Origin of the sequence: Streptomyces sp. NPDC057702 (genome assembly GCF_042799315.1) — a bacterium.
GTDB lineage: Bacteria > Actinomycetota > Actinomycetes > Streptomycetales > Streptomycetaceae > Streptomyces.
This window is the reverse complement of sequence record NZ_JBHVJC010000001.1, coordinates 319,262-371,209: the sequence shown is the minus strand read 5'-3', so window position 1 is coordinate 371,209 and position 51,948 is coordinate 319,262. Positions and strand designations below refer to the sequence as shown.

Below are 51,948 nucleotides of genomic sequence, written 5' to 3'. Positions count from 1 at the left end.
CCGGAGCGTTCGGGTTCGGGTGAGCCGTTCTCGGTGCATACGCGGTGGATCGAGACGGAGTTCGTCAACGAGATCCCGCCCTTTGTTCCCTCGGACGCTTTGGTGGAGGACGAGGGTGAGGGTGGGGGGCGTGAGACGGTGGTCGTCGAGGTCGGTGGCAAGCGTTTGGAAGTCTCCCTCCCGGCCTCACTCGGATTCGCCACCACCCCCGCGACCGGCGGCCAGGCCAAGAAGCCCAAGCGCAAGGCGGCCAAGAAGTCCGGTTCGGCCGCCTCGGGTGACGCGCTCGCCTCCCCCATGCAGGGCACCATCGTCAAGGTCGCCGTCGAGGAAGGCCAGGTCGTCCAGGAAGGCGAACTGGTCGTCGTCCTGGAGGCGATGAAGATGGAGCAGCCGCTCAACGCCCACCGGGCCGGCACCGTCAAGGACCTGACCGCGGAGGTCGGCGGCTCCGTCTCGGCCGGCGCGGTCATCTGCGAGATCAAGGACTGAACGCGGGCCGCGACGCGGTCTCAGCACGCCATATCAGCCATATCGCGCGACGGGGCCCAGGCCCCCACCGCACGCGGGCGCGGGCCCCGGCCGGATCACCCAGGCCGGGGCCCTCGCCGTTTTCCCGCCACACCCCCTGTCCGCGTGCAACACTGCGTCATCACCCGAAACAGTGGCGCGGCAGGCCCGCGACCACCCGGCGCCGCCCGGCCCCGCGCCGTACCGGTGCGATGCTGGAGGCAGGACCCGGGCGACACGGCTCCACCGGACGCGGCCCCCACTGCCGTGCGGCGCCGACTCGACGCCCGCGCGGAGGGGACGCCGGGGCCGCCGACGCGGGAGCCAGGCGCGGTAGGGCACGACGGGACGCACGGACGGCACACGACCGCCGCCACAGGGCGCGCACGGTGCGGTCCACGGGAGGGTCATGATGGCGAGCGGTAGGGCGCAGGTCGCCGAGGGGCGGCCGAGGCGCGCCGACGCGCGACGCAACTACGAGCGACTGCTGACCGAGGCGCGTACGGCGTTCACCGAACGCGGCACCGACGCCTCGCTGGAGGAGATCGCTCGCCGGGCGGGGGTCGGCATCGGCACCCTCTACCGCCACTTCCCGCACCGTACGGCGCTGATGAGCGCGGTCTTCGAGGACGAGGTCGAGGCGCTCCTCGCCCGCTCCCGCGAACTGCTGGCCGCGCCCCAGCCGTGCACGGCGCTCCTCGACTGGCTGCGGGCCATCATCACGCACGCCAGCACCTACCGCGGTCTGTCCCGGGCCCTGATGGCCGCGCACAGCGACGACGGCTCGGCCCTGTCGCGGTGCAGCATGCCGATGCTCGCGGCCGGCAGCGAACTCCTGGACCGGGCCCAGCAGGCGGGGGCCGTGCGGGCGGACGTGAACATCGGCGACGTGATGCAGTTGACGAACGCCATCTCGCTGGCCGTCGAGCAGTCCCCCGACGATCCGGACCTGGCCGACCGACTGCTGACCCTCACCCTGCAGGGACTCCGGGCCCGCCCCACCGAGTCGAGCCCCTCCCGGAACCACCCGCACGAGCCCGCGTAGGCCCGTACGCGCCGCCCCTGGCGGGCGGCGCACGGCCGAGCCGTCACCCGGACCCGGCCCGTCTCACGGCCGGCACCGGACCCGCCGCGCCACGCGGCCCACACCTCACGCGGCCGACCCGGCACACGGCGGCCAGCCCGGCCCACGCCCGTGCCCCGCGACGCGGGCACCGCGCGGCGGGGCCGGCCCGAGCCAGCGCACCCCGGCGCGACGTCGCACGCGTCGACCCACCCGCGTCAACCCCCGCGCGGCGCGACCCGCGGCCCGTGCGGGGCGCGGCCCACGGCCCGACGCGGACAGCGCGGACGCTCCGCGACCTGCCCCGCCCGGCCCGGCCTCGGGTGGCCGGGCCGGGTGCGCGTGCCGTACTCCGGTGGGCCGGCGCCCCCGCCGGGTCCGGCCCCGGCGCCCCACGCGGGGGGCGCCGCGCTCACCGTCGACGCGGCGCCAGGTCCGCCACCCGCCCGCCGAGCTGCTGGTCGGACAGGGAGACCGGGCCCCGCAGCCCCGGACCACCGGGGGCGGTGGGCGGGTGCGTACGACGCGGGCCCGGCAGCGGCATGTCCCGGCGCGGTGGGCGCCCCGCCGGGCCCTCACCCCGCCCGGGGACGACGCCGGAGGCGGTGCCGGGGCCGGCGCCCTGGCCGGGGGCCGGCGCCTGCTGTCCCACGCCGGCGACGGTGATCTGCACCCCCTGGTCCGCGAGGGCCTGGAGCTCGGTGGCCGACCGCTCGTCCCGGGACGGGGGCTCGTCCGTGACCAGGCGCGTGATCACGTCCGTGGGCACGGTCTGGAACATCGTGTCGGTGCCCAGCTTCGAGTGGTCCGCGAGGACGACCACCTCGGCCGCCGCCTGCACCAGCGCCCGGTCCACGCTCGCCGAGAGCATGTTGGACGTGGACAGGCCGCGCTCGGCGGTGAGTCCGCTGCCGGAGAGGAAGGCGCGCGAGACCCGCAGCCCCTGAAGGGACTGCTCGGCGCCGCTGCCCACCAGGGCGTAGTTGGAACCGCGCAGGGTGCCGCCGGTCATGACGACCTCCACCCGGTTGGCGTGGGCCAGGGCCTGGGCGACGAGCAGGGAGTTGGTGACCACGGTCAGGCCGGGGACGCGCGCGAGCCGGCGGGCCAGCTCCTGCGTCGTCGTCCCCGCGCCGACCACCACGGCCTCGCCCTCTTCGACGAGACCGGCGGCGACGTCGGCGATGGCCGTCTTCTCCGCGGTCGCTAGATGGGACTTTTGCGGAAAGCCGGACTCCCTGGTGAATCCACCCGGCAACACCGCACCGCCATGCCGGCGGTCGAGCAGTCCTTCTGCCTCCAGCGCCCGCACGTCCCGCCGTACGGTCACTTCGGAGGTCTGGACGACACGGGCGAGCTCACGGAGCGAGACGGCTCCGTTCGCGCGCACCATTTCAAGGATCAGTTGGCGACGTTCTGCAGCGAACACGAAACTGACAGTAACGCCAACGACCGTCTGCTTTCAGCCGGTTGCGCCAATTAGCAGAAGTTGTTCACTGCTGGGCATGCCAGGTGATATAGGAGTGCGTTAGAGCTCGTTTTGCGTCTTGCGCGTCTGGAGCTGTCGGGCCACCTCGGCGATCGACCCCGAGAGCGAGGGGTAGACCGTGAAGGTGTTCGCGATCTGCGCGACCGTCAGGTTGTTGTCCACCGCGACCGAGATCGGGTGGATCAGCTCGCTGGCGCGCGGCGCGACCACCACGCCGCCCACCACGATGCCGGTGCCCGGCCGGCAGAAGAGCTTGACGAAGCCGTCCCGGATGCCCTGCATCTTGGCCCGCGCGTTGCGCAGCAGCGGCAGCTTCACCACCCGGGCGTCGATCTTGCCGCTGTCCACGTCGGCCTGGGTGTAGCCGACGGTGGCGATCTCCGGGTCGGTGAAGACGTTCGCGGACACCGCCTTCAGGTTCAGCGGGGCCACCGGCTCGCCCAGGAAGTGGTACATCGCGATACGGCCCTGCATCGCGGCGACCGAGGCCAGCGCGAAGACGCCGGTGCAGTCGCCGGCGGCGTACACGCCCGGCGTGCTGGTCCGCGAGACCTTGTCCGTCCAGATGTGCCCGGACTCCTTGAGCCGGACGCCCGCCTCCTCCAGGCCCATCCGCGCGGTGTTGGGGATGGAACCGACCGCCATCAGGCAGTGTGTGCCGGTGATGACGCGGCCGTCGGCCAGCGCCACCTCGACCCGGTCCCCCACCCGTTTGGCGGACTGCGCGCGCGAGCGGGCCATCACGTTCATGCCGCGGCGGCGGAAGACGTCCTCCAGCACCGCCGCCGCGTCCGGGTCCTCGCCCGGCAGCACCCGGTCGCGCGAGGAGACCAGCGTGACCTTGGAGCCGAGCGCCTGGTACGCGCCGGCGAACTCGGCGCCGGTGACACCCGAGCCGACGACGATGAGCTCCGCGGGCAGCTCGTCGAGGTCGTAGACCTGGGTCCAGTTCAGGATGCGCTCGCCGTCCGGCAGCGCGTCCGGGATCTCGCGCGGGTGGGCGCCGGTGGCGATCAGTACCGCGTCGGCCGTCAGCGTCTCCTCGGTGCCGTCGACCGCCTGCACGGTCACCGTGCGCGAGCCGTCGGGGGCCTGCGCCGGCTCGACGCGCCCGCGACCGCGCATGACCCGGGCGCCCGCACGGGTGACGGAGGCGGTGATGTCGTGCGACTGGGCGAGCGCGAGCCGCTTCACCCGGCGGTTGACCTTGCCGAGATCGACACCGACCACCCGGGCGGTCTGCTCCAGCGGCGGCGTGTCGTCGGCGACGATGATCCCGAGCTCCTCGTAGGAGGAGTCGAAGGTCGTCATCACCTCCGCCGTCGCGATCAGCGTCTTCGACGGCACGCAGTCGGTCAGCACCGAGGCGCCACCGAGGCCGTCGCAGTCCACGACGGTCACGTCCGCTCCGAGCTGCGCCGCGACCAGCGCCGCCTCGTAGCCGCCAGGTCCGCCGCCAATGATCACGATCCGGGTCACTGAAGTTCGCCTCGCGTATTCGTCTCGGTCGGCCCGGGATGCCCGACCGCGCCGCGGAGGCGGCCGGTGTCACCGCCGGCCGGTCCGGGGGTCGCCCCCAGGGGGATGCAGTACGTGCCCCATTGTCCCGCACCCATCAAAACGCCCGCCTGTCGGGGCCCTCCGGACCCGCCCGCGCGCGGGCGCGGCCGCGCGACCCTCGCCCCAGACGTTGTCTGGCTGCACTCCCGTACCCTCAAAGCCATGTCGCTCTACGCCGCGTACGCCGGCAACCTCGACGCGCGGCTGATGTCCCGCCGCGCCCCGCACTCGCCGCTGCGCGGCACCGGCTGGCTCTCCGGCTGGCGCCTGACCTTCGGCGGCGAGCAGATGGGCTGGGAGGGCGCGCTGGCCACCCTGGTGGAGGCACCCGGCTCCCAGGTCTTCGTCACGCTCTACGACATCGCCCCGATGGACGAGGAGGCGCTCGACGGCTGGGAGGGCGTGGGGCTCGGAATCTACCGCCGGATGCGCGTGCGGGCGCACACGCTGGACGGCGACGAGAGCGCCTGGCTGTACGTCCTGAACGGCTACGAGGGCGGGCTGCCCTCGGCCCGCTACCTGGGCGAGATCGCGGACGCGGCGGAGTCGGCGGGCGCGCCGCACGACTACGTCATGGAGCTCCGCAAGCGCCCCTGCTGAGCCGGCCCTGGAACGTCGCAGGTCACGACGGCTGTTAGAGCTTCGGTAAGGACTCAGGCAGGCCATCGGTCCGCACATCGTCGCAAACGCATCTACGCGCGTAGGGGATTACCGGCTACCCTCGTGCGCGTGAACGCATCTGCTTCTTCGGACATCCAGGGCGGCCCGCTCCACGCCGGCGGCCAGACCCCCTTCGCCGCCGCCGACGGCGCCGCCGCACGCCTGCGCGAGCTCACCGGGGCCGAGACCCACGACGTGGCGCTCGTCATGGGCTCCGGCTGGGTGCCCGCCACCGACGCGCTCGGCACGGCGGAACACGAGTTCCCCGTCACCGAGCTGCCCGGCTTCCCCGCCCCCGCCGTCGCGGGACACGCCGGCACGGTCCGCTCGTACCGCATCGGTGACAAGCGCGCGCTGGTCTTCCTCGGCCGCACGCACTACTACGAGAACCGTGACGTGGCCGCCGTGGCGCACGGCGTGCGCACCGCCGTCGCCGCCGGCTGCAAGACCGTCGTGCTGACCAACGGCTGCGGCGGGCTGCGGGTGGGGATGCGCGTCGGCCAGCCGGTGCTGATCAGCGATCACATCAACCTCACGGCGACCTCCCCGATCGTCGGCCCCAACTTCGTGGACCTCACCGACCTGTACTCGCCGCGGCTGCGCGCCCTGTGCCAGCAGGTCGACCCCTCCCTTGAGGAGGGTGTCTACGCGCAGTTCCCCGGCCCGCACTACGAGACGCCCGCCGAGATCGCGATGATCCGCACGATGGGCGCCGACCTGGTGGGCATGTCCACCACCCTGGAGGCCATCGCCGCCCGCGAGGCCGGCGCCGAGGTGCTGGGCATCTCGCTGGTCACCAACCTGGCCGCGGGCATGACCGGCGAGCCCCTCAACCACGAGGAGGTCCTCCAGGCGGGCCGCGACTCGGCCGCCCGCATGGGCAGCCTGCTGAGCCAGGTGCTGGGCAAGCTCTGACCCGCCCCCGGGGCGCGCGGTCAGGGCGGGGCGGGCGGCCTCGCGTGGGCGGGCCCGACCCGGGGCGGACCAGCGCGGCCGTGACCGGCCGGCCCCGCTCCCCGGCGAACGCGGACCGGCGCGGACCGGACCGGCGCGGCTCGGGTCTCGGATAACCCCCGGGGCCGGCGCCCTTGCGTACGCGTGCGAACCCACCCCCCGGTCGACCACCGCACCGCCACCGCCACTCCGCCGGCAGCCAGCGGACCACCCGGACGCCCGGACGCCCGGCCTCCCAGGCCACCCAGGCCCGAGCCGGGCCGGCACCCCGGCCCGCACCGGGCCGACTCCCCCGGGTCAACCCCGGCCCGCCCCGGCCCAGACGGTCGCCCCCGACAGCCGGTACGCCAGCACACGGGGGCCTACGACGGACCACCACGGCGCGGGCCACCACGGCGCGGACCGGCCCGGTCGGCGCCGGCTCCGTGAGGCGGCTCGGGCGACGGCGGGCCGGGCGACGCCCGTTCGGCCCGGGTCCGTTCGGTCCCATCCGACACACCGGCCCCACGCGGGTCAGGCCGGCCCTGGTCGGGGTAGGTGAGGGCGGTGCGCGCCGGGCCCGTACGCTCCCCGGCGTGAACCCGCCGGCGGGCCCGTGCCGGCGGGCACCGAACCGGCGTCCGCGCGCCGGCATCCCGAAGGACGCGACCCCCACGCGAGAGGCGGAACCACCGTGCAGGACGAACTGATCGCCCGAGCCAGGACCTGGCTGGCGGACGACCCCGACCCGGCCACCCGCGAGGAGCTGGCGGGCCTCATCGACGCCGGGGCGGGCGAGGAGCTGGCCGCGCGCTTCGCGGGCACGCTCCAGTTCGGCACCGCGGGCCTGCGCGCCGAGCTGGGCGCGGGCCCGACGCGAATGAACCGCGCGGTCGTCATCCGGGCCGCCGCCGGTCTGGCCGCCTACCTGCGCCGGCGACACCCGGGGACGGGGGCCGCCCCGTCCGCGCCCGGACCGGTCGTCATCGGCTACGACGCCCGGCACCGCAGCGCCGACTTCGCCCGCGACACCGCCGCCGTCATGACCGGCGCCGGGCTGCGCGCGATCCTGCTGCCCGGCCCGCTGCCCACGCCCGTCCTCGCCTTCGCCGTCCGGCACCTGGGGGCGATCGCCGGCGTCGAGGTCACCGCGAGCCACAACCCCCCGCGCGACAACGGCTACAAGGTCTACCTCGGCGACGGCGTCCCCGGCACCGCCTCCCGGGGCGGCTCCCAGATCGTCTCGCCGGCCGACACGGAGATCGCCGCCGAGATCGCCGCCGTCGGCTCCGTGGCCGAGGTACCCCGCCCCGACACCGGCTGGGAGACCGCCGGCGAGGAGATCGTCACGGCGTACCTGGAGCGGGCCACCGGCGTCCTGCGCGCGGACTCACCGCGCGAGGTGCGCGTGATCTACACGCCGCTGCACGGCGTCGGGCGCGCCACCCTGACCGCCGCGTTCGCCCGCGCCGGCTTCCCGGCCCCCGTGGTCGTGGCCGAGCAGGCCGAGCCCGACCCCGACTTCCCCACCGTGGCCTTCCCCAACCCGGAGGAACCGGGCGCGATGGACCTGGCGTTCGCCACCGCCCGCGCGCACGCCGCCGCCGGAGCCGACGCCCCCGACCTCGTCATCGCCAACGACCCGGACGCCGACCGCTGCGCCGTGGCCGTCCCCGCGCCCGACGCGCCGGCCGGCTGGCGGATGCTGCGCGGCGACGAGGTCGGCGCGCTGCTCGCCGCGCACCTGGTGCGCTCCGGCCGCCTCGGCCAGGGCACGTCCGAGGCCACCTTCGCCACCACCATCGTCTCCTCCTCGCTGCTGTCCCGGATCGCGGCGCACGCGGGCGTGCCGTACGCCGAGACGCTGACCGGCTTCAAGTGGCTGGCCCGCGTCGACGGCGTGCGGTACGCGTACGAGGAGGCGCTGGGCTACTGCGTCGACCCGGCCGGTGTCCGCGACAAGGACGGCGTCACCGCCGCGCTGCTGGTCGCCGAGCTGGCCGCCGAGCTGCGCGCGGCGGGCGGGACGCTGGCCGACCTGCTGGACGAGCTGGCCCTGACGCACGGCCTGCACGCCACCGACCAGCTCTCCGTACGCGTCGACGACCTGTCGCTGATCACGGCGGCCATGGAGCGGCTGCGGACGCGGGCGCCCGGCTCCCTGGCCGGGCTGCCGGTGACCTCGGCACAGGACCTGTCCCAGGGCTCGGAGGCGCTGCCGCCCACCGATGGGCTCCGCTACCACCTGGCCGGCGACGCGGGCTCCGGCGTCGAGTCGGCCCGCGTCATCGTGCGGCCGAGCGGCACCGAGCCCAAGCTCAAGTGCTATCTGGAGGTCGTGCTGCCGGTCGCGGAAGCGGGCGCGCTGCCCGCCACCCGGGCCCGCGCCCAGGACGTCCTGGCGGCGATCAAGCGGGACCTGGCGGCAGCGGCCGGCATCTAGCGTCGAACGCGTCCGGACCCGGGGTCCGGCACCGCGCGCGTGGGGGGCGGCCCGGGTCCGGGTCGCCCCCCACGCGTGTCCGGGCGCGCCCGGACCGTGCTCAGCTCGTGCTCGCCATGATGATCAGCAGGACGATGCCCACCGCCGCCGGGGCCAGCACCTCCCAGGCCCAGCGCGCGTGGAGGGCGCCCTGGGCCCCGGGGCGCTTGGCGTGTCGCTCGGCCAGTTCGCGGATGTCGTCGATGGCCTGGTCCGAGGGGGCACGGCCGGCGCCGGCCAGCGGGTCGGCGTGCGGGGTGCGCGTCGAGACGCGCCCGGTGACGTCCTCGGCGGCGGCCCGCGCCTGTCGTCGCGAGGCGCGCTTGCGCTGCCGCAGCGAGACGGGGATGGCCCAGAGCTGGTACGTCTTGCCACCGGCCAGCACCTCGCTGCTGTACCCGGCGCGGGCCCCGTCCACCACCCCCCAGGGCAGCGTGATCGTACGGAACGGGTTGCGCACCAGCAGCCGGTCCGCGCCCGCGAACACCGCGGGCCGCAGCGTGAACGCCACCACCAGCGGCACCGTCGCCAGCAGCCCGGACAGGGCCAGCCACGGGGTGCGCCCGGTCCCCCGGATCAGCGCGTCGCCCCCCAGCCAGGCGCCGAGCGCGAGCAGCAGCACCCCGGTGGCCATGGCGCCGGTGGAGCGGTAGGACCGGTCCTCGTACGTCTCCTCGTCGGTGGCCGCGTCCCGGGCCGCGACGGCGTGTCGTTCGGCGGCGGTCTCCGTTCGCGCCCGCCCGGCCGACCGGGCGCGCTGGCCCGACCCGGGGGCGTCCGGGCCCCGCGCGCCCGCGCCGGAGGAGGCGACGGCGCGGGAGGCCCCGGCGGGTTCGGCCGCCCCGGCCGGTTCGGCCGCCTCGGCCGGTCGCGCCGGCTTGGTCAGCCCGGTCGCCGGGGTCCGCTCGGCCGGTTCGGCGCCCGCCGCCTCGGCCTCGCCCTCGGGGCCGGGCTCGGTGGCCGGCTCGGGCGCCGCACCCCGGTCGCCCCCGGCCGGTTCGGCCTGGTCAGCCGGCTCGGCCTGGTCGCCGGTGGGCTCGGGTGGCTCCGGCCGCTCGCGGGAGGAAGGCTCCGGCCGGGCGCGGGAGGAGGAGGGGTCCGGACTCGTCATGCGCCGATTGTGCCCGACACTCCGGAATGCGGACGTTGCGTTACCGCATCGAAAAAGAGCGCCTTTTCCTGGGGGTGACAGGCTGCTACGCGCGTAGATATGCTCGCCTGGTGACCATGCCCACCACAGTTCCCGCATACGGCAACGAGGCCGCACCGCGCCTGGCGTCACTGGCGGACGTGACCGCGAGCGACGGCGCGCTGCGCCGCTTCCTGCACGGCCTGCCCGGGGTCGACGCGGTCGGCCTCGACGCCCGCGCCGCGACCCTCGGCACCCGGTCGATCAAGACGTCGGCGAAGGCGTACGCCATCGACCTGGCGATCTCGATGGTCGACCTGACCACCCTCGAAGGCGCGGACACCGCCGGCAAGGTCCGGGCCCTGAGCGCCAAGGGCGTGCGCCCCGGCGACGGGGCGCCCCCGGTCGCCGCCATCTGCGTCTACCCGGACATGGTCGCCACGGCGCGCCAGGCGGTCGCCGGCTCCGGCGTCCGGGTGGCCTCGGTGGCCACCGCGTTCCCCGCCGGCCGCGCCGCGCTGCCGGTCAAGCTGGCCGACACGCGAGACGCGGTGGCGGCCGGCGCGGACGAGATCGACATGGTGATCGACCGGGGCGCCTTCCTCTCCGGCCGGTACCTGGAGGTCTTCGAGGAGATCCGGGCCGTCAAGGAGGCGTGCGAGCGGCCCGCCGGTTCCGCGCTCGGCGGCGCCGCCCATCTCAAGGTCATCTTCGAGACCGGCGAGCTCCAGACGTACGACAACGTGCGCCGCGCCTCGTGGCTGGCGATGCTCGCCGGCGCCGACTTCATCAAGACCTCCACGGGCAAGGTGGCGGTCAACGCCACGCCGCCGGTGACCCTGTTGATGCTGGAGGCGGTGCGCGACTTCCACGCCACCACCGGCGTGCGGGTCGGCGTGAAGCCGGCCGGCGGCATCCGGACGACCAAGGACGCCGTGAAGTACCTGGTGATGGTGAACGAGACGCTGGGCGAGCCCTGGCTGACGGCCGACTGGTTCCGCTTCGGCGCCTCCAGCCTGCTCAACGACCTGCTGATGCAGCGCCAGAAGCTGAGCACCGGGCGCTACTCCGGCCCCGACTACGTGACGGTGGACTGAGACAGATGGCTTTCGACTACGCACCCGCACCCGAGTCCCGCGCGGTGGTGGACATCGCGCCGTCCTACGGGCTCTTCATCGACGGCGAGTTCCACGAGGCGGCGGACGGCCGGGTCTTCAAGACCCTGGCGCCGGCCTCCGAGGAGGTGCTCGCCGAGGTCGCCCACGCCAGCGAGGCGGACGTGGACCGGGCCGTCAAGGCCGCCCGGCGGGCGTTCACCTCCTGGTCGGCGCTGCCGGGCGCCGAGCGCGCCAAGTACCTCTTCCGGATCGCCCGCATCATCCAGGAGCGCTCGCGCGAGCTGGCCGTCCTGGAGTCGCTGGACAACGGCAAGCCCATCCGCGAGACCCGCGACACCGACCTGCCGCTGACCGCCGCGCACTTCTTCTACCACGCGGGTTGGGCCGACAAGCTCGACCACGCGGGGTTCGGCCGAAGCCCGCGGCCGCTGGGTGTGGCGGCCCAGGTCATCCCGTGGAACTTCCCGCTGATGATGCTGTCCTGGAAGATCGCCCCGGCGCTGGCCACGGGGAACACGGTGGTGCTCAAGCCCGCCGAGACGACGCCGCTGTCCGCGTTGTTCTTCGCCGACATCTGCCGCCAGGCCGGGCTGCCCCGGGGCGTCGTCAACATCCTCACCGGCGACGGCTCGACCGGGGCCGCGCTGGTCGCGCACCCGGACGTCGACAAGGTCGCCTTCACCGGCTCCACCGAGGTCGGCCGGTCCATCGCGCGCGGCGTCGCGGGTACGGACAAGCGGCTGACGCTGGAACTCGGCGGCAAGGCGGCCAACATCGTCTTCGACGACGCGCCCCTGGACCAGGCCGTCGAGGGCGTCGTCAACGGCATCTTCTTCAACCAGGGCCACGTGTGCAGCGCGGGCTCGCGGCTGCTGGTGCAGGAGTCGGTGGCCGACGAGCTGCTGGCCGCGCTCAAGCGCCGGATGGCCACGCTGCGGGTGGGCGACCCGCTGGACAAGAACACCGACGTCGGCGCCATCAACTCCGCCGAACAGCTCGCCCGGATCACGGCACTGGCCGAGGCCGGCGAGGCGGAGGGCGCCGAGCGCTGGTCCCCGGCGTACGAACTGCCCTCGTCGGGGTACTGGTTCGCGCCGACCGTCTTCACCGGCGTCACCCAGGCGCACCGCATCGCCCGGGAGGAGATCTTCGGCCCCGTCCTGTCGGTGCTGACCTTCCGCACCCCGGCCGAGGCGGTGGAGAAGGCCAACAACACGCCGTACGGCCTCTCGGCCGGCATCTGGACCGAGAAGGGCAGCCGCGGCCTGTGGGTGGCGAGCAAGCTGCGCGCGGGCATCGTGTGGTCCAACACGTTCAACAAGTTCGACCCGACCTCGCCGTTCGGCGGCTACAAGGAGTCGGGTTACGGCCGTGAGGGCGGCCGGCACGGCCTGGCGGCCTACCTCGCCCCGGCGGGCCCGCGGGGCGACGGCGCCGGAACGTCGAGCCCGGAGGGCGATCGCTGATGACCACCGTTGACCGCTTGAGCGTGCTCAAGACCTACAAGCTCTTCGTCGGGGGCGCCTTCCCCCGCTCCGAGAGCGGGCGGGTGTACGAGGTGACCGACACCAAGGGCGCATGGCTGGCGAACGCCCCGCTCTCCTCCCGCAAGGACGCCCGGGACGCGGTGGTCGCGGCCCGCAAGGCCTTCGGTCGCTGGTCGGGCGCGACGGCCTACAACCGTGGCCAGATCCTGTACCGGGTGGCCGAGATGCTGGAGGGCCGCCGCGAGCAGTTCGCCACCGAGGTGGCCGCCGCCGAGGGCGTGTCGGCCAAGAAGGCCACCGCCCGGGTGGACGCGGCGATCGACCGGTGGGTCTGGTACGCGGGCTGGTCGGACAAGGTGGCCCAGGTCGCCGGCGCGGCCAACCCGGTCGCCGGCCCGTACCTGAACCTCTCCACGCCCGAGCCGACCGGCGTGGTCGCGGTGCTCGCGCCGCAGGACTCCGCGTTCCTGGGCCTGGTCTCGGTCATCGCCCCGGCGATCGTCACGGGCAACACGGTCGTGGTGGTCGCCAGCGAGCGGGCGCCGCTGCCCGCCCTGTCGCTCGGCGAGGTCCTCGCGACCTCCGACCTGCCCGGCGGCGTCGTCAACATCCTCTCCGGCCGGGTGGCCGAGCTGGGCCCCCCGCTCGCCGCCCACCAGGACGTCAACGCGATCGACCTGACGGGCGCGGCCGGTGAGCTGGCGGTCGAGCTGGAGCGGGAGGCGGCCCAGAACCTCAAGCGCGTCCTCCGTCCACAGCCTGGGGACAACGCCAGGGGCGAGCGCTGGTTCGCCGACCCGGGCACCGGGCGGATGCTCGCCCTGCTGGAGACCAAGACCGTCTGGCACCCGATGGGCCACTAGCCCAGCACGAGGGCCCACCACGCGAGCGGGGCCGGGCATCGCCCGGCCCCGCTCCCGTACCCGACCCCTGACCGGCCCGGCCCGCGCGCCCAGCCGGCTCCCTCCGTGGCCCAAACCCGGCCCCGCGCGCCGATTCCGCGCACCGCGCCCGGCCCGGCCCGCGCGCGGGAGCCGGCGCCGTACGCCACGGGTCAGCCCGGCAACGTCCCCAGCGCCTCGCGCACCAGCGGCAGTTCCCCGATCGTGTCGCCCCGGGTCAGCGGCGCGGTCACGTCCGCGGTGCTGACGGCCGGAAAGTCGGCGACCTGGGTGCCGATGGCGTTGGCCAACGGATCGGCGCCGGTGCCCGCGAACGGGTCGAGCTGCAGGCGCCGGACGGGCCCCAGCACCCCGCCCACCACGGCGGGCGTCGTCTTCTCCATCGCCTCCTGCGGGCTGGGCGCCTTCTGCCGCCCCGTCTCCGCGCCGGCCGTCACCTCCCGCGCGTTGCTCAGCGTGTGGTCGACGAGCTCACCCGCCGGAACCGCCTGCGCGCTGGCCGCCCCGCCCGCCGCCAGGGCCGCGCCGGCCGAGACGACCAGCCCCGCGCGCAGCCACGCGCGGCCGGCGAGAGTCTGCTTGTTACCCGCGTGTGAGGCCATGTGCACCTACCAGATTCCTGTGGGAAAGCGTCATCGATCGCACACGCACGGTAGTTGAAGCGGTCCGTGGCCAACCACTCGCGGGCCCAGGGGGTCCCTCGTTCGGCTCAATGCCGCACACTGGTGTCCCGTGACAGCGCCTTCCTCGTATCCTCGCGTGATCCTGCTGGCCGGCCCGTCGGGCTCCGGGAAGTCCTCCCTGGCCGCCCGCACCGGGCTCCCCGTGCTCAATCTCGACGACTTCTACAAGGAAGCCACGGACCCGACCCTGCCCCAGCTCCCCGCCGGCGGCGGCCCCGACTGGGACTCGCCGCTGTCGTGGGACGCGGACGCGGCGGTCGCGGCCATCGACGCGCTGTGCCGTACGGGACGTGCGACGGCACCGGTGTACGACATCCCCAGCAGCTCCCGCACCGGCAGCACCACCCTCGACCTCCGGGGCGCCCCGCTGTGCGTCGCCGAGGGCATCTTCGCGGCCGAGATCATCGACCGGTGCCGCACCTCGGGCCTGCTGGCCGACGCGCTGTGCCTGACCGGCCGCCCGCTGACCACCTTCCGCCGACGACTGGCCCGCGACCTGCGCGAGGCCCGCAAGCCGGTGGGCTACCTGCTCCGTCGCGGGCTGCGCCTGCTGCGTACCGAGCGGGGCATCATCGCGCGCCAGACCGCACTCGGCGCGCACCCGTGCGACGGGGCGACGGCCCTGCGCCGCATCGCGCGAGCCCGGCCCGCTGCGACCACCCACCTGGTCGCCTGACCGACCGGAGCCCGACCGGGCGACACACCGGCACCACCCGCCCCGCTCTCACCGCCGCGCGCCCCGCGTCCGGGCCGGCGCGCGAAAAAGCGGGGCGGGACCGACGCACCCCCCGCGCGCCGCTCCCGCCCCGCCGTTTCCCCCGTGGTTCCCCCCCCACGTGGTCCCCCGTGGTGTTCCGCCCTCCCCCCGGAAGACGGCCCCCCGCTTTCCCCCGTGGCTCCGCCTCTCCCCCGAAAGGCGGCCCCCCGTACTTCCCCCGTGTTTCCCCCGCCTTCAGGCCACGAGCTCGCCGAAGGACTCCTCTTCGTCCCGCCCGAAGGCGAGCATCTCGTCGCCGCGCAGTCGGCGCAGCGACCGCCAGATGCTGGACTTGACGGTTCCGACGCTGATGTCCAGTATCTCGGCGATCTCCGGATCGGTACGGCCCTCGTAGTAGCGCAGGACGAGCATCGTGCGCTGCAGCTCGGGCAGTCGCGCCAGGGCCTGCCACAACACGGCACGCAGCTCGGTGCCGCGCATCGCGTCGTGGTCACCGGCGGTCTCCGGCAACTCCTCGGTCGGGTACTCGTTCAACTTGCGTCGGCGCCAGGCGCTGATGTGCAGGTTCGTCATGGTGCGGCGGAGATATCCGCCGACTGCCGCCTTGTCACTGATACGGTCCCAGGCCCGATAGGTGGAGAACAGCGCGCTTTGCAGCAGGTCCTCCGCCTCGAACCGGTCACCAGTCAGGTGGTAGGCGGTGGCGAAGAGGGAGGCGCGGCGCTCTCGGACGTAGGCGGTGAACTCCGCCTCGGCCCGGTTGTCGCACTCCCCCTGCGCCGTCCCCCCGTTTCCCCCGTTGCCTACGGCGACCGCGGCGCCCCCTCGGGCCTCCGTGGTCGCGTCAGCCGCCGCCACGTACATAATGGGCGACCGCTGACGTCCGGTGCCGCGAGCGCACCCCCGCCCGCTCACGGCACCGGACTTCTCTCCCCCAGACTCGGTCTGGGAGTTTCCCCAGCTCCAACCGGCGTGTAGGCGCGTCCGAATACCTGCGCTGGTTGTCGTGCCGTGCAAGGTGTTCATGTCGCGCCCCCCGTCGTGGAGCTTGTCTCGGTCTCCTGCGTACCGGGCGAGTTCCTCCCGGTGCCCAAAAGATTGACAAGCCAGTTTCATCGCGCTGTCCGTCGACTGTCACAGCCCTGTCACAGGCCCCGAAAGCCGGGCGAGCCGCGGGGCGGCGCCCCGGAGGTCGAACTCCAGCCCACCTGTAGGCCAGAATGACCAACGTGCCTTTCCTGTTGCTGATCGAGGACGACGACGCCATCCGCACGGCCCTCGAACTCTCCCTGTCCCGCCAGGGCCACCGCGTGGCGACGGCGGCGACGGGAGAGGACGGCCTCAAGTTGCTGCGCGAGCAGCGGCCTGACCTGATCGTGTTGGATGTGATGCTGCCCGGTATTGACGGCTTTGAGGTGTGTCGCCGCATCAGGCGCACCGACCAGTTGCCGATCATCCTGCTGACCGCACGGAGTGACGACATCGACGTCGTGGTGGGCCTCGAGTCCGGCGCGGACGACTACGTGGTCAAGCCCGTCCAGGGGCGGGTGCTCGACGCCCGTATCCGCGCCGTGCTGCGTCGCGGCGAGCGGGAGGCGAACGACTCGGCGTCGTTCGGCTCGCTGGTGATCGACCGCTCCGCGATGACCGTCACCAAGAACGGCGAGGACCTCCAGCTCACGCCCACGGAGCTGCGGCTTCTGCTGGAGCTGAGCCGCCGCCCGGGGCAGGCGCTGTCCCGCCAGCAGCTGCTGCGCCTGGTGTGGGAGCACGACTATCTCGGCGACTCACGACTGGTCGACGCCTGTGTGCAGCGGTTGCGCGCGAAGGTCGAGGACGTTCCCTCGTCGCCGACGCTGATCCGCACGGTGCGTGGGGTCGGGTACCGACTGGACACCCCCCAGTGACGGACGAGCCCAGTCGCGTACGGGGCTGGGCTGCGGGTCTGCTGCGGTGGATGAGTCTGCGGCTGCGGCTGATGCTCGTCTTCGCCGTGGTGGCCCTGGTCGCCGCCGTGTCGGCGTCCGGCATCGCGTACTGGCTCAACCGTGACGCGGTCCTGAACCGGACGCAGAACGCCGCCCTCGACGACTTCCACAAGTCCCTTGAGGACAACACCGGCAAGCTGCCGCTGGAGCCGGACTGCGGCGATCTGGACCTGGCCGCGCTCCGGATGGCGGAGAGCTCGCAGAAGTACGAGGTGCTGCTGCTCACGCACAAGGGCAGTCGGACGGGCTGTGCCGCCTTCTCCGACGAGAAGGTCTTCGACTGGAGCAAGGTGCCCGACGCGCTGCGTACGGCGGTCAACGAGAAGCGCCCCGTGGACAGCTCGAACGCCTACCCGTACCACCTGTACTGGCAGCGGATCACGCTGGACGGGACGCCGTACCTGGTGGGCGGGGCCCGGGTGATCGACGGCGGGCCCACCGGCTACATGCTCAAGTCGCTGGAGAACGAACGGCAGGACCTCAACTCGCTGGCCTGGTCGCTCGGGATCGCCACCGGGCTCGCGCTGATCGGTTCCGCGCTGCTGGCCCAGGCCGCCGCGGCGACGGTGCTGCGCCCCGTGCAGCGGCTGGCGGACGCCGCGCGCAAGCTGGGCGAGGGCAAGCTGGACACCCGGCTGCGCGTCTCGGGAACGGACGAACTGGCCGATTTGTCGCGTACGTTCAACCGCACCGCCGAGTCGCTGGAGAAGCGGGTCGAGGACCTCAGCAGCCGGGAGGCGGCCAGCCGGCGGTTCGTCGCCGACATGTCGCACGAGCTGCGCACACCGCTGACGGCGATCACCGCCGTGACCGAGGTGCTGGAGGAGGAGGCCGACTCGCTGGACCCGATGATCGCGCCCGCGGTGCAGCTCGTCGTCAGCGAGACCCGCCGACTCAACGACCTGGTGGAGAACCTGATGGAGGTGACCCGCTTCGACGCGGGCACCGCACGGCTCGTCCTGGACGGCGTGGACGTCGCCGACCAGGTCACCGCCTGCATCGACGCGCGGGCCTGGCTCGACGCGGTGGAGCTGGACGCCGAGCGCGGCATCGTCGCCCGGCTCGACCCGCGCCGCCTGGACGTCATCCTGGCCAACCTGATCGGCAACGCGCTCAAGCACGGCGGCTCACCGGTACGCGTCTCGGTGCGGCCCGTCGCCGACGACCTGCTGATCGAGGTACGTGACCACGGGCCCGGCATCCCCGAGGAGGTGCTGCCACACGTCTTCGACCGCTTCTACAAGGCCAGCGCCTCCCGCCCACGGTCGGAGGGCAGCGGCCTCGGCCTGTCCATCGCGCTGGAGAACGCGCACATCCACGGCGGCGAGATCACCGCGGCCAACTCCAGCGAGGGCGGCGCGATCTTCACGCTGCGGCTGCCGATGGACGTCTCCGAGCTCACCGACGCGGACCCGGCCGGCCCGGCGGAGAAGCGGGACGGCAGGAAGGACCGGGACCGGGAGAAGAAGGACCGGGACCGGAAGGACAGGAGGAGCGAGCGATGAGCCCCCAGGCAGCGGACCCGAACGCCGCCCGGCGCTCCGGAGCCGCGCCCCGTGAAGCCCACCCGGCCCCGGCGGGACGTGCGGACCGGACCGGGCTTCCGGGGCGGGCCGGGCTCCCCCGTCGGGTGGCGGGACCCGGTCGGCGGGGGGCGCGGGCCGGGGTGGCCTCGCTCGGGGTGTTCGGGGCGGTCGCCGCGCTGCTGGTCGCCGGGTGCGGCATCCGCCCCACCTCGGTGCCGGTGGACGCCGGGGCCGCGCCCTCGCGCGCCTCGTGCAAGGTGCCCGCCACGAAGGCGGACACCGCCGTGCGCCCCGCCGGCGGGGTCAGCGTCACCGTGCAGCTCGTGTGCACCTCGCAGCTGCTGCCCGTGGAGCGGGTGATCCAGCTCCCCCGGGGCGACAAGGCGCCGCGCCCGGAGGACTTCGCGCGGGCCCTGCTCAGCCAGCTCCACCAGGAGCTGTCGACCGCCGAGAAGAAGGCGGGCTTCACCACCGAGGTGGAGACGGAGGTGCGGGTCTCGGGTTCGGTCAAGGGTGACCCGCCCGGCACCCTGCGGCTGAATCGGGAACCGGACGGGCTGCCCTCCTTCGCGCTGGCCCAGCTCGTGTGCACCTTCGCCAGGACCCCGGCGGTGGACCACCGTCGCGCGGTGGTGCTCGGCGGACCCGCCACCACCACGGCCGGGGACGCGCTCGGCAGGGGCGAGCTCAAGCGGTACGAGTGCGGGACGGACCTGCGCACGCACCCCGAGAGCGCGCAGAGCTCGGGCACGCTGCTGGAGTGAGCGACCGGTGGCGGACGGCCGGTGGCGGCACCGGACGGCGGCACAAGTGGGGGCGAGCCCCGGCGCCGCGAGCGTGAGGGTCGTCACCGTGGGGCTCGCGGAACCGCGACGCCGGCGCCGCGCGTCCTGTCTGGCGTGCAGGGTCATGGTCCCGGCCGCACGGCCGACATCCGCTTCCGCCTCGCGGGCATCCTCCTCCTCGCGGCGCAGCTCGCCTTCATCGGCTGGCTCTCCCTGCGCCCGCTGACCGCCACCTGGGTGACGGCCGGCAACCTGGAGCCACTGGCCTCGATCCGTGGTGACCTGGACGTCGGCTTCGCCGAGGCCACCCGGCGGATCGGGCGCGAGCTGCTGCTGTACGCGCCGCTGGGCGTGCTCCTGCCGCTGGCGGGGGGCCGCGTCGACGCCCACCGGCTGGGCTCGCTGCTGCGTACGGTCCTGGCCAGCGCGCTCATCTCGTGCGCCGTCGAGCTCGCCCAGAGCACCATCGCGGGCCAGGTCGTGGACGTCGACACGGTGCTGCTCAACACGGCGGGCGTCGCCCTCGCGCACCTGGCCGTGGTGCCCGCCGTACGGGGTCGGCTCCGCCGCAGGGCGCGGGGCGGGCCGGCGCCCACCCTCCCACGGGAGGACGCGACCTCAGGGTTGACCCCCACAATGACCAGGGTCCGTATCGCACCGTAGTGCGACGCCTCGGCGGCCCGTGACACCTAGCGTGGAGCTATCGACAGCTTCCCGGGTGAGACCGGGCACGACCGCAAGGAGTCGGACATGAACGGCACTCTCGTACGCCCCCAGGACCGCAAGATGATCGCCGGCGTGTGCGCCGGGCTGGCCCAGCGCTTCGGGACCTCGGCGACCACGATGCGGTTCCTCTTCGTGGCCTCGTGTCTGCTGCCGGGCCCGCAGTTCCTGCTCTACCTCGCGCTGTGGGTGCTGCTGCCAGCCGACGACCGCAGGCGCGGGAGCGCGTGGTGAGGCGTCGGGTGGGGCGGACACGGCGGTGGGCCGCACACCCGTCGCCGGATGTGCGGCCCACCGTGGTCCGCGGGTGAGGCTCAGCCTCCGATCGGCAGCCCTCCGAGCAGCCCTTGCACCGGGTCCTGCGCGCCCTGCGGGGCGGTCTTGTCGATGCCCTTGGTCTCCTTGGGCAGCGTCTTGACCGCGTCCGTGGCGGGGCCGGTGAGCGGCTCAAGCCCGGTTCCGGCGGCCGATGCGGTCCCTGCGGCGGTAGCGGCGAAGGCGATGCCGAGAGCGGCGACACCGAGGGTCTTGATCGTTCCCTGCTTCATCAGAAATCTTCCTTGGTACGGGGTTCTTGAGCGGCACTGCAACGTAGCCAGCCGTTCCGACGCCCCGCAAACACCGGAGATGGGCGGGGATGTCGGAAGTGCCGGTACGCGCCCCGCTGCTCGCGACAGCGCCCGCACCCCCCGGGATCGCCGGAAGAATCGCTGGTCAGCGGCTACCCGACGGTCGTCTGGCGGAACAGCCACTGGGCCTTCAACTCGGCGTATCCGGGCTTGATCACATCGTTGATCATCGCCAGACGTTCATCGAAAGGGATGAACGCGGACTTCATGGCATTGACGGTGAACCACTGCATGTCGTCCAGCGAGTAGCCGAAGGTCGCCACGAGGTGCTCGAACTCGCGGCTCATGCTCGTGCCGCTCATCAGCCGGTTGTCGGTGTTGACCGTGGCGCGGAAGTGCAGCCGGCGTAGCAGGCCGATGGGGTGCTCGGCGTACGAGGCGGCGGCGCCGGTCTGGAGGTTGGAGGTGGGGCACAGTTCCAGCGGGACGCGCTTGTCCCGGACGTAGCTGGCGAGCCGGCCGAGCGTGACGGTGCCGTCGGCGGCGGTCTGGATGTCGTCGATGATCCGCACTCCGTGCCCGAGCCGGTCGGCGCCGCACCACTGGAGCGCCTGCCAGATCGACGGCAGCCCGAACGCTTCGCCGGCGTGGATGGTGAAGTGGTTGTTCTCGCGCTTGAGGTACTCGAACGCGTCGAGGTGGCGGGTGGGCGGGAAGCCCGCCTCGGCCCCGGCGATGTCGAAGCCGACGACGCCCAGGTCGCGGTAGCGGTTGGCGAGTTCGGCGATCTCCAGCGAGCGGGCGGCGTGTCGCATCGCAGTGAGCAGCGCTCCCACGCGGATGCGGTGGCCGGCCGCGCGCGCCCGGCGCTCGCCTTCGCGGAAGCCGTCGTTGACCGCCTCGACGACCTGTTCCAGGGTCAGCCCCTGCTCCAGGTGCTGCTCGGGGGCGTAGCGCACCTCGGCGTAGACGACACCGTCGGCGGCCAGGTCCTCGGCGCACTCGGCGGCCACCCGGCGCAGCGCCGCCGCGCTCTGCAGCACGGCACAGGTGTGGGCGAAGGTCTCCAGATAGCGTTCGAGCGAACCGGAGTCGGCCGCCGCGCGGAACCAGGCTCCGAGCGTGGTCGGGTCGGTCTCCGGCAGGCCGTCGTAGCCGCTCTCCCGGGCCAGTTCGACGATGGTGGCCGGGCGCAGCCCACCGTCGAGGTGGTCGTGCAGCAGGACCTTGGGGGCGCGGCGGATCTGCTCCGGGTCGGGTCGCTGGGTGTTCTCGCTCGTCATCTGCGCACCATAGCCCCTACGCGCGTAGATCGCCCGGGGTAACCGACCGGATAGATACGGAACGGTGACCAGCCAGCGGGGTGGTGTACACCCCCGCTTCTGCCATCGTTCTGGCATGGCTCAGCAAGCGTTGCCGGGACGACCGGATCGAAGCGCCCGGCTGGGGCGACCCGTTGGGGTGGCGGCGGCCGGAAGGACCGTCGGCGGGGTGGTGTTGCTGCTGCCCGACGGTACGCCAACCGGAACCCGGCGACCCTCCACGCTGGCCGGCGCGGCGATGTGGCCGCTCGCGCGCGGGCTGGCCAGGGCGGGCCGGGCCGAGGGGCTCACCGCACATGTCGTGCGCTATCGATGTCGCGGCTGGAACGGCTCGGCGGCGGACCCGGCGCGGGACGCGGAATGGGCCACCGACGAGGTCGTCCGGCGCTACGGCGACGTGCCGATCTGCCTCATCGGCACGGGCATGGGCGCGCGGGCCGCGCTGCGGGCCGCCGGCCACCCGGCGGTGGGCTCGGTGCTCGCGCTGGCCCCGTGGCTGCCCGGCCCGGAGGCCACGCTGAGCCCCGACCCGGTCAAGCACCTGGCGGGCCGGCGGGTGCTCGTCGTGCACGGCACCAACGACGCCCACACCGATCCCGAGCTCTCCTACCGGCTGGTGGAACGGGCCAAGAAGATAAACAGCGCGGTGTGCCGCTTCGAGGTCCACACCGACGGTCACCGCCTGCACCAGCACCGCCCCGAGGTGTACGCCCTGGCCGCCGACTTCGCGCTGGGCTCCCTCTTCGACCAGGACTACGCGCGTCCACTGGCGGACGCGTTGGCCGCCCCGCCGCCGATCGGCCTGCGTATGCCGCTGGCGGCGGGCTTCGGCGCCTCACTGCGGCGGTAGCCCGACGGGCCGGGGAAGCGGCCACGGGCGGGGGCGGCACGAGGGCACCACGGGCGGGGCGCCCGGACGGGGGCGTAGGGCCTGGTGGGAGGCCGGCTCGGGGAGGTCCCGGGGGGATCTCGGGGGCGTCCCGGAGTGTAGGGGTGGGGCGCGCGGGGGTGGTCGCGGGGGCCGTGGAAGACTTGGCGCATGCCTTACCGTCGGCCGGTTTCCCGTACGCGTGTCCGCAGCCGTCGCTCCGCGCCCGCCAGCGTCGCTGGCCTGGTGGCCGGCGCGCTCGCCGCCACTGTGGCGCTCACCGGATGTGGCGGTGGCGGTTCCTCGGGCAAGGCCACCTTCACCCGGAACGGGTCGAGCGTCGTCGAGACCGTGGCCAAGGCCGATCGCAAGCCGGCCCCCGACATCGCCGGGGCGGCGCTGGACGGCGACCGGATCACGCTCGCGGACTACCGGGGCAAGGTCGTCGCGATCAACCTGTGGGCCTCCTGGTGCCCGCCGTGCCGCGCCGAGACGCCGAGCCTGGTCAAGGTCGCCGCCGAGACCCGGGACGACGTCGTGTTCATCGGCCTCAACAGCGACCACGAGAAGAGCCAGGGCACCAGGTTCGAGAAGGAGCTCGGGGTGCGCTACCCGAGCTGGCACGACCCGGCCGGCAAGCTCGCGCTGCACTTCCCCAAGGGCAGCTTCAACCCGCAGGGCATCCCCTCCACCCTGTTCATCGACCGCGACGGCAAGATCGCCGCCCGCGCGCTCAGCCCCGTCAGCGAGGACGACCTGCGCGAGGCCCTCAAGCCGCTGGTGGCGGAGAAGTCCTAGCCGACGGGGTACGCGGCGCCTCGCCCGGCCGGCGGCGAGGCGCGCCCCCCGTCAGCGGGGCGCTGTCGCGACCGGGCCGCCCGTCAACGGGGCAGGAGCTGGCCACGCCGGCTCAGCAGGAAGCGCTTGAACGCCGTCACCGGCGGGGTGTCCGGGTGGCCGTCGAGCCAGGCCACGCCGATCTCGCGGACCGCGCGCGGCGCCGTGACCGTCAGCTCCACCACGCCGGGCCGGGGCACCGCCGGCGGCGGCAGCAGCGCCACGCCCAGGCCGGCCGCCACCAGGCCGCGCAGCGTCTCCGCCTCCTCGCCCTCGAAGGCGACCTTCGGCGTGAACCCGGCCTCGGCGCACACCGCGTCGGTGATCCGGCGCAGCCCGTACCCCGGCTCCAGGGTGACGAACAGTTCCTCGGACGCCTCGGCCAGCCGGACGCGCTTGCGGTGCGCGAGCCGGTGGTCCTCGGGGACGACCAGGCGTAGCTTCTGCTCGTCCAGGCGGCGGGCGACCAGGTCCGGGGCGTCGGGCACGGGCGAGGTCAGGCACAGGTCCAGATCGCCGGCCCGCAGGCGTTCGAGCATCGCCTCGCCGTAGTTCTGGACGAGTTGGAAGCGCACGCGCGGATGGTCGGCCCGAAAGGCGCGGAGCAGGCCGGGCACGGTCTCCGAGCCCAGGGTGTGCAGGAACCCGAAGGCCACCTTGCCGGCCGCGGGGTCGGCGTCGGCCCGTACGGACTCGGCGGCCCGCTCCACCTCGGCCAGCGCCCGCCGCGTGGAGGCCAGGAAGGTGTGGCCGGCCGGCGTGAGCGAGACGGTGCGGCCGTGCCGGGCGAACAGGGCGACACCCAGGTCCGCCTCAAGCCGCACCATGGCCCGGCTGAGGGTCGACTGGGGCACGCCGAGTCGCTGGGCGGCGCGGGTGACGTGCTCGTACCGGGCCACGGCCGCGAACTGCACCAGTCGGGGCGCGAGGGCGGCGGCCCAGGAGGCGGCGTGGGTGCCGGGCGCGGCGGAGTCCGCCGGTGACGACGAAGGTGACGTGGCCTCCGATGTGGCCGACGTGACTTTTTCCTTGCCCGGACGTGACACGGAACGTGTTGACCTGCGCTCATGCACCATGGGATCGATTATCGCGATGTTGTGCATTGGACGCATGAAAGGGCGCTGCCTACGGTCGTGGACATGCCTCCCGCTGATACCGGGGCGTCCACCGAAACTCGTGTGGGCGCCTCTACCGCGCCGTCCCCCCGTTCCACCACGACCGCGACCACGACGGCCGCCGCCGCGACCCTGGTCGCCCCGGCCCCGCCCGCGTGCCCGGCCACCACGGCCGACGCGCCCGCCACCGTCGACTCCGGCCGCGCCGCCCGCCGTCGCGGCCCCGCCGCCTCCCACGCGCACCAGCGGCCGGCCGCCCCCGACGACCGCGCCTGCCGCCCCGCGCCGGACGCCCGCGACGGCGACGGCGGCGGCGGCGAGGGAGCCGACGTCGAGGCCGACACGCTGCGGCCGGGCGGGCCCGGATACCGTCGGATGAGCCTCGGGCTCCTCGCGGCCGGCATCTCCACCTTCGCGCTGCTGTACTCGACGCAGGCGCTGCTGCCCGCCATCTCCGGTGACCTGGGCGTCACGCCGGGGCAGGCGAGTTGGACCGTGTCGGCCGCGACCGGCGCCCTCGCGCTGGCCGTCCTGCCGCTGAGCGCCCTGTCCGAGCGCTTCGGCCGGCGCACCCTGATGACCGTCTCGCTGGGCGTCGCCGCCCTGGTCGCCCTGCTCACGCCCTTCGCGCCCAACCTGGGGTGGCTGGTCGCGCTGCGCGCCGTACAGGGCGCGGCGCTGGCCGGGGTGCCCGCCTCCGCCATGGCCTACCTGGCCGAGGAGGTACGCGCCCGGGCCCTGGTGGGGGCGATCGGACTGTTCGTCGCCGGCAACAGCGTCGGTGGCATGTCCGGCCGCATCCTCACCGGCTGGGTCGCCCAGGCGTGGGGCTGGCGGGCGGCGTTGGCCGCGGTGGGGCTGCTGGCGGCGGTGTGCGCGGTGGCCTTCCGCCTCCTGGTCCCGCCGGCCCGCCACTTCACCGCGCGGCCGGTCGGACCGCGCGCGCTGGCCCGTACCCTCGGCGAGCACCTGGCCGATCCGCTGCTGCGCCGGCTGTACGCGATCGGGGCGCTGTTCATGACCGTCTTCGGCGCGGTCTACACGGTGATCGGCTACCGGCTGATCGAGGAGCCGTTCCACCTGCCGCAGGGCGTGGTCGGCTCGATCTTCCTGGTCTACCTGGTGGGCACGCTCTCCTCGGCCGCCGCGGGGCGGCTGGTCGGTCGGCTGGGGCGGCGCGGCGCGCTCTACCTCGCGGTGGGCACCACCGCGCTGGGCCTGCTGCTGACCCTGACCACCTCGCTGCTCGCGGTGCTGCTCGGGCTGGTGCTGATCACCGCAGGCTTCTTCGCCGGGCACGCCGTGGCCTCCTCCTCGGTCAGCCGCACCGCCACCACGGGCCGCGCCCAGGCGTCCGCGCTCTACCAGTCGGCGTACTACCTGGGCAGCAGCGCCGGCGGCACGCTGGGCGCCATGGCCTTCCACGCGGCGGGCTGGGAGGGCACGGTGGTCCTCGGCCTGGCGGCGATGGTCGGCGCGGCGGGCATCACGCTGTACGCCACGCGCCGGGCCCTGGTGGCCCGACGGGCGCTGGCGGCGGCACGCTGACCGGCGGAGCGGGGCCGCGCGCCCGACGCCGCGCCGCCCGCCCCGGGGTGCCGCGCCACCCGGCGGCGCCCCGGGGCCCCGGTCACGCGACCGGAAAGAGCCCCGCGTCCAGCGTGACGTCGAACGGCTCCGGCAACCTCAGCTCACTGTCGTGGGTCACGGTGTCGAGGACTCGGCACATGCCGTTCCTCGGTTGGCCGTAGAGCGTGGCTGTGGGCTTGCCTGAGTGCCACGAGTCCTGCAGGAGATAGAGCGGCACCGCCGCGGTGGCGTAGGCGCGAAGCTTGTCGATCCTGTCGTGATGGGCGTTGCCGCGTGAGGTGATCTCCACGACGAGCCGCGCCTCTCCCGCTGCTGGATACCCCCTCTCCCCTCGCGGGGCCTTCTTCGGGATCACCACAAGATCCGGAACGAAGGCCCCTCTGCGTTCCGGCACGGTGACGCCCAGGTTCTGGGGGATCGACCAGTCTCTGGAGATGACCCCGTACAACACTCGCCGCACCTCGTCGGCGGCCTCGTGGTGTTCCCAGGACGGTGGTGGTGCCACGGTGACGATCCCCTCGATGATCTCCACCTCGCAGCCCTCGGGTGCGTCCGTCTCCTCCCGGACACGGACCAGGTCGTCCCACTCCCGGCCGGAGGCCGAGGAGTGGTCGACGGTGAGTGCGCTCATGGCGGTCTCCTGCATTGGTTGCGTCACCGATCTCAGCATGCCCAACCGGTCCAAGGTCGGTTCACCGACACTCACCACTCGAACGTGTGAGCGCACGGCGAACCCGCGCGCTACCGCCGCCGCGCCCCCGCTCCGCTCCCGACCAGCGGCGGGGCGGGGGCGTCTGGAGCCCGGCGCCGACGGCTACCCGATGCGGTCGAGTATCACCGGCCGCGGCTCGAAGTCCGTGCCGGGCGGCGCGATCAGCACGCCGCCGTTGAGGGCCTCCAGGGCGTAGCCGAACTTCTCCGGGGTGTCGGTGTGCAGGGTCAGCAGCGGCTGGCCGGCGGCGATGCGGTCGCCCGGCTTGGCGTGCAGCTCGATGCCGGCGCCCGGCTGGACCGGGTCGTCGCGGCGGGCGCGGCCGGCGCCCAGCCGCCAGGCGGCGACGCCCACGGCGTAGGCGTCCAGGGTGGTGAGCACGCCGTCGGCGGAGGCGTTGACCACGTGCTGTTCGCGGGCGACGGGCAGTGCCGCGTCCGGGTCGCCACCCTGGGCGAGGATCATGCGGCGCCAGTGGTCCATGGCCGAGCCGTCGGCCAGCGCACGCTCCGGGTCGGCGTCGGGCAGCCCGGCCGCCGTCAGCATCTCGCGGGCCAGCGCCAGGGTCAGCTCGACCACGTCGGCCGGGCCACCGCCGGCCAGCACCTCCACCGACTCGCGCACCTCCAGGGCGTTGCCGGCGGTCAGGCCGAGCGGCGTGGACATGTCGGTCAGCAGCGCGACGGTGCGCACCCCGTGGTCGGTGCCCAGGCCCACCATGGTGGTGGCCAGTTCGCGGGCGGCGTCGATGTCCTTCATGAAGGCGCCGGAGCCGACCTTGACGTCCAGGACCAGGGAGGCGGTGCCCTCGGCGATCTTCTTGGACATGATCGAGGAGGCGATCAGGGGGGTGGACTCGACGGTCGCGGTGACATCGCGCAGCGCGTACAGCTTCTTGTCGGCGGGGGCCAGGCCGTCGCCGGCGGCGCAGATGACGGAGCCGACGTCGGCCAGCACGCCCAGCATCTCGTCGTTGCTGAGCGCGGCCCGCCAGCCGGGGATGGACTCCAGCTTGTCCAGGGTGCCGCCGGTGTGGCCAAGGCCCCGCCCGGAGAGCTGCGGGACGGCGGCGCCGCAGGCCGCGACGAGCGGGGCGAGCGGCAGCGTGATCTTGTCGCCGACGCCGCCGGTCGAGTGCTTGTCGGTGGTCACCCGAGGCAGCGAGGAGAAGTCCATCCGCTCGCCCGAGGCGATCATGGCGGCGGTCCAACGGGCGATCTCGGCGCGGTTCATGCCGTTCAGGTAGATCGCCATGGCCAACGCGGACATCTGCTCGTGGGCGACGTCGCCCCGGGTGTACGCGTCGATGACCCAGTCGATCTGAGCGTCGCTCAGGCGGTGGCCGTCGCGCTTGGCGCGGATGACGGAGATGGCGTCCATGGGCGTACGGGCCTTTCGGTACGGGGGCGGCGGCGGGCGCGCGGGGGCGCGCGCCCGCGCGGTCGGGCGGGGCGAGCGGCCACCCCGGGCCGTCGTGACGGGTCCGGTGGTCGGGCCGCTGGCTCGTACAACGCCCGGGGTGGTCCTATCGTTCGAGGTCAGCGGCGCCGAACGCGTCCGGGAGCAGTTCGGCCAGCGGACGGATGCCACGGGCGGTGTCCACCCACAGCCGCGGGCCGCCGTGTTCCCACAGGAGCTGCCGGCAGCGACCGCAGGGCATGAGGACCCGGCCCTCGCGGTCGCAGCAGGTGAACGCGGTCAGCCGGCCGCCGCCGCCCGCGAACAGGGCGGAGACCAGGCCGCACTCGGCGCACAGCGCCACCCCGTAGGCGGCGTTCTCGACGTTGCAGCCGGTGACGGTGCGGCCGTCGTCGACCAGGGCGGCGGCCCCGACAGGGAAGCCGGAGTAGGGGGCGTAGGCCCGGCCCATCGCCTCCCGGGCCTGGTGGCGCAGGGAGCGCCAGGTGTCCTCGGTGGGCCGGGCGGTCGGGCCGGCGGGCTCGGGTGGCCCGCTCATCCGCCCTGGCCCCGTCGGTAGGGCCGGTTGTTGGCCTTGGGCATGCGCAGACGTTGCGCGGCCAGGGCCATCACCAGCAGGGTCACGATGTACGGCGTGGCGCCGACGAGCTCGTTCGGTACGGAGTCGGTCATGGCGTACCAGACGATCAGCAGGGCGGCGGCCACACCGCTCAGCGCCGCCGCGATGTGCTGCTTTCGGGTGGCGCGCCATACCGCGAGTGCCAGCAGGGCCAGCGCGAGGAGCAGGATCAGGGCGTGCACGGTGGTTCCGCCGCTGCGCAGTTGCAGCGCGTCGGAGTAGCCGAACAGGCCCGCGCCCATGGCCAGGCCGCCGGGGCGCCAGTTGCCGAAGAGCATGGCGGCCAGGCCGATGTAGCCACGACCGCCGGTCTGGCCCTCGTTGTAGATGTGCGAGCGGACCAGGGCGAGGAAGACGCCGCCGAGGCCGGCCAGCGCGCCGGAGGTGACGACGGCCGCGTACTTGTAGAGGTAGACGTTGACGCCGAGCGACTCGGCGGCCACCGGGTTCTCGCCGCAGGAGCGCAGCCGCAGCCCGAAGGAGGTCTTCCACAGGACGAGGAAGGAGCCGACGAACAGGGCGATGGCCACGATGGTCAGCGCCGAGATGTCGGTGACCAGGCCGCCGACGATGCCCGCGAGGTCGGAGACCAGGAACCAGTGGTGCTTCTCCAGGTCGGCCAGCCAGTCGGCCAGGCCGGGCACGGTGAACTGCGGGATGTCGTCGACCTGCGGCGACTGCTTGGGGCTGCCGCCCTCGTCGGCCAGCGGCTCGAACCAGCGCTTGGCCAGGTACGTGGTGGCGCCCAGGGCCAGGATGTTGATGGCCACGCCGGAGATGATGTGGTCCACGCCGAAGGTGACCGTGGCCACCGCGTGCACCAGGCCGCCCAGCGCCCCGCCGACGACGCCGGCCAGCACACCGGTCCACGGGCCCCACTGGTAGCCGGCCCAAGCGCCGAAGAACGTGCCGAGGATCATCATGCCCTCGAGCCCGATGTTGACCACGCCGGCCCGCTCGGCCCACAGCCCGCCGAGGCCGGCCAGGCCGATGGGCACGGCCATCGAGAGACCGGCGGCGATCTGGCCGGAGGAGGTGATGTTGTTGAACGCCGGGGTCTGGCCGTGGGCGACCTGGTCGATGATCTCGCGCACCACCGACAGGGTGATCAGGGCGCCGGCGATGATCAGCAGCACCTTGGCGAAGGAGAGCCTGCCGGCGGCGGTCCGCGAGGCGCCGGGCGAGACCTGGGGGCTCTTGGTGAGAGTCGGGGCGCCGCTCACTGGGCCACCTCCCGCTGGGTGTGTTGGACGGCCTGGGCGGCGAGTTCGGCGCCCACCCGCTGTTGCTGGCGCTTGATGCCGTAGCGGCGCACCAGTTCGTAGGCGATGACGACGCAGAGCACGATGACGCCCTGCATCACGCCGACGATCTCCTTGTCGTAGCCCTCGAACTCCAGCCGGTTGGCGCCGCGTTCGAGGAAGCCCCACAGCAGCGCGCCGAGCGCGATGCCGACGGGGTGGTTGCGGCCCAGCAGGGCCACGGCGATGCCGGTGAAACCGACACCGATCGGGAAGTCGGCGGTGAACTGGTGGGTGTCGTTGAGCACGGTCGGCATGCCGACCAGGCCCGCCATCGCGCCGGAGAGCACCATGCTGGTGACCACCATGCGCTTGACGCTCACGCCGCTGGCCTGCGCGGCGGGTTCGGAGCGGCCCACCGAGCGCAGGTCGAAGCCGAACCGGGTGCGGCCCAGCACGAACCAGAACGCCAGCCCGGCGAGCACGGCCACCACCAGGAAGCCCCAGACCGGTTCGAGGTCGCCGCCGGTCGGGATGGTGAAGAAGTGGCTGGACTCGGGCAGCGGCTCCGTCGAGACGATGTTGGTGTCCGAGTCGAGGACGCCGAGCCGACCGTCCACCAGCAGGTAGCTGATGAGGGCGGTGGCCAGCGAGTTGAGCATGATGGTGCTGATCACCTCGCTGACGCCCCGGTAGACCTTGAGCAGTCCGGCGATCGAGGCCCACATGGCGCCGACCAGCATGGCCACCAGGATGATCAGCGGGATCTGGACCAGGCCCGGCAGGTTCAGCGCGCCGCCGACGGCTGCCGCGAGAAAGGCGGAGAGCCGGTACTGGCCGTCCACGCCGATGTTGAACAGGTTCATCCGGAAGCCGATGGCGACCGCGAGACCGGCCAGGTAGTACGTGGTGGCCTTGTTGAGGATGTAGACCTGGCTGTCGGCCTTGCTGCCGTACTCGAACATCACGCCGAAGGCGTTGAACGGCTGCTTGCCCGTGGCCGCCAGCACCAGCGCGGTCAGCAGGAACGCGGTGACCAGGGCGAGCGCGGGGGCGGCGACCGCCAGCAGCACCCGCTCCCTGTCGAACTTCTTCATCGGCCCTCTCCCGGCCCGTCGGTGGGGTGCTCCAGGTGGCCGCTGGCCGCGCCGGTCATCGCCGAGCCCAGCTCCTCGGGCGTGATCGTGGCGGGGTCGGCGTCGGCCACCAGCCGGCCTCGGTACATCACCCGCAGCGTGTCGGACAGGCCGATCAGCTCGTCCAGGTCGGCCGAGATCAGCAGCACGGCCAGGCCCTCGCGGCGGGCGGCGCGGATCTGGTCCCAGATCTGGGCCTGCGCGCCGACGTCCACGCCGCGCGTGGGGTGGGCGGCGATGAGCAGCTTGGGCAGGTGGCTCATCTCCCGGCCCACGATCAGCTTCTGCTGGTTGCCGCCGGACAGCGAGGAGGCCGTCACCTCGATGCCGGGGGTGCGTACGTCGTACTCGGCCACGATGCGCTCGGTGTCACGCCGCGCGGCCTTCGGGTCCAGCAGCCAGCCACGGCTGTTGGGCGCCTCGGTGACGTGCCCCAGGACGCGGTTCTCCCACAGCGGCGCCTCCAGGAGCAGCGCGTGCCGGTGGCGGTCCTCGGGGATGTAGCCGATGCCGCCCTCGCGCCGGGCGCGGGTGGGGGCGTGCGAGATGTCCTCGCCGTCCAGGGTGACGGTGCCGCCGTCGGGGACGCGCATGCCCATGATCGCTTCGACGAGTTCGGCCTGTCCGTTGCCCTCGACACCGGCGATGCCCAGGATCTCGCCCTTGTGGATGGTCAGGTCGACGCCGTCCAGGACGGGACGTTCCACGCCGTCCACGTCGCTGGCGCTCAGCCGCAGGCCCGCCACGCGCAGCAGTTCCACGTCGGTGACGGTGGACTCGCAGGTCTGCGGCGAGGGCAGTTCGCTGCCCACCATCAGTTCGGCGAGCTGCTGGGCGGTGGTGTCGGCCGGCTTGACGGAGGCGACGGTGGTGCCGCGCCGGATGACGGTGATGTCGTCGGCGACCGAGAGCACCTCGCCCAGCTTGTGCGAGATGAACAGCACCGTCAGCCCCTCGGAGGTGAGTTCGCGCAGGTTGTCGAAGAGCGCGTCGACCTCCTGTGGGACCAGCACCGCGGTCGGCTCGTCCAGGATGAGGACGCGGGCGCCCCGGTAGAGCACCTTCAGGATCTCCACCCGCTGCCGGTCGGCCACGCCGAGGTCCTCCACCAGCGCGTCGGGCCGCACACCGAGCCCGTACGCCTCGGAGATCTCGCGCACCCTGGCGCGTGCCCGGGCCCCGATGCCGTGCTGCTTCTCGGCGCCGAGGACGATGTTCTCCAGGACGGTGAGGTAGTCGGCGAGCATGAAGTGCTGGTGCACCATGCCCACGCGGCGTGCGATGGCGTCGCCCGGCGAGTGCAGTTCGACCTGTTCGCCGTCGATGGCGATGGTGCCCTCGTCGGGCCGCTGCATCCCGTAGAGGATCTTCATCAGGGTCGACTTGCCCGCGCCGTTCTCGCCGACGAGGGCGTGCACGGTGCCGCGTCGGACCGAGATGTCGATGTCGTGGTTGGCGACGACGCCGGGGAACCGCTTGGTGATTCCGCGGAGTTCCACGGCGACGGGTTGCCCCTCGCCTGCGGGTGGCTCGCCCGTGGGGGCGTTGGCGGCTTTGATGGCGACTCCAGAGGGTGGGGTGGTGACGGCCTCGCGGGAGAGGGGAGGCGACGGCCCAGGGGAAGGGCCTGGAGGCGGCGGCTACGCGGCGTCCTCCAGGCCCGATGCGGCCGTACGGCCCGTGCGCGGGTCAGCCCGCGTAGGTGGACTGCACCTTGATGTCGCCGGCGACGATCTTCTTCTTGGCCTCTTCGATCTTCGGCTTGATGTCGTCGAGGAAGCCGCCGGAGTACGAGAGGGAGACGCCGCCCTGCTTGAGGTCGTACGTCTGGACGCCGGTCATCGGCTTCTTGTCCTTCAGGACGCTGGCGATGAAGTCGTAGACGGAGCCGTCCACGTTCTTGACCACCGAGGTCAGGATGGAGTTCTTGTAGTCCGTCAGGCCCTTCTCGAAGTACTGGTCGCCGTCGACGCCGATCGACCAGGTGCCCTTCTTCTTGGCCGTGGCCTCGATGGCGCCGGCGCCCGAGCCGCCCGCCGCCGAGTAGATGACGTCGATGTTCTTGTCGAGCATGCCCTCGGCGATGTCCTTGCCACGGTCGGGCAGGCCGAAGCCGTCGGTGCTGCCCGGGGTGACCCACTGGACGTCGACGGTGGCCTTCGGGTTGGTGTCCTTGACGCCCTGGACGTACCCGGCGGCGAACTTCTTGATCAGCGCGCTGTTGGTGCCTCCGATGAAGCCGACCTTGCCGGACCTGCTCTTGAGGGCGGCGGCGACACCGGCCAGGTAGGAGCCCTCCTGCTCGGCGGAGACCAGGCTGGCCACGTTCTTCTCCGCGACCTCGGAGTCGACGATGGCGAAGTCGGTGTCCTTGTACTTCTTGGCGGCCTTGGCCAGCGAGGGGGTGTAGGCGTAGCCGACGCCGATGACCGGGTTGTAGCCGGCCTCGGCGAGGTCGGCGAGCTTCTGGTAGCGGTCGGCCTCAGTGTCGGTGTTCTTGGCGGTCATCTCCTTGCCGCCCACCTTGAGGTCCTTCTTCGCCTTGTCGAAGCCCTTGGCCGCGGAGTCGTTGAAGGAGTGGTCGCCCCGGCCGCCGACGTCGTACGCCAGGCCGATGCCCTTGTCCTTGCCTCCTTCGTCCGAACTGCTGCCACACGCGGTGGCGGAGAAGGCGAGAGCCGCGGTAGCGACGCCCGCGACGGCGATCTTGGATGCCCGGCGCACGAGGGTCCCCTTCACTCGAAGCGCCTCCTACGGCGCTGATTTCCGCCGCATCGTAACGCGCGTAGAACCGCAGAAAAGGGGAGTCCGCAAGCCGTTATCGGATCGTCGCGAACCCCCCGTGACCGTCCCCTCTCCGAAAGCCCTACGGAAGGTGGCGATCGAGCAAAGCGGCGGCGGTGAAGAGCTCCACGCCCACCTCGATGGCCTCCTCGTCGACGTCGAAGTCCCCGGCGTGCAGGTCGCGCCGCGTGGTGTCGCCGACCCGTCGCACGCCGAGCCGGGCCATGGCGCCCGGCACGTGCTCCAGATACCAGGAGAAGTCCTCGCCGCCCAGGCTCTGCTCGGTGTCCTCCACCGAGTCCGCGCCACGGCGGACCACCATCGCGCGCCGCAGCAGGTCGGCGACCTCCGCCTCGTTGACCACCGGCGGCACCCCGCGCACGTAGTTGATCTCGTACTTGGCCCGGTGCAGCGTGGCGACCTCCTCGATCGCCGCGTGCACCAGGTCCGGCGCCGCACGCCAGCCGGGCAGGTCCAGGCAGCGCACCGTGCCGGACAGCTCGGCCTGCTGCGGGATGACGTTGGAGGCGTGGCCGGAGGCGATGCGCCCCCAGGTCAGCGCGAGCCCGGAGCGGGTGTCCACGCGGCGGCTGAGCACCGCGGGCACCTCGGTGGCGACCTTGGCGACGGCGGTGACCATGTCCGTGGTCAGATGCGGCCGGGCGGTGTGCCCGCCCGCGCCGTCCAGCGTGACCTCCAGCCGGTCACAGGCCGAGGTGATGGGCCCCACCCGCAGCCCCAGCCGCCCCACGTCCACGCGCGGGTCGCAGTGGACGGCGATGATCCGACCCACGCCGTCCAGCACGCCGTCCTCGATGATGTCGGCCGCCCCGCCGGGCAGCACCTCCTCGGCCGGCTGGAAGATCAGCCGCACCGGGTGCGGCAGCCGGCCCTGGCGGGCCAGGTCGGCCAGGACCAGACCGGCGCCCAGGACGACGGTGGTGTGCACGTCGTGCCCGCAGGCGTGGGCGCGGTCGGGCACCGTCGAGCGGTACGCCACGGTCTTGGTGTCCGGGATCGGCAGCGCGTCGATGTCCGCGCGCAGCGCGAGGAAGGGCCGCCCGTCGCCCCGGCGCGCCCCCGCGTCCCCCGCCTCGCCCGGGAACCCGTCGCCGTACGCGGCGTGCGCGTCCCGCTCCGGCGCGCCGCCCTCGGCGAGTTCGACCGGGTCGATGTCACACACGAGCCCGGTGCCGATGGCCAGCACGCGCGGGGCGAGGCCGGCCCGCTCCAGCCTGGCCTTGATGACCGCCGTGGTGCGGAACTCGCGGTTGCCCAGCTCGGGATGCATGTGCAGGTCCCGCCGGAAGTCGATGAGTTCGGCACGGAGTGCGGCGGGCAGACGACCGGGCGGTTCGGCCTCGGCGGTGACGCCGGGCAGCTCGGCCGGGGCGGTGGCTTCGGGCTCAAAGTCGCGGGACGTTACGTGGTTCACGCGTGCAGCGTAGGACGCCGCGCGGGGCAACTGCCCGGCGATCAACAAAACTTCAGCCCGTTAGGGGAAGAAAAAACGGGCCGCCCCTCGCATGGGCGGACCCGTAAGCGGGTATGACGGGTGATTACGTCTGTCACCCGCATGACGGTCCGCTCACCGTGGGTGAGCGGACCACCGGTTACGGCTGAGTCGGCGAGGCCGGTGCGTACGGCAGTCGCTGCACGTCGCGAGCGGTGCCGGTGACGCCCGAGAGGAAACCCTGGGCGCGCGGCGAGGCGTTCGAGGTCAACCACGCCGGATCGACGTCACACACGGCGACCTTGATGCCGGTGCCCGCGAGCGCCAGCGGCAGCGTGTGGACGACCGTGGACGGAAAACTCAAGATCATCCGCCCTATGGGACCGCGCCGGGCGATCAGCTCCAGCGGGAGGTCGGGCCGCACGATCTCCAGACCCACCTGCACGCTGATCCGGTGCAGTTTGTCGGTGCTCTCCTTGCGGTGGGCGAAGTAGCGCGTCGCCCCGTGCTCGCGGGCCAACCCCGCGACCGCCTCCAGATAGCGCTCCAGGTCCACCACGCCGGTCTCCACCAGCGAGGTGCCCACCAGGTCGGTGCCGCCCGTCAGTCGGGGCGGGCCGAACCGGGCCCGGGTCCAGGCGAACGTGTTGGCCGTGACCGTGATGCCCGGCGGCGGCTCCACCGGCATCGAGCTGAACACCTCGACCCGGCGCCGCTGCCCCGGGGTGAGCCGCCGCCGCGCGTTGGCCGACACGGGTGCGAAGACCAGGTCGCGCGGGCCACGGCTGCCGCGTCGGTGCCAGCGCTCAAGGCGCTCGCCGCGCGCCAGTTGGGAGATGAACTCCATGGTGGCCGTGCCGTCGTCCACGACGATCAGGTCCCGGGCCCTGGCCATGGTCAGCAGCAGTTGGACGTAGCGCGAGAAGGGGTCACCGATGACGATGCGGCGCGCGGCGCGCAGCAGCGAGGCCAGGCCGCCGATGGTGCGCAACGGCGCACCCGCGCCACCCCGCGCCTCCTCCCAACGCACCCGCACGCCCTCGTCCCTGGCCAGCTTCGCCATCCGGCGGAGCTGGCCACGGGTCATCGGGTCGTGCGGGGAGAGCACGATCACGGTCAGGTCCTCCGGTGCCCCAACACCGGGGCCCGCCACGGCCCGGGCGCCCGCCGGGGCGCCCCCGCCGTCCGGGTCGACGGGCTCCCCCGTCGGTCGCGCGCCGCCGCCCGCCGCGTGCGGCGCGTCCATGCCGCCTGCCGCGCGCAGCGCGTCGGCGTGGGCCCACTCCAGGACGTTCAGCAGCTGGACCGGGCTCTCCACGAAGGCGAGCGTGCTGCCCGCCGCCTTGTCCTGGCGGGTCACACCGCGGCGGGGCTCGGGCCGCCCGCGGCGGTCGGAACCGGCCCCACCCGCGGTGGGGGCCGGTTCCGGAACAGGGCCGACCGGCCCTGTGGTTGAGCTCACGAGGTCTACCTCACGCTCTCGGCGGCCTCGCCTGGCGACGAGGCCGCACTGCCGACGGGAGTTGCCGGGTGCGCCGGCTCGGAAGGCGGCGCGGCGCGCCCACGGCCCGTGGACACGGGGTCACACGGCGGCGGGCTCGCGCTCCTCCGACTCGGCGACGACGCCGGACACCCGGCGCAGCTTCTTCATCGGGCCGAGCTCGCTCTCGTACACCTTCTTGACCCCGTCACCGAGGGACTCCTCGATGGTGCGGATGTCGCGGACCAGGCGCTGCAGGCCCTGCGGCTCCACCGAGGCGGCCTGGTCCGAGCCCCACATGGCGCGGTCGAGGGTGATGTGACGCTCGACGAAGGTGGCGCCCAGGGCGACCGCGGCGAGCGTGGTCTGCAGACCCGTCTCGTGACCGGAGTAGCCGATCGGCACGTTGGGGTACTCGGCCTGGAGGGTGTTGATCACCCGCAGGTTGAGCTCCTCGGCCTTGGCCGGGTAGGTGGAGGTGGCGTGGCAGAGCAGGATGTTGTCGCTGCCCAGCACCTCGACCGCGTGCCGGATCTGCTTCGGCGTGGACATGCCCGTGGACAGGATGACCGTGCGGCCGGTGGCGCGCAGGGAGCGCAGCAGCTCGTCATCGGTCAGCGAGGCGGACGCCACCTTGTGCGCCGGGATGTCGAACTTCTCCAGGAAGGCGACGGCCTCGGTGTCCCACGGGGAGGCGAACCAGTCGATGCCCCGCTTCTTGCAGTGCTCGTCGATCTGGCGGTACTCGTCCTCGCCGAACTCGACGCGGTGCCGGTAGTCGATGTACGTCATCCGGCCCCAGGGGGTGTCGCGCTCGATGTCCCACTGGTCGCGCGGGGTGCAGATCTCCGGGGTGCGCTTCTGGAACTTGACCGCGTCACAGCCGGCGTCGGCGGCGACGTCGATCAGCTTGAACGCGTTCTCCAGGTCACCGTTGTGGTTGATGCCGATCTCACCGGTGATGTAGACCGGCTGGCCGGGCCCCGCGGTCTTGGCGCCGAGGGTGCGGAGGCGGGTGGAGCTCATGAAGACAGTTCCTTTCCAAGAATCCACGAGGCGATCTCGCGGATCGCACCGTCTCCTCCGGGGGTGGAGGTGACCGCGCGTGCGGCGCCACGTACGACGTCGTGCGCACCGGCGACCGCCACGGGCCAGCCGACGAGGCCGAAGCACGGGAGGTCGTTGACGTCGTTGCCGACATAGAGCACGCGCTCGGGCGCGATGCCCTGCTCCTCGCACCACTGCTTCAGTGCGAGGTCCTTGCGGTCGATGCCGTGGAGTACGGGAACCCGCAGCTTGCGGGCCCGCGCGGCGACGACCGGGTTTTGCTCCGTGGACAGGATCAGCAGCGGGACGCCCGCTCGGCGCATCGCCGCGATCCCGAGTCCGTCGCCACGGTGTACGGCGACGAGTTCGCGTCCTTCGGAGTCGATCAGCACCCTGTCGTCCGTCTGGGTGCCGTCGAAGTCGATGACCACCGCGTCGATGTCCTCGCGGGTGGGCAGGTGGGTGGGGAGGTACTCGCCGTGGGCCAGGGCGTCCGGACCGTCGAGGAGCGGCGCGAGGGCGCGGGCCCGCTCCAGGTCGTGCGGGTCGTCGATCTCCAGGACCCGCGCGGCGTCGGTGCGTACCGGCACGGTGTGGCCGAAGAACCGGTGCTGGTGGTCGCGGAAGCCGGCCGCGCGCATGGCGTAGGCGGCGCCGGTCTCCAGCAGGTCCTGCGGCCGGTCCTGGCGGCGCGGGCGGAACGACTTGTCGTGGTTGACGCCGAAGCCGCCGCTGGCCACGTCCTGGGCGGCGTCACCGGCCGGCGTCTTCGTCTCGTCGGCGTCGCGCCAGATGAAGCCGTGGAAGGGCGCGACGGTCAGCGCGGTGTCGGCGCCGCCGTCGAGGATGGCGCCGACGACGCCGTCGATGTCCTCGCGGTGGATGAACGGGCTGGTGCACTGCACGAGCAGCACCACCTCCGTGCTGCCGGGCCCGTCGTGCTCCGCCTCGTGCGTGTCCATGGCGTGCAGTACGGCCGCCTCGCTGGTGGCGGTGTCGCCGGCGATCGCGGTGGGCCGCTGGATGACGTCGGCGCCGGCGCCACGGGCCGCGGCGGCGATGCCCGGGTCGTCGGTGGAGACCACGACGTCGGTGACCAGGCGGCTGGCCCGGCACTCGCGCACCGCGCGGGCCACCAGCGGCACGCCGCCGACGGCGGCCAGGTTCTTGGCGGGCACGCCCTTGGAGCCGCCCCGCGCGGGGATCACCGCGAGCACCCGGCCACCGGGCCGGTCGCCGTCAGGGCCCTCGGCCGTCGTTCTTGTGCCCGGCGCGCTGGCGCGTCCTACGGGCTCCGAGGTGGACATGGCGGCTCCTGACTCGCGGCGCTGCGCGCCTGGTGGTTCGTGGCGCTGCGCGCCGGATCGGGTGGTGGACGTCTCCGGCGTGACCTGCCGGTCCCGCGGCGGCCTGGCCGGTGAGGCGTCGGTGGTGCGGCGGCCGGGGGCGGCCGGGTGGTCGGCGGGTGCGGGCGCGCGGCCCGCCGTGGTGCGCTCGCCGGGCGCGGGCGTCACAGCTCCCCCATGCGGCGGATGACGGGGGCCACGCGCTGCACGCCGTGCCGGTAGGCGCCGCGTGCCGCGTCCCGCATCGTGTTGCGGACCACCCGCTTGAGCCCGGAGGCGTCCTGCGGTTCTGCGCTGACGCCGGGGCGGGGGCTGCCGTCGGCCTGGAAGCCGTAGCGGCCCAGGATGCGCGGCAGGTAGCCGGGGGCGGTGACGGCCGTGTAGTACGGGGTGACCGGCGGCAGCGGCGCGCCGGTGAGCAGGTCCTCCAGTCGCTCGCGCACGGCGTCGAAGGCGTGCTCGTAGGCGCCGTCGGCGGCGGCCACGCCTTGGCGCGCCACCCACTCGGGGTCGGCCTGGGGCCGGTAGCCGGCGTCGAGCTGGTCCCAGGAGGCCAGGCAGCCCGAGCCCAGGAAGTGGTGGTTGCCGAGGCCCTCGCGAATGCCCAGGTCGGTGAGGACGGCGGTGGGGATGCCCCGGTGCAGCGATTCGAGCGCGGCCGTGGAGCTCACGGTCACCAGCAGGTCGGCGCCGTCCAGCACCTCACCCATGTGGCCGTAGACGAGGCGGAAGTTGTCGGGCAGCGCGCCCGCGTGCCGGTCGGCCAGCTTCTGGTAGGGCAGTTCCTCGATGTGCGTGGTGTGCTCGCCCGGCCTGCTGCGCAGCTTGACCAGGACCTCGCGGTCGGGGTGCTTGCGGGCGTGCTCGACGGCGCGGCGCAGCAGGTAGGCGCGGTCGGCGCGGTTGTCGGGCACCGAGGGCTGGACGGCGAAGACGACGGTGCCGCCGGTGTGCGGCCGCCGGGTGCGCGCGGTCTCGTCGTACGCGTCGCCGCCCAGGAAGGGCAGCGCGCACTCGACGACGACGTCGGGGTCGGCGCCCACGCCCTGGTAGACCTCGCGGAAGCGCTCGGCGTCGTAGCGGCTGTTGGCCAGCACGATGTCGGCGCCGTTACGCAGCAGCAGGCCGTCGGCGAGCTTCTCGTAGACCACGCCCACGTAGCCGGTGATCAGGGCCGGGCGGTGGTCGGCGTCGCGCAGCGCGTGGCCCAGGCCGTGCAGCATGGCCTGGACGCCGCCGCCCACGCACGAGAGCACGACCGCGTCGTAGCGTTCGCGTTCTATCGCGTGGAGGAACTCGATGCCCGTGACCTCACGCATCGCGTCCGCGCGCACTCCGACCTCGGAGAGCTGACGGGCGGTGGGGGTCGCGCGTCCTCGCAGCAGGTATCCGTCGAGACGGTGATCCGGTGCGACGCGGTGTGCGGTGAGCGCGCCCCACTTCCACCGAGTGTCGGAATCTGCGAGAACGGCCACGCGAGGCTGGGAATTGGTACGGGTGGGCACGTCGCTGACGCTAGGAAGGGTTTGCGAGTCACGGCCCAACACAGACGCAACAAACGGTTAACAGCATGTCGACGGTTGGCGAACCCGGCCATGAGAGCGGCGGGTTAACCATTCCGCCTCTCTTCGTTCATCTTCTCGTAGGCCATAGGTCAAGACGAATGCCGGGCGGACACCTACCGTCACCCGAGTGGTTAAGCTCTCCGTCATCGTGCCGTTCTACAACGTGCAGACCTACGCACCAGACACACTGAGAAGTCTGCGCGCCAACGCGCGAGAGGACTTCGAATTCATTCTCGTCGACGACTGTTCGAAGGACGGGACCCTCGAGCTCCTGGAGCGCGCCGAGCGCGACCTGCCCGGCGCGGTCCTCGTACGGCACGAACAGAACGGCGGGCTCGCCACCGCGCGCAACACGGGTCTGGACGCGGCGCGCGGCGAGTACCTGACCTTCCTCGACGGGGACGACTGGCTCGCCCCTGGCTACTACGAACAACTCCTCGCCTCCATCGAGGAGTTGGGCTGCGACTTCGTGCGCACCGACCATGTGCAGGTCACCAACCGGGCGCGCTCCATCCACCGGGTGCCGGTCGGCCTGCGCAACACCGTGCTCAACCCGCGGGACGTCATCCTGCCCTCCGACCGCTCGACCTCGGTGGACTACGCCTTCGCCTGGGCCGGCATGTACCACCGGCGGCTGCTCGACGACGGACTGCTGCATTTCCGCGACGGGCTGCGGACGGCCGAGGACCGGCCGTGGATCTGGAAACTTCACCGCGAGGCCACGTCGTTCGCGGTGCTGGGCACACTCGGGGTGTTCTATCGACGTGGTGTCGCCTCGTCGCTCACCCAGATCGGCGATGTGCGGCAGCTCGATTTCATTCGCGCATTCGACCAGGTGATCGAGGAAACCTCACGCGACCGCGAGGCCGCGCGACTCCTCCCCAAGGCCGTGCGTACATATTGTGCGATCATTTCCCATCACCTTGGTGGAATTGAAAGGTTCGAACCGGCCGTGGCACGTAAGTTGCGCACCATGAGCGCGGCGGCGATGAAACGCATGCCGCAGCAGGTGCTGAACGAGGCGCTGGACGCGATGGACTACGATCGCGCCGCGCGACTGCGCAAGCTGCGCCGCCGCCCCGTCGGCCCGGAGGTCGCGGCCTGATGAACAGCCGAAACAACACCCAGATCTTCCTCGCGTCCACCCTGTACGGCGTCGCCACGCTGGCCGCCGCCATCGACGCGGACTGCTTCCCGGAGGCCGACCGCCGGCTCCTGCTGATCAGCAACAACGCCGCCATCCCGGAGACCACCCCGGGCCTGGACGACATGCCCGGCTTCGAGGTGCTGCGCTCCCGGTTCGACGGCGTGCTGTCCTGGAACGAGACGATCAGCCCCTTCCACCCCGGCGGCTGGTCCCCGCGCGCGGACGACGCACCCCTGTGGGAGCGGCACCTGCGGCTGCTGTGGGACCTGGCTGACGACGATGTCGCGATCATCCTCGAGTCCATCCAGGTCAACCCGGCCCTCGCGCTGGCCCGGGTGTTCCCCAACGCCCCGCTGGACGTCTACGCGGACGGGCTGATGAGCTACGGGCCCACCCGCAGCAAGCTCGCCCCGCTGGTCGGTACCCGGGTGCGCAGGCTGCTCCACCTGGACCTGGTGCCCGGGCTCAAGCCGCTGTTGCTGACCGAGTTCGGCGTGCCGGCCGAGATCGTGCCGACCGACCGGTTCACCAAGGTGCTCGCGGAGGTCGCCGGGGTCTCCCCGGAGGTCACCGTTCCGGACGCCAGCCCGGGCGCGAAGGGCCCGGCGCTGCTGCTCGGCCAGTACCTGTCCGCCCTGGACATCCTCACTCCGCAGGAGGAGGAGGAGCTGCACGTCCGCATGTTGCGCGGCGTCGTGCGGCTCGGCCACCGCGAGGTCGTCTTCAAGCCCCACCCGACGGCGCCGGCCCGCTGGTCGCGCATGCTGGAGACCGAGGCGAGCACACTGGGCGCCGAGCTGACCGTGGTGGACTCGCCCGTCCTGGCCGAGGTGCTCTACCAGCGCGCCCGCCCGTCCCTGGTCGTCGGCTGCTTCTCGACCGCGCTGATCACCGCGAGCGCCCTGTACGGCCTGCCCGTCGCCCGTACCGGGACCGATGTCCTGCTGGAGCGGCTGACCCCGTACCAGAACAGCAACCGGGTGCCGGTGACGATCGTGGACGCGCTGCTGCCGAGCCTGGAGGACCACGCGGCGGTCCAGGCGTGGCAGGCGCCGCCCGGCGACCGCGCGGGCAAGGAGCTGACCGGCCTGGTCAGCGCCGTCGGGTTCGCCATGCAGGCACAGATCTACCCGAACCTGCGGCCCGTGGCCGAGCGCTATCTGTCGGCCAAGCTCAACGCCCACACCTGGCGGTACTTCAAGCGCCGCCGACTGACCGCGCTCGGCCTGCCCGGAGCGGTCCCCTCCCACCTCTCCTTCCTGCCGCGCAACCCGACGGTGCGCAAGGTGGCCCGCCGGGCCCGCGCCGTCCAGCGCCAGATCAAGAAAAGGGCAGCCTTCGGATGACGGCCCCGAGCACGGCACCGGGGCCGCTCCCCGAAGCCGTCACCCCCACACCCCCGGCCGACGCGCCGGGGGTGCCCGACGCTCCGCCCGGTCTGGAGGGCAAGCCCCCGGGCAAGCGCACGCCCGCGCGGCTGCGCGCGCTGGACGGGTTGCGGCTGGTGGCGGCGCTGATGGTCGCCCTCTACCACTACGGCGGGCGCGACGGCGAGATCGCCAAGGCGTGGGGCGCTTCCCCCTCGCAGCAGTTCCCCACCGCGTCCGAGTGGTTCGCCTACGGCTGTCTCGGCGTCCAGATCTTCTTCGTCATCAGCGGCTTCGTGATCTGCATGAGCGGCTGGGGACGCCCGCTCAAGGACTTCTTCGCCTCCCGTGTCTCGCGGCTCTTCCCCGCGTACTGGGCGGCGATCATCCTGGTCACGCTTGTCTTCGCGCTCCCGGCCGTGGCGTTCGCGACCGTCTCGCCCAGTGACACGCTGGTCAACTTCACCATGCTCCAGCAGCCGCTCGGCGCCGACCGGGTGCTCGGCGTGTGCTGGACGCTCTGGGCCGAGCTGCGGTTCTACGCGCTCTTCGCGCTGTTCGTGGTGCTGCCCGGCGCGAGCCGGCACCGGGTGGTGCTGTTCTGCGCCGTGTGGACGCTGGCCGCGGCCATGGCGGAGGCGGCCGACCAGCCGCTCCTGGACATCGTGCTGATGCCGGAGTACGCGCCGTACTTCATCGGCGGCATCGGCCTCTATCTGGTGCATCGTTTCGGCAATGACGCCCTGGCCTGGGGCATCGTCGGAGTCAGCTTCCTGATAGGACAGCGGTACGCGGTGGACGAGCTCTGGCACCCCCAGAACCCGGACTTCTTCTCGTACCGCCACACCTCGGTCATCATCGGCATCGTCGCGCTCGGCTACCTCGCGGTCGCCCTGGTCGCCCTCGGCAAGCTGAACTGGGCCAACTGGCGCTGGCTGACCGTAGCCGGCGCCCTCACCTATCCCTTCTACCTGGTCCACGAGCACCTCGGCTGGGTCGTCGTCGAAACCCTCCACCAGGACCTGGACATCCCGTCGCACGCGACGTTCGCGCTGACCATCGCGATCATGCTGACCCTCGCCTGGCTGCTGCACAAGCTCGTCGAGAACCCCCTGACCCCGGTCATCCGGCGATCGATCGCCGGCAAGCGGAAGCGGTAGCGGTGAGCGGTTAGCGGGAGGAGCGGCCCGAGCCGGACTGACGGCGGGGCGGCGGAACGCGGACCTCACGGCCCGGCGCGCGAAAGGCGTGCCGGGCCGTCCGCGTGGGGGTTGGCGGGCCGCGTGCGCGTGCTCGCGCGCTTGTGCGGGTGGAGCTGGGTTCACGGGGTCGGTGGGCCGCGCTCGCGCGGGTGCGGGCGGGCCGGGGTTCGGCGAGGGTCGGTGAGGCCGGGCGGGCGGGCGGGTGGAGCTGGCGCTCCGGGGGGCGGGCGGATGACGTGGGGCTGGCGGGGCGGGCTCGGCTCGCCGGGAGCGGGGATCGGCTCACGCATCGGGATGGGCTGCCGCGCGGGGGGGGCTGCCGCGCGGGCGCCTTCCGGCGCCTGGGGGCCTACCGCGTGGGCTGGACGGGCTCGGACCGGTGGGCCGGTGCGGCCAGGAGCGTGGCTTCGAGGCCGGCGACGATCGCCCGCAGCCCCTCCTCGAACCGGTCCTCGTAGTCGTGGAAGAGGTCCGGCCCCACCTCGACCGCCAGCGGGAACTCCGCGCCTATGAACTCGGCCCGATCCGCCACGTCGTAACCGGGCGTGCGCTCCCCCGGCATCGGCTGCACGGCCTGCTCCTCGATCGCGAACCCGAGGGTGTAGGTGAAGACGACGAAGGTGGCGCGGGCGGCCAACCCCGCCGGGTGGCCGGCGTCGACGAACACCCGGAGGTGCGCCTCCAGTGAGGGCGCGTGCCCGGTGTCGGTGAAGCGCGTGCCGCTGAAGACCTTCGCCCCGTCCCGCAGCGCGAGCAGCGCCCCGCGCAGCGTCCGGCTGAACTCGGTCAGTTGCTCCTGCCAGGTGTCGGCCACGACCGGACGCTCCTCGTGCATCCGGCGGTAGATCGTGGTGGCCATCTCGTCGAGCAGTTCCTGCTTGTTCTTGAAGTGCCAGTACAACGCCGGCGCCTGCACGTTCAGCTCCTTGGCGATCCGGCGCAGCGTGAGCCCGTCCAGACCCACCTCGTTCAACAACCGCAGCGCGGTGTCCACCACCTGGGCCCGGTCAAGTCGCGTCGTCGCCATGTGGCCATTTTCCCTTCCCCCACCGCTCTTCCCCCTCGGGGTCGGGCACCCCTTGACAACTTAACATCGTTAAGCGCACACTCCAAGTACGCCGCACTTAACGACGTTAAGGAGCTTACGGTGACCACGACTCCTCCCCCCAGCGCACCGCCGACCCCGTCGCGCGCCGCCCCCGCCGCCCCCGCCGTCTCCGCGCCAGCGCCGGCGAGCGTGAGCAGGGCGGCGCCCGCGACGGGGGGCGCGACCACGCCGGCGGGCGTCTCGGCGGTCGAGCGGAGGACGGCCAGCTGGACCGACCCCGAGGCGCCGGGCGAATCGCCGGGGGGCGTGCTGATCGTCGGAGCGGGGCCCACGGGCCTCACCCTCGCCTGCGACCTGGCCCGACGCGGCGTGCCGGCGCGCGTGGTCGAGCGGGCGGACACCCTCTTTCCCGGCTCGCGCGGCAAGGGCCTCCAGCCGCGCACCCGGGAGGTCTTCGACGATCTCGGCATCGGCCCGGCCATCGCGCGGGACGGCGGTCGCTACCCCCGCATGCAGCGCTGGCGCGGCGGACAGCGCCTGGAGGAGTGGGACCTGGTGGAGCGCGCCGAACCGCACGAGGGTGCTCCGTATCGCGAGACGTGGATGGTCCCGCAGTGGCGCACCCAGGAGCTGTTGTACGAGCGCCTGCGCGAGTGCGGCGGCGCGGTCGAGTTCCGCACCGAGCTGGTCGGGCTCGATCAGGACACGCACGGCGTGAGCGCGACGCTCGCGCGGGCCGCCGGCCCCCGGGAGGTGGTCCGGGTCGCCTATGTGATCGCGGCCGACGGCGGGCGCAGCACGGTGCGCCGACTGACGGGCGTGCCCATGACCGGGCGCAGCGTGGACCCGATGCCGATGTTGGTGGCCGACGTGCGCCTGGCACCCGTGCCCGACGGCGCGGCGGCGGGCGGCGCCGTGGCCGACGCGGCGGCCACGGGTGACGCCGGGGCACGGGCGAGCGCGGGGGCGCCCGGGGGTGGCGGCGGCGCGGCGGGGCCGGGCGTCGACCGCGACCACTGGCACGTGTGGTCGGAGAGCGCGGGCGGCGCCACCGCGCTGTGCCCGCTGGCCGGGACGGACATGTTCCAGCTGCTGGCCCAGTTCGCGGACCCGGCGGCCGAGCCCGACCCGAGCGCGGACGCGGTGCGCCGTCTGGTGGCCGAGCGCACCCCGCTGCCCGTGTCAGCGGTGCGCGAGGTGATCTGGGCCTCGGGTTTCCGGCCGCGCGCGGCTCTGGCCGAGCGGTTCCGGGTCGGCCGGATCTTCCTGTTGGGCGACGCGGCCCATGTGCACTCGCCGGCGGGCGGCCAGGGGCTCAACACCAGCGTCCAGGACGCCTACAACCTCGGCTGGAAGCTGGAGCGGGTGCTGCGGCACGGCGCGGACGACAGCCTGCTCGACACCTATGAGGAGGAGCGGCTGCCCATAGCGGCCGAGGTGCTCGGCCTCAGTACGCGACTGCACCGCGCGCGCCCGCTCGACGAGGGGGGCGGCGGCGTGCGCCAGGGCTCCGAGACCCATCAGCTCGCCCTGTCGTACGCGGGCGGTCACCTGGCGGTGGACCGTCGCGCCACCCGCGAGGTCCTGGTTCAGGGCGCCCTGCGCGCGGGTGACCGGGCTCCGAACGCACGCTGTGTGGATGCCTGGGGGCGGGAGTTCACCCTCTTCGACGCCTTCCAGGGCTCCCACTTCACGCTGCTGGACTTCCGCGCGGCGCACGGCTCACAGGGCGCGGCGGACCGGGCCGCAGATCGCGGCACCACCGGGCCAAGCACCCCGGGGGCACACACCGACGTGCCCGCCGACACCCTCGGCGGGCCCACGCCCCGGCACGCCACCGAGCCGGCGCCAGTCGCCCAGAGCGACGTCGACGACCACGACTCGGTGCGCCGCGTCACCATACGAAGCGCCTCCGAGCATGCCCAACGGGCCTACGGCACGGCGCTGTTCCTCATCCGACCCGACGGTCACATCGGCCTCATCACCGATGACCCGGCCGATGTCGCGGACTACTTCGCCCGCCTGCGGCGCCGGCGCCCCGGCGTCCCCGCCTCGCACGCCGATACGCCGCCGGCCAGCACACCTGCGCCCGGACCGGCCTCGACGCCCGGCGCCTCCGTGCGCGAGGAGCCCCCGCGGTCTCCGGCCCTCGCACGCCCCGTAGCGCCCGCGCTCTCCGCGCGGTCTCAGTTCCAGCCGAGGAGGTAGGTGTCCCCCGCATCCGGCGCTTCGGCGATTCTCACGGGTCGGGCGCCCGCGCGAAGGGACTGGCGATAGATCTCGACCTTGTCACCACGCTTCGCGAGAAAGGCGATCTGCCGCTTGTCCGGCGATGGTACGGCGCCGTACGAGGGGAGACCGGTCCCGGGCAACAACCGTTCCACGTCTCGTACGATCTGGAGGTCAGCGGTGAATCCCACCCGAAGAATCTGCGTATGCGAGTCACCGGCATGAGAGCAGATCAGATCACGGGAGTCGAGCCAGAATTCGGGCGAACAATCGGGGACCTCGACGCTTCCCCGGGGAATTCGCGGACCCTGTTCCCCGTAGTCCGTGCTCTTGCCCAGCGGGATTCCGGCCTCCCGCGCGGCGTCACGCCGGCGGAGTTGGAGCTGATTCCAGACGGAGTTGTGCTCGGCGATATAGCCGCCGGTGGGATGGATGGCGGATGTGCTCAGGCCGGCGTCCCTGGCATACCAGGCCACGCCTCCACCGAAGGACACCTCGTTCATCGGCTCGCCGTCGGCGTCGACGGCCTCGCCTCGGTCGCGGGCGGTGTCCGGCGCGTTCGCGGGCGGTCGACTGCGCAGTCGTCCCTGCCGGTCGACGTACCACAGGTCGCCCTCGTGGAAGACCGGGAAGCTGTCCTCCGGCGCTCCGGCCCGGGAGCCCCGGCCGGCCTCCGGCCCCACCGGGAGGCCGGTGCGCGTCTCGAAGGCGACCGCCCGGTGGCCGGCACCGCCGGGTCCGGTGACACGCCCGGCCATCAGGGTGTAGTCCTCGTTGAACATCTGCCGCAGCGCCGAGGAGGCCGGGTAGGTGCCGTAGCCGTCATGGCAGGCGTAGGAACCGCTCGGGTTCTGATCCGCGGGCATGTCCCCCGACGCCGACGACACGACGCTGCCGTCGCGGACGGACAGCGCGGTGAGGGAGATACCCGTGGCCGTGGAACAGGTGAGCAGGAGCACGGACTCCGGAACCCTGAATTCGGTGTGCCGGGTCTGACGTTCGGGGCCGTGGTTCGCACGGTCGGACGGCGCGGAATCGGATGAACTGTCGCAGCCTGCCTGGAGGGAGACGATGGAGAGGACGAGAAGGGCGGTCAGCAGGGCGGGAGCGCGTCGACGGAGAACGCGCCCCGCGGTTCTCCGGGGCTCGCCGGTCGGGCTTCGACGTGCCATGGGAGACGGTGAGCGAGCGTCACGATTTCCACGTGTGAGTGCGCTACTCCAAGACGTCGACGAACAAAGGAAGTCGAGGGTGTGGGTGATTCCGTTCCGCTGGCGCACGCCTCTGTCCTTTCGTCGACGCGACCGGTTTAAACTCCCGTGGGCAGGTACGCGCTGTTCTTCTCGCACACGTTTCGCCTCGGTGTGTGGCGAGATCAGGAGCACCCTCGTTTCTTGCCTCATCTCTCCTTATCGGCGACTTTTTCCGCTGGTGCGCCAGCGGCCAGGCCACGGTGGCGGCGTTCGGATCCGGGCGGTGGTGTTGTCGGAGGCCCAGCTCATCGCCCCCGGCGTCGGACGCCCGACACGCTCGGGCCGGTCGCCCCGGGCCGGGAGAGCCCCGGCTCGCGCGAGGGACGCGGTCAGCCCGGTCACGGCAGGAGCCGCGCGTCCCTGCGGGGTGGTGTCACGAGGCGACCGAAAGAAGAGGGTGGCGCACTCGACGGGGGCGGGAGGCGGCCTCGGCGGGACGCGTTTCGCGCGGACGGGGCCGGGCGGGCGAGCGCGACCGAAGAGCGTGTGGTCAACGGCCCAGGCGGACACGCCAGTCGTGTTCGAGGATGGCGTACTGGACGATGTCGTGCCAGACGCCGTTGGCGAATCCGTAGTGTCGCAGCACGCCTTCGCGGGTCATGCCCGCCTTCTCCGCGGCGCGTTGCGCGGTGGCGTTGGCCGGGAGGACGCCGGCCCAGAGGCGGTGCAGGCCGAGCCGGTCGAAGCCCAGCACGCCGAGCAGATAGCTGATCTCGAGGCTGTGCCCGATGGTGGCCTGGTCGGCGCGCAGGGCCAGGCCGACCTCGGCGCTGCGGTGTCCGGTGCGTACGAGGGCCTCCGTGGCCGGTCGGTCGAGCACCAGCTTCGCTGTTCCGATCAGCTCGTCCGTACGTGCCCGACTGACGCCGAGCCGGTAGTGGGTGCGAGGGTGCTGTCGCGCACTCGTCACCGCGTGCTCGACCACGGCGACCGCGTCGCGCGGTTGGAAAGGGCGCATGCCGAACGGACGGGTGGTGGCGGGGTCGGCGAAGACGGTGAGCACGGCGTCCACATCGGTGGGCAGGAGTTCGCGGAGCCGGAACCTGCTGCCCTCCACCACGACCGTGCGGTGGCCGGGCGGCGCCGGTTCGCCAGGGCCCCGCCCGCCTCGGTGGGTACCGGACTGTTCGGGCATCGGCAGCGTCCAGGGCACGTCGGGGACGGCTCCGTGCTGGGGATCGGCCGCCCTCGCCGACGGCACCACACCGGTCTCGGCTCCCGGACCGGCGCCCGCCGCCGGGCCAGCGCCTGCCTCCGGGCCGGTGTCGGGCTGGTCCGGTGCTCCGTGGGCCCGTTCGTGAGCCTGCTCGTGGTCCGGCTCCCAGTCCCAACCGGCCCCTCGTGCCCTGTCGCCGCGTCCGCTCATCGCTCGTCTCCCGCGTGCTGTTCCGTCGGTCCGTAGCGCACGCGGGGTGCTCGCGGTCGCCTGCGCGCGCGGGGTTCGGGAGGGAGCCCGTCACCGACTCACCCGGCGAGTCGGTGGCGCGCCGCGCGACCGGGCCCACGCGGTCGCCGGCGTCACGGGCTCGGGCCCGGGCCCCGCACCGGAGCGCTCCGCACGGTTCGTACGGAGCGGCTGGGCGCTGCTTGCTGGTACGGGACGGTGCGGGACGCGTACGGGGTCGCGGTGCCCCGCGTGCCTCCATGCGGCGAGCGTGGCGTAGCGGTGGGGGGCGTACCAAGACGCGTCACTCCGCTGCGCGCAAAGCCCACCCGTCCGACTGAGAGTCGGGGCGCGGCGAGGGCGGGAGTTGACCGACCCCGCCGCCCCGGGGGCGGGCCGCGCCGCCACCGGGGCGGGGCGGCGGAGCCGGGAGCCGGCGCGATGTCGGCCCCCGGGAGCCGGGAGCCGGCGCTCGATGCCGGCCCCGGGTCGGAGTCGGAGCTCCCGGCTGGGGTCGGCGCTCCGACGTCAGGCCCCGAGGCCGGGGCCGGGTTCGGGATCGACGTCAGGGCCGCGCGCCCGGCGTCGGGATCAGTGCCCGGGCCGGGTGAGGGGGGCGGGCGTAGGGGAACCGCGGGTCAGGAGGGGGTCAGATGAGCAGGGACAGCAGCAGGACGAGACCGCCGGCCACCACCGAGATGATCGTCTCCATCAGCGACCATGTCTTGATCGTCTGGCCGACGTTCATGCCGAAGTACTCCTTGACCATCCAGAAGCCGGCGTCGTTGACGTGGCTGAAGAACAGCGAGCCGGCGCCGACGGCGAGGACGAGCAGCGCCTGGTGGGTGGTGGACATGTCGGCGGCCAGCGGCGCGACGAGGCCGGCGGCGGAGATGGTGGCCACTGTGGCGGAGCCCGTGGCGAGCCGGATGCCGACCGCGATGAGCCAGGCGAGCAACAGCGGGGAGACGTCCCAGTCGTTGGAGAAGTCCAGGATCATCTGGCCGACGCCGATGTCGATCAGGGTCTGCTTGAAGCCGCCGCCGGCGCCGACGATGAGCAGGATGCCGGCGATGGGCACCAGGGACGTGTCCACCGTCTTCGCCAGCCGCTCCTTGGCGAAACCGGCGGCCCGGCCGAGCGTGAACATGGCCACCAGGACGGCGGCGAGCAGGGCGATCAGCGGGGAGCCGACGACGTCGGTGACACGTTGTACGTGGTTCTCGGGGTCGTCCACGATGATGTCCACCAGCGCCTTGCCCAGCATGAGCACGACGGGCAGCAGCACGGTGCAGACGGTGGCGACGAAGCTGGGCCGGCGCTCCAGTGTCTCGGACGGCCGCTGCGGGATGAGCCCCTCGGGCGGCTCGATGTCCACCCACCGCGCGGCGTACCGGGCGAAGACGGGGCCGGCGATGACGACGGTGGGCACGCCGACGAGCACGCCGAGGGCGAGGGT

At 73.1% G+C, this 51,948-nt stretch carries 45 protein-coding genes (1 of these 45 running past the window's edge); 21 read left to right on the top strand and 24 right to left on the bottom strand.

What is annotated here, in order from left to right:
• Together ACFVFR_RS01400 and ACFVFR_RS01395 are read left to right on the top strand one after the other, a co-directional pair.
• Positions 1–492: acetyl-CoA carboxylase biotin carboxyl carrier protein subunit (locus tag ACFVFR_RS01400; protein ID WP_383696774.1), on the top strand; the 492-nt coding region annotated here is incomplete at its 5' end.
• 430 nt (positions 493–922) lie between these two features.
• Complete coding sequence (locus ACFVFR_RS01395; protein WP_383696771.1) at positions 923–1,555, top strand: TetR/AcrR family transcriptional regulator; 633 nt, start codon at positions 923–925, stop codon at positions 1,553–1,555.
• Between the two features lie 430 nt (positions 1,556–1,985).
• On the opposite strand, the gene ACFVFR_RS01390 is transcribed toward ACFVFR_RS01395, so the two are convergent.
• Both ACFVFR_RS01390 and ACFVFR_RS01385 read right to left on the bottom strand, forming a co-directional pair.
• The gene (locus ACFVFR_RS01390) at positions 1,986–2,966 is read right to left on the bottom strand and encodes a DeoR/GlpR family DNA-binding transcription regulator (RefSeq protein WP_383696830.1); all 981 of its coding nucleotides are present in this window, start codon (positions 2,964–2,966) and stop codon (positions 1,986–1,988) included.
• Positions 2,967–3,101: 135 nt separating this feature from the next.
• Entirely contained in the window at positions 3,102–4,541 is a 1,440-nt protein-coding gene (locus ACFVFR_RS01385; RefSeq protein WP_383696769.1) for an NAD(P)H-quinone dehydrogenase, read from the bottom strand.
• Between the two features lie 243 nt (positions 4,542–4,784).
• Here ACFVFR_RS01385 and ACFVFR_RS01380 point away from each other — a divergent pair, with 243 nt between their 5' ends.
• The 3 genes from ACFVFR_RS01380 (at position 4,785) to ACFVFR_RS01370 (ending at position 8,658) form a co-directional block, all read left to right on the top strand.
• Positions 4,785–5,222, top strand: coding sequence for a gamma-glutamylcyclotransferase (locus ACFVFR_RS01380; RefSeq protein ID WP_383696766.1), 438 nt, complete (start codon positions 4,785–4,787; stop codon positions 5,220–5,222).
• A 129-nt stretch (positions 5,223–5,351) separates the two neighbouring features.
• A complete protein-coding gene (locus ACFVFR_RS01375; protein WP_383696763.1) occupies positions 5,352–6,197 on the top strand; it encodes a purine-nucleoside phosphorylase in 846 nt (281 codons plus the stop codon).
• Positions 6,198–6,909: 712 nt separating this feature from the next.
• Positions 6,910–8,658: a phospho-sugar mutase gene (locus ACFVFR_RS01370; RefSeq protein WP_383696761.1), complete on the top strand. Its 1,749-nt coding sequence runs from the start codon at positions 6,910–6,912 to the stop codon at positions 8,656–8,658.
• Positions 8,659–8,758: 100 nt separating this feature from the next.
• Here ACFVFR_RS01370 and ACFVFR_RS01365 read toward each other — a convergent pair whose 3' ends face one another.
• On the bottom strand, positions 8,759–9,808 hold the full coding sequence (locus ACFVFR_RS01365) for a PH domain-containing protein (RefSeq protein ID WP_383696759.1): 1,050 nt from the start codon (positions 9,806–9,808) through the stop codon (positions 8,759–8,761).
• 116 nt (positions 9,809–9,924) lie between these two features.
• On the opposite strand from ACFVFR_RS01365, the gene deoC reads away from it, so the two are divergent.
• Genes deoC through ACFVFR_RS01350 form a run of 3 tightly spaced genes read left to right on the top strand, consistent with a single transcriptional unit; the run spans position 9,925 to position 13,294 of the window.
• Positions 9,925–10,923 carry a deoxyribose-phosphate aldolase gene (gene deoC / locus ACFVFR_RS01360; RefSeq protein ID WP_383696756.1) on the top strand — a complete coding sequence of 333 codons (999 nt, stop codon included), beginning with the start codon at positions 9,925–9,927 and terminating at the stop codon, positions 10,921–10,923.
• Between the two features lie 5 nt (positions 10,924–10,928).
• A complete protein-coding gene (locus ACFVFR_RS01355) occupies positions 10,929–12,410 on the top strand; it encodes an aldehyde dehydrogenase family protein (protein WP_383696753.1) in 1,482 nt (493 codons plus the stop codon).
• Positions 12,410–13,294, top strand: coding sequence for an aldehyde dehydrogenase family protein (locus ACFVFR_RS01350; RefSeq protein ID WP_383696750.1), 885 nt, complete (start codon positions 12,410–12,412; stop codon positions 13,292–13,294). The genes ACFVFR_RS01355 and ACFVFR_RS01350 overlap by 1 nt, the downstream gene beginning before the upstream one ends.
• A gap of 191 nt (positions 13,295–13,485) precedes the next feature.
• Here ACFVFR_RS01350 and ACFVFR_RS01345 read toward each other — a convergent pair whose 3' ends face one another.
• A complete protein-coding gene (locus ACFVFR_RS01345) occupies positions 13,486–13,935 on the bottom strand; it encodes a hypothetical protein (protein WP_383696748.1) in 450 nt (149 codons plus the stop codon).
• A gap of 130 nt (positions 13,936–14,065) precedes the next feature.
• On the opposite strand from ACFVFR_RS01345, the gene ACFVFR_RS01340 reads away from it, so the two are divergent.
• Positions 14,066–14,692, top strand: a complete 627-nt coding sequence (locus ACFVFR_RS01340; RefSeq protein ID WP_383696745.1) for an ATP-binding protein — start codon at positions 14,066–14,068, stop codon at positions 14,690–14,692.
• Between the two features lie 276 nt (positions 14,693–14,968).
• On the opposite strand, the gene ACFVFR_RS01335 is transcribed toward ACFVFR_RS01340, so the two are convergent.
• Complete coding sequence (locus ACFVFR_RS01335) at positions 14,969–15,760, bottom strand: SigE family RNA polymerase sigma factor (RefSeq protein WP_383696742.1); 792 nt, start codon at positions 15,758–15,760, stop codon at positions 14,969–14,971.
• A 203-nt stretch (positions 15,761–15,963) separates the two neighbouring features.
• Here ACFVFR_RS01335 and afsQ1 point away from each other — a divergent pair, with 203 nt between their 5' ends.
• From afsQ1 to ACFVFR_RS01310, 5 genes are all read left to right on the top strand, one after another.
• A complete protein-coding gene (gene afsQ1, locus ACFVFR_RS01330; RefSeq protein WP_176166125.1) occupies positions 15,964–16,641 on the top strand; it encodes a two-component system response regulator AfsQ1 in 678 nt (225 codons plus the stop codon).
• The gene (locus tag ACFVFR_RS01325; RefSeq protein WP_383696827.1) at positions 16,539–18,227 is read left to right on the top strand and encodes an ATP-binding protein; all 1,689 of its coding nucleotides are present in this window, start codon (positions 16,539–16,541) and stop codon (positions 18,225–18,227) included. The genes afsQ1 and ACFVFR_RS01325 overlap by 103 nt, the downstream gene beginning before the upstream one ends.
• 161 nt (positions 18,228–18,388) lie before the next feature.
• Positions 18,389–19,012 (top strand): hypothetical protein, encoded by a 624-nt coding sequence (locus ACFVFR_RS01320; RefSeq protein ID WP_383696739.1) that lies wholly within the window; start codon positions 18,389–18,391, stop codon positions 19,010–19,012.
• Between the two features lie 135 nt (positions 19,013–19,147).
• Complete coding sequence (locus ACFVFR_RS01315; RefSeq protein ID WP_383696736.1) at positions 19,148–19,696, top strand: VanZ family protein; 549 nt, start codon at positions 19,148–19,150, stop codon at positions 19,694–19,696.
• 87 nt (positions 19,697–19,783) lie between these two features.
• The gene (locus tag ACFVFR_RS01310) at positions 19,784–19,990 is read left to right on the top strand and encodes a PspC domain-containing protein (RefSeq protein ID WP_383696733.1); all 207 of its coding nucleotides are present in this window, start codon (positions 19,784–19,786) and stop codon (positions 19,988–19,990) included.
• 80 nt (positions 19,991–20,070) lie between these two features.
• On the opposite strand, the gene ACFVFR_RS01305 is transcribed toward ACFVFR_RS01310, so the two are convergent.
• Together ACFVFR_RS01305 and ACFVFR_RS01300 are read right to left on the bottom strand one after the other, a co-directional pair.
• The gene (locus tag ACFVFR_RS01305) at positions 20,071–20,304 is read right to left on the bottom strand and encodes a hypothetical protein (protein ID WP_383696731.1); all 234 of its coding nucleotides are present in this window, start codon (positions 20,302–20,304) and stop codon (positions 20,071–20,073) included.
• Positions 20,305–20,477: 173 nt separating this feature from the next.
• A complete protein-coding gene (locus ACFVFR_RS01300; protein ID WP_383696728.1) occupies positions 20,478–21,608 on the bottom strand; it encodes an adenosine deaminase in 1,131 nt (376 codons plus the stop codon).
• Positions 21,609–21,723: 115 nt separating this feature from the next.
• On the opposite strand from ACFVFR_RS01300, the gene ACFVFR_RS01295 reads away from it, so the two are divergent.
• Both ACFVFR_RS01295 and ACFVFR_RS01290 read left to right on the top strand, forming a co-directional pair.
• Positions 21,724–22,497: an alpha/beta hydrolase gene (locus tag ACFVFR_RS01295; RefSeq protein WP_383696725.1), complete on the top strand. Its 774-nt coding sequence runs from the start codon at positions 21,724–21,726 to the stop codon at positions 22,495–22,497.
• Between the two features lie 189 nt (positions 22,498–22,686).
• Complete coding sequence (locus ACFVFR_RS01290) at positions 22,687–23,313, top strand: TlpA family protein disulfide reductase (RefSeq protein WP_383696723.1); 627 nt, start codon at positions 22,687–22,689, stop codon at positions 23,311–23,313.
• A gap of 83 nt (positions 23,314–23,396) precedes the next feature.
• Here the strand turns inward: ACFVFR_RS01290 and ACFVFR_RS01285 are convergent, their stop codons facing one another.
• Positions 23,397–24,428, bottom strand: coding sequence for a LysR family transcriptional regulator (locus ACFVFR_RS01285; RefSeq protein WP_383696720.1), 1,032 nt, complete (start codon positions 24,426–24,428; stop codon positions 23,397–23,399).
• A gap of 414 nt (positions 24,429–24,842) precedes the next feature.
• Between ACFVFR_RS01285 and ACFVFR_RS01280 the strand changes: the two genes are divergently transcribed.
• Positions 24,843–26,015, top strand: a complete 1,173-nt coding sequence (locus ACFVFR_RS01280) for an MFS transporter (RefSeq protein WP_383696825.1) — start codon at positions 24,843–24,845, stop codon at positions 26,013–26,015.
• An 82-nt stretch (positions 26,016–26,097) separates the two neighbouring features.
• Here the strand turns inward: ACFVFR_RS01280 and ACFVFR_RS01275 are convergent, their stop codons facing one another.
• The 12 genes from ACFVFR_RS01275 to ACFVFR_RS01220 all read right to left on the bottom strand — a co-directional run bounded on the left by ACFVFR_RS01275 (position 26,098) and on the right by ACFVFR_RS01220 (position 40,799).
• Complete coding sequence (locus ACFVFR_RS01275) at positions 26,098–26,688, bottom strand: Uma2 family endonuclease (protein ID WP_383696718.1); 591 nt, start codon at positions 26,686–26,688, stop codon at positions 26,098–26,100.
• A gap of 183 nt (positions 26,689–26,871) precedes the next feature.
• Positions 26,872–28,149: a thymidine phosphorylase gene (locus tag ACFVFR_RS01270; protein WP_383696715.1), complete on the bottom strand. Its 1,278-nt coding sequence runs from the start codon at positions 28,147–28,149 to the stop codon at positions 26,872–26,874.
• Positions 28,150–28,294: 145 nt separating this feature from the next.
• On the bottom strand, positions 28,295–28,726 hold the full coding sequence (locus ACFVFR_RS01265) for a cytidine deaminase (protein ID WP_383696713.1): 432 nt from the start codon (positions 28,724–28,726) through the stop codon (positions 28,295–28,297).
• Positions 28,723–30,030: an ABC transporter permease gene (locus ACFVFR_RS01260; protein ID WP_383696711.1), complete on the bottom strand. Its 1,308-nt coding sequence runs from the start codon at positions 30,028–30,030 to the stop codon at positions 28,723–28,725. Before ACFVFR_RS01260 ends, ACFVFR_RS01265 begins: the two co-directional genes overlap by 4 nt.
• Positions 30,027–31,145, bottom strand: coding sequence for an ABC transporter permease (locus tag ACFVFR_RS01255; RefSeq protein WP_383696709.1), 1,119 nt, complete (start codon positions 31,143–31,145; stop codon positions 30,027–30,029). Before ACFVFR_RS01255 ends, ACFVFR_RS01260 begins: the two co-directional genes overlap by 4 nt.
• Complete coding sequence (locus ACFVFR_RS01250; protein ID WP_383696706.1) at positions 31,142–32,683, bottom strand: ABC transporter ATP-binding protein; 1,542 nt, start codon at positions 32,681–32,683, stop codon at positions 31,142–31,144. The genes ACFVFR_RS01255 and ACFVFR_RS01250 overlap by 4 nt, the downstream gene beginning before the upstream one ends.
• 190 nt (positions 32,684–32,873) lie before the next feature.
• Entirely contained in the window at positions 32,874–33,908 is a 1,035-nt protein-coding gene (locus tag ACFVFR_RS01245; RefSeq protein ID WP_383696704.1) for a BMP family protein, read from the bottom strand.
• A gap of 142 nt (positions 33,909–34,050) precedes the next feature.
• Positions 34,051–35,403, bottom strand: a complete 1,353-nt coding sequence (locus ACFVFR_RS01240; protein ID WP_383696702.1) for an amidohydrolase — start codon at positions 35,401–35,403, stop codon at positions 34,051–34,053.
• 178 nt (positions 35,404–35,581) lie between these two features.
• Positions 35,582–36,781, bottom strand: a complete 1,200-nt coding sequence (locus ACFVFR_RS01235) for a hypothetical protein (protein ID WP_383696700.1) — start codon at positions 36,779–36,781, stop codon at positions 35,582–35,584.
• Positions 36,782–37,003: 222 nt separating this feature from the next.
• A complete protein-coding gene (locus ACFVFR_RS01230) occupies positions 37,004–37,927 on the bottom strand; it encodes an N-acetylneuraminate synthase family protein (protein ID WP_383696697.1) in 924 nt (307 codons plus the stop codon).
• Entirely contained in the window at positions 37,924–39,255 is a 1,332-nt protein-coding gene (locus tag ACFVFR_RS01225; protein WP_383696694.1) for a cytidylyltransferase domain-containing protein, read from the bottom strand. Before ACFVFR_RS01225 ends, ACFVFR_RS01230 begins: the two co-directional genes overlap by 4 nt.
• A 203-nt stretch (positions 39,256–39,458) precedes the next feature.
• Positions 39,459–40,799 (bottom strand): DUF6716 putative glycosyltransferase, encoded by a 1,341-nt coding sequence (locus ACFVFR_RS01220; protein ID WP_383696691.1) that lies wholly within the window; start codon positions 40,797–40,799, stop codon positions 39,459–39,461.
• A gap of 187 nt (positions 40,800–40,986) precedes the next feature.
• Here ACFVFR_RS01220 and ACFVFR_RS01215 point away from each other — a divergent pair, with 187 nt between their 5' ends.
• The 3 genes from ACFVFR_RS01215 to ACFVFR_RS01205 are packed head-to-tail and all read left to right on the top strand — an operon-like array spanning position 40,987 to position 44,533.
• Entirely contained in the window at positions 40,987–41,964 is a 978-nt protein-coding gene (locus tag ACFVFR_RS01215; RefSeq protein WP_383696688.1) for a glycosyltransferase family 2 protein, read from the top strand.
• Positions 41,964–43,352, top strand: a complete 1,389-nt coding sequence (locus ACFVFR_RS01210; RefSeq protein WP_383696686.1) for an alpha-2,8-polysialyltransferase family protein — start codon at positions 41,964–41,966, stop codon at positions 43,350–43,352. Before ACFVFR_RS01215 ends, ACFVFR_RS01210 begins: the two co-directional genes overlap by 1 nt.
• Positions 43,349–44,533: an acyltransferase family protein gene (locus ACFVFR_RS01205; protein WP_383696683.1), complete on the top strand. Its 1,185-nt coding sequence runs from the start codon at positions 43,349–43,351 to the stop codon at positions 44,531–44,533. Before ACFVFR_RS01210 ends, ACFVFR_RS01205 begins: the two co-directional genes overlap by 4 nt.
• Before the next feature lie 391 nt (positions 44,534–44,924).
• Here ACFVFR_RS01205 and ACFVFR_RS01200 read toward each other — a convergent pair whose 3' ends face one another.
• The gene (locus ACFVFR_RS01200; RefSeq protein WP_383696682.1) at positions 44,925–45,602 is read right to left on the bottom strand and encodes a TetR/AcrR family transcriptional regulator C-terminal domain-containing protein; all 678 of its coding nucleotides are present in this window, start codon (positions 45,600–45,602) and stop codon (positions 44,925–44,927) included.
• Positions 45,603–45,722: 120 nt separating this feature from the next.
• Here ACFVFR_RS01200 and ACFVFR_RS01195 point away from each other — a divergent pair, with 120 nt between their 5' ends.
• Entirely contained in the window at positions 45,723–47,831 is a 2,109-nt protein-coding gene (locus ACFVFR_RS01195; protein ID WP_383696680.1) for an FAD-dependent monooxygenase, read from the top strand.
• Here the strand turns inward: ACFVFR_RS01195 and ACFVFR_RS01190 are convergent.
• From ACFVFR_RS01190 to ACFVFR_RS01180, 3 genes are all read right to left on the bottom strand, one after another.
• Positions 47,810–49,024, bottom strand: coding sequence for a hypothetical protein (locus ACFVFR_RS01190; RefSeq protein WP_383696677.1), 1,215 nt, complete (start codon positions 49,022–49,024; stop codon positions 47,810–47,812). The genes ACFVFR_RS01195 and ACFVFR_RS01190 overlap by 22 nt on opposite strands.
• 571 nt (positions 49,025–49,595) lie before the next feature.
• Positions 49,596–50,258: a GNAT family N-acetyltransferase gene (locus ACFVFR_RS01185; protein WP_383696675.1), complete on the bottom strand. Its 663-nt coding sequence runs from the start codon at positions 50,256–50,258 to the stop codon at positions 49,596–49,598.
• 880 nt (positions 50,259–51,138) lie between these two features.
• Positions 51,139–51,948, bottom strand: the 3' portion of a protein-coding gene (locus ACFVFR_RS01180; RefSeq protein ID WP_383696672.1) for a gluconate:H+ symporter. It continues 588 nt past the right edge of the window; only the last 810 of its 1,398 coding nucleotides appear in the window; its start codon lies off the right edge, out of view; its stop codon occupies positions 51,139–51,141.

Bases quoted from the DNA above. Each gene is read 5' to 3' on its own strand.
- ACFVFR_RS01225 (WP_383696694.1), bottom strand. From the start codon at position 39,255: ATGTCCACCTCGGAGCCCGTAGGACGCGCCAGCGCGCCGGGCACAAGA.
- deoC (WP_383696756.1), top strand. From the start codon at position 9,925: ATGCCCACCACAGTTCCCGCATACGGCAACGAGGCCGCACCGCGCCTG.
- ACFVFR_RS01345 (WP_383696748.1), bottom strand. From the start codon at position 13,935: ATGGCCTCACACGCGGGTAACAAGCAGACTCTCGCCGGCCGCGCGTGG.
- ACFVFR_RS01230 (WP_383696697.1), bottom strand. From the start codon at position 37,927: ATGAGCTCCACCCGCCTCCGCACCCTCGGCGCCAAGACCGCGGGGCCC.
- ACFVFR_RS01210 (WP_383696686.1), top strand. From the start codon at position 41,964: ATGAACAGCCGAAACAACACCCAGATCTTCCTCGCGTCCACCCTGTAC.
- ACFVFR_RS01310 (WP_383696733.1), top strand. From the start codon at position 19,784: ATGAACGGCACTCTCGTACGCCCCCAGGACCGCAAGATGATCGCCGGC.
- ACFVFR_RS01205 (WP_383696683.1), top strand. From the start codon at position 43,349: ATGACGGCCCCGAGCACGGCACCGGGGCCGCTCCCCGAAGCCGTCACC.
- ACFVFR_RS01300 (WP_383696728.1), bottom strand. From the start codon at position 21,608: ATGACGAGCGAGAACACCCAGCGACCCGACCCGGAGCAGATCCGCCGC.
- ACFVFR_RS01265 (WP_383696713.1), bottom strand. From the start codon at position 28,726: ATGAGCGGGCCACCCGAGCCCGCCGGCCCGACCGCCCGGCCCACCGAG.
- ACFVFR_RS01190 (WP_383696677.1), bottom strand. From the start codon at position 49,024: ATGGCACGTCGAAGCCCGACCGGCGAGCCCCGGAGAACCGCGGGGCGC.
- ACFVFR_RS01335 (WP_383696742.1), bottom strand. From the start codon at position 15,760: ATGAACACCTTGCACGGCACGACAACCAGCGCAGGTATTCGGACGCGC.
- ACFVFR_RS01290 (WP_383696723.1), top strand. From the start codon at position 22,687: ATGCCTTACCGTCGGCCGGTTTCCCGTACGCGTGTCCGCAGCCGTCGC.
- ACFVFR_RS01380 (WP_383696766.1), top strand. From the start codon at position 4,785: ATGTCGCTCTACGCCGCGTACGCCGGCAACCTCGACGCGCGGCTGATG.
- ACFVFR_RS01355 (WP_383696753.1), top strand. From the start codon at position 10,929: ATGGCTTTCGACTACGCACCCGCACCCGAGTCCCGCGCGGTGGTGGAC.
- ACFVFR_RS01350 (WP_383696750.1), top strand. From the start codon at position 12,410: ATGACCACCGTTGACCGCTTGAGCGTGCTCAAGACCTACAAGCTCTTC.
- ACFVFR_RS01255 (WP_383696709.1), bottom strand. From the start codon at position 31,145: ATGAAGAAGTTCGACAGGGAGCGGGTGCTGCTGGCGGTCGCCGCCCCC.
- ACFVFR_RS01365 (WP_383696759.1), bottom strand. From the start codon at position 9,808: ATGACGAGTCCGGACCCCTCCTCCTCCCGCGCCCGGCCGGAGCCTTCC.
- ACFVFR_RS01200 (WP_383696682.1), bottom strand. From the start codon at position 45,602: ATGGCGACGACGCGACTTGACCGGGCCCAGGTGGTGGACACCGCGCTG.
- ACFVFR_RS01280 (WP_383696825.1), top strand. From the start codon at position 24,843: ATGAGCCTCGGGCTCCTCGCGGCCGGCATCTCCACCTTCGCGCTGCTG.
- ACFVFR_RS01285 (WP_383696720.1), bottom strand. From the start codon at position 24,428: ATGGTGCATGAGCGCAGGTCAACACGTTCCGTGTCACGTCCGGGCAAG.
- ACFVFR_RS01395 (WP_383696771.1), top strand. From the start codon at position 923: ATGGCGAGCGGTAGGGCGCAGGTCGCCGAGGGGCGGCCGAGGCGCGCC.
- ACFVFR_RS01305 (WP_383696731.1), bottom strand. From the start codon at position 20,304: ATGAAGCAGGGAACGATCAAGACCCTCGGTGTCGCCGCTCTCGGCATC.
- ACFVFR_RS01295 (WP_383696725.1), top strand. From the start codon at position 21,724: ATGGCTCAGCAAGCGTTGCCGGGACGACCGGATCGAAGCGCCCGGCTG.
- ACFVFR_RS01275 (WP_383696718.1), bottom strand. From the start codon at position 26,688: ATGAGCGCACTCACCGTCGACCACTCCTCGGCCTCCGGCCGGGAGTGG.
- ACFVFR_RS01270 (WP_383696715.1), bottom strand. From the start codon at position 28,149: ATGGACGCCATCTCCGTCATCCGCGCCAAGCGCGACGGCCACCGCCTG.
- ACFVFR_RS01390 (WP_383696830.1), bottom strand. From the start codon at position 2,966: ATGGTGCGCGCGAACGGAGCCGTCTCGCTCCGTGAGCTCGCCCGTGTC.